Source organism: Ferrigenium kumadai (assembly GCF_018324385.1).
Classification (GTDB): Bacteria; Pseudomonadota; Gammaproteobacteria; order Burkholderiales; family Gallionellaceae; genus Gallionella; species Gallionella kumadai.
Genome location: NZ_AP019536.1, coordinates 851,084 through 908,754, shown reverse-complemented (window position 1 = coordinate 908,754; position 57,671 = coordinate 851,084). Strand labels below are relative to the sequence as shown.

The window sequence follows — 57,671 nt, the reverse complement described above, 5'->3', positions numbered from 1 at the left end:
TAACCGATCCAAGCGCCACGCTGAACACCCTGCCCGATGCGGTCTGCACTCCCGAGCTGCACATCCGCACCGCCGAAGGCGAAAATCATGCACTGCTCGCGCAGCTGCAAAAGACCGCACAGTTCGCCGATGCGAAAGAAGTCATCACGCTGGACGGGTTACGGGTGGAATACGCCGACGGCTTCGGCTTGGCACGCCCGAGCAACACCACGCCGGTGATCGTACTGCGCTTCGAGGCGGACAGCGAAGCTGCACTGCAACGCATTCAGGGGGACTTCCGCCGGATATTCAATCAGGCGGCGCCGCACTTGCAGCTGCCGTTCTGACAGGAATGTGGGAGGAGGCGTAAGGCTACTGCCTCTGCATCGTCTTTCAACGCAGATCAGCTGCGTCCATCGGCTGCAAAAGCCAGCTTCCGCTGCCGCGGTTCCAGCCAGTAAGGAATCTGCTCACGGAAAAATTCGCCGAACTGATGCAGATCGGCCGGCTTGGCAACGAAACTGTTCGCGCCGGCCCGATAGCTCATCAACACCTCGGCCTGGATGTATTCCGCGGAGAACGCAACGATGGGGGTATCGCTGGTTGCCGAGTGCATGCGCAACTTGCGCAATATCGCCAGCCCATCCAGCTTGGGCAACTTCAGGTTGATGAGGATGACGCGCGGCATCTGCTGGCTCTTCGCAGTCCCGTCAGACAACCAGTCCAGCACGGCATCGGCATCCTTCAGCACCACCAGCGCCAGTTCGAGACCAGACTCGATGACGGCATTGCGCGCCAGTTCGATCTCCAACGGGTCATCCTCGACCATCAGCACCGTGTGGTGCTTTCGACTCCCTTGCATCAGCGCCCCTCAAAAAGACCTATTTGACGACAATGCAGCGGCTGACATCCATCAGCCCAGTTTCTGTTTGACCCAGGCTGGAACGGAGGCCAACGCAGCATCCAGATGTTCCGGTTGTGTACCGCCGGCCATCGCCATGTCCGGCCTCCCGCCGCCCTTGCCGCCGACCTGCTGGGCGACCGAATTCACCAGTTCGCCCGCCTTGACCTTGCCGGTCAGGTCCGCTGTCACGCCGGCAGCCAGCGACACCTTGCCGTCGGCGACCGCCGCCAGCACGATTGCGGCAGACTTGAGCTTGTCCTTCAGCTTGTCCATGGTCTCGCGCAAGGTCGCCGCATCCGCCCCCTCCAGCTTGGCTGCCAGCACCTTCACGCCACTGATGTCCTGCGCCTGCGCAACCAGCTCGTCGCCTTGGGCGGAAGCCAGCTTGGACTTCAATGCGGCCAGTTCCTTCTCCAGCGACTTCACGCTATCGAGAATCTGAGCGATGCGCGCCGCCGCTTCCTGCGGCTGAGCCTTCACCGCATCGGCGACCAATTGCAACTGGTCTTGCTGCTGCTGAACCAGCGCCAACGCGCCCTCGCCCGTTACGGCCTCGACGCGGCGCACGCCCGCTGCGACGCCGCTCTCTGCGACGATCTTGAACAGGCCGATGTCGCCGGTGCGCTTCACGTGCGTACCGCCGCACAACTCGATGGAGGAACCGATGTTCAGCACGCGCACCACGTCGCCATATTTCTCGCCGAACAGCATCATCGCTCCGGTCTTCTGTGCATCATCGATAGCCATCTCGCGCGCCTGACAGTCGGCATTCGCCAGAATCTCGGCATTGACTATCGCCTCGACGCGGCGAATCTCCACATCCGTCATCGGCTGCGTGTGTACGAAGTCGAAGCGCGTCTTGTCGGCATCGACCTGCGAGCCTTTCTGCTGCACATGCGTGCCCAAAACTTCGCGCAAAGCCTTGTGCATCAAGTGTGTCGCCGAATGGTTGCGCATGGTGCGGCTGCGCGCCGCGACATCCACCTTCGCGGCGACGCCGTTGCCCACGGTCAGCTTGCCTGTCTTCACCACGCCGTGGTGACCGAATACCGTCGCCTGTATCTTCTGCGTATCCTCCACGGCGAAGATGCCGTGCACGCTGCGCAGTTCGCCGCAGTCGCCCACCTGTCCACCGGATTCGGCATAGAACGGCGTGTCGTCCAGCACGACCACGCCGATGTCGCCCTCGTTCAGTTCGTTCACCGACACACCGTCCTTATACAGCGCAAGGATGTTGCCCTTGTGCTCCAGCGTGTCGTAGCCGTGGAACGTGGTGGCCGGACCGTTGTATTCGAGGTTGGCTGCCATCTTGAACTTGCCAGCCGCGCGCGCCTGTTCCTTCTGGCGCGCCATCGCGGCATTGAACGCGGCGTCATCCACCGAGACATTGCGCTCGCGACAGATGTCCGCGGTCAGGTCCAGCGGGAAGCCGTAGGTGTCGTGCAGCTTGAATGCAGTCTCGCCGTTGAAGACCTTCACGCCAGCCTTGTCCATCTCGGCCAGATCGGCTTCGAGGATCGCCATGCCATGCTCGATGGTCGCGAAGAAGCGCTCTTCTTCCTGCTTGAGGATGTCCATCACGCGCACCTGCGCGGCGGCCAATTCCGGGTAGGCTGCGCCCATCTGTTCGACCAGGTCCGGCACCATCTTGTGGAAGAATGCGGCGCGCGCGCCCAGCTTGTAGCCGTGGCGGATCGCGCGGCGGATGATGCGGCGTAGCACGTAGCCGCGCCCCTCGTTGCCGGGGATCACGCCGTCCGCGATCAGGAAGGAGCAGGCGCGGATGTGGTCGGCCAGCACCTTCAGCGACGGCGAATCCATGTCGGCACAGTTCGTCTCGCGCGCCGCCGCCTTGATCAGCGCCTGAAACAGGTCGATCTCGTAGTTGGCATGCACGCCCTGCAACACAGCGGAGATGCGCTCCAAGCCCATGCCGGTATCCACCGACGGCTTGGGCAGCGGATGCATCACGCCCGCTTCGTCGCGGTTGAATTGCATGAACACGTTGTTCCAGATCTCGATGTAGCGGTCGCCGTCTTCCTCGGGCGATCCGGGCAGGCCGCCGGGGATATGCTCGCCGTGGTCGTAGAAGATCTCGGTGCAGGGGCCGCAGGGGCCGGTATCGCCCATCATCCAGAAGTTGTCGGATGCGTAGCGCGCGCCCTTGTTGTCGCCGATGCGAATCACGCGCCCCGGCTCCAACCCCATCTCCTTGGTCCAGATGTCGTAGGCCTCGTCGTCCTCGGCGTACACGGTGACGTAGAGCTTTTCTTTCGGCAGTTTGAACACCTCAGTCAGCAGCTCCCACGCGTACTTGATCGCGTCGCGCTTGAAGTAGTCGCCGAAGCTGAAGTTACCCAGCATCTCGAAGAAGGTGTGGTGACGCGCGGTGTAGCCGACGTTCTCGAGGTCGTTGTGCTTGCCGCCGGCGCGCACGCATTTCTGCGAAGACGCGGCACGCGTGTAGGGGCGCTTGTCGAAGCCGAGGAACACGTCCTTGAACTGGTTCATGCCCGCGTTGGTGAACAACAGCGTCGGGTCTTCATGTGGAACCAGCGAACTGGAGGGAACTACGGTATGGCCCTTGGAGGCGAAATAATCCAGGAATTTCTGGCGGATCTCACTGCTTTTCATCTGTTCACCGATCACTGCGATTGTTCAAATGGGGAGCCGCCCCGAGGGCGGAATCAGGGGCGAATCATACCATTTGACGACCTTGAACGGCAGACGAGAGACAGGATAGTGCGTGGATCCAGATTCAGAACGGACCGTCTTCCGAATTGCCCGTTTGCAATACTTTGAAGATCACATCCATAGAGAACCCGCGCGATTGCAGGAAGCGGGCCTGCCTGGCCTTTTCCTTCGCATCCTGGGGCAGAACACCGAACTTCTTCTGCCACACTGCACGCGCCGTATCCAGCTCGCCTTCTTTCAACTGAGGCAGTGTGTCGATGATCAGGCTTTCTGCGAAGCCTTTCTGGCGCAATTCGTGGGCGATGCGCTGCGTGCCGAAGCGGCTGCGTTTGGCGTGCACCAGTTGTGTGGCGGCACGCTCATCCGACAGCCAGCCGCGTGCGGTCAGGTCGTCCAGCAGCGCATCAAGGTCTTGCATGGGTGCCGCCTCGAACTCATCGCCCGCTTGCGCATGCGGCAGCAGCTTGCTGCGCAGTTCGGCGCGACTGTATTCGCGGCGCGCCAGATACTTCATGGCGCGCACGCGCAGGCCGGGCTCAGGCTTCTTTGCCACCGGTCGACATCGAGTTTCCGGTCACCCCGCGCACCATCATTCCGCGTTCGGTGCGGCTAACGCGGCAACACCGACAGCCTCACGGACACGGTTTTCGATCTCCAGCGCGAGGTGGGGGTTTTCGCGCAGGTATTCGCGCGCGTTGTCCTTGCCCTGGCCGATCTTGTCGCCCTGATAGGCATACCACGCGCCGGACTTGTCGACAATCTTGTGCTGCACGCCAAGCTCGATGATCTCGCCTTCGCGCGAGATGCCCTCGCCGTAGAGGATATCGAACATCGCCTCGCGGAACGGAGGAGCGACCTTGTTCTTCACCACCTTGACGCGAGTCTCGTTGCCGATCACCTCATCGCCCTTCTTGATCGCGCCGGTGCGGCGGATGTCGAGGCGCACAGAGGCGTAGAACTTCAGCGCGTTACCGCCGGTGGTGGTTTCGGGATTGCCGAACATCACGCCGATCTTCATGCGGATCTGGTTGATGAAGATGACCAGCGTGTTGGAGCGCTTGATGTTGGCGGTCAGCTTGCGCAGCGCCTGCGACATCAGGCGGGCGTGCAACCCCATCTGCGCATCCCCCATCTCGCCTTCGATCTCGGCCTTGGGCGTCAGCGCGGCGACCGAGTCGATCACGACTACATCCACCGAGGAAGAGCGCACCAGCATGTCGGCGATCTCCAGCGCCTGCTCGCCGTTGTCCGGCTGAGAGATCAGCAGGTCTTCCACTGCCACACCAAGCTTCTGAGCGTATTGCGGGTCGAGCGCGTGTTCCGCGTCGATGAACGCCGCAGTGCCGCCCATCTTCTGCATCTCGGCGATGACTTGCAGTGTCAGGGTGGTCTTGCCGGAAGATTCCGGTCCGTAGATTTCCACCACACGTCCGCGCGGCAGGCCGCCTACGCCCAGTGCGATGTCCAGCCCCAGCGAGCCGGTGGACACTACCTGAATGTCCTTTGCGACATCGCTCTCGCCCAAGCGCATGATGGAGCCCTTGCCGAACTGTTTTTCGATCTGGCTCAATGCCGCTGCGAGTGCCTTGCTTTTGTTGTCATCCATTGCGATCCCCTTTCAAAAACGATGGGGTGGATTGTGGCACAACAATTCGGAGTTGTACAGAACGTTCGTTCTCTATTTAATTCAGGCCGTTTCCGTGCGCCGTCCCAGCAGGTCAAGCACCCCCTGAAGGGCGATACGCACCGACTGTGCACGCACTTCGTCTCGGTCGCCGACCAGATGTTGCAGACGCGCAACAGTCGCCCCCTGCTTGACCCCCCAGGCGAACCATACCGTGCCGACCGGCTTGCCCGGCGTGCCACCGTCCGGCCCCGCGATGCCGCTCACCGCCAGGGCGACCTGCGCCCCGCTGTGCTGCAGCGCGCCCGCCACCATCTCGCGCACCACAGCTTCGGATACCGCGCCGTACTGCCGGAGCGTCGCCTCGCTCACCCCCAGCATCTGCTGCTTGGATGGGTTGGAATAGGTGACGAAGCCGCGGTCGAACCACGACGAACTGCCAGCAACGCTGGTAACGGCCTGCGCAACGCCGCCGCCGGTGCAGGATTCCGCCGTCGCCAGCAACAGGCCATGCGCCTTCAGCGCGCCTCCAACTTGTGCGGCGAGGATATCCATCAGAGGCCGCGCGCCAGATCGTTCTGTATATCGACCACAGCCTCCAGCCCCACCGCGATGCGGATCAAGCCGTCGGAAATACCTGCCGCGGCGCGGGCCTCGGGCGAGATGCGCGCATGCGTAGTGGTCGCCGGATGGGTGATGGTGGTACGCGTGTCGCCGAGGTTCGCGGTGATAGACAGCATCTGCGTGTTATTGATGACGCGCCAAGCGGCTTCCTTGCCGCCCTTGACCTCGAACGCCACGATGCCGCCGCCAGTCTTCTGCTGTTTCATCGCCAGTGCATGCTGGGGATGGGACGGCAGGCCGGGATAGAACACGCGCGCCACGTTGGGCTGCTTCTCCAGCCACTGCGCCAGTTGCAGTGCATTCGCGCTGTGCGCTTCCATGCGCAGCTTGAGCGTCTCGATGCCCTTCAGGAACACCCAGGCGTTGAATGCACTCATGGTCGGGCCTGTGGTACGCAGGAATCCGTACACCGGCTCCATCAGTTTCCTGCTGCCCAGCACCGCGCCGCCCAGCACGCGCCCTTGTCCGTCGATGTACTTGGTGGCGGAATGGATCACGATATCCGCGCCCAGATCCAGCGGACGCTGCAGGATGGGCGTGCAGAAGCAGTTGTCCACCGCCAGCACGGCACCGCAACCTTTCGCCACGGCAGCGATGGCCGCAATGTCCGAGATTTCGGTAAGCGGATTGGACGGCGTCTCCAGGAAGAACAGCTTTGTATTCGGACGCACCGCCGCCTGCCATTGCGCGACGTCGGTGGCGGAGACGAAGGTCGTCTCCACGCCGAACTTCTTCATCACGGTGTTGAACAAGTTCACGGTCGAGCCGAAGATGCTCTGCGAGGCAACAACGTGGTCACCCGCTTTCAGCAACCCCATGCAGAGCGACAGGATGGCGGACATGCCGGAAGAAGTCGCGACGCATTGCTCAGCGCCTTCCATTGCGGCGAGCCGCTCCTCGAACATGGTGACGGTCGGATTGGTGAAGCGCGCATAGATGTTGCCCGGCTCTTCGCCGATGAAGCGTTTCGCGGCCTGCTCCGCGCTGTCGAAGGTGAAGCTGGAGGTCAGGAACAGCGCCTCGCTGTGCTCATGAAACTGGCTTTGCACGCTGCCCGCGCGCACAGCCAGTGTTTCCGGCTGGTATGAATTTTTTTCCGGCATGGTATCTCCTGAAAGCAAAAAACCCGGAAAGCTTGAAGCTAAACCGGGTTGCCCTCGCTTTAGCTGTATTTGTCATGCGCCCGCAAGCTGTTCCTCAAATCGGCGCAGGTGGAAAGTAGCACCTTCCACCGCGAACTGTCAACGCGTCACATCGAACTCACAGACATCGCCAGGTCGAGTTCCATCTGGTCCTCATCCACCGGCTTGCCGGCCTTGTCCGCACCGCGAGCCGCCTCGATCGCATCCAGATATTCCGCCGTGATGTCGCCGGTGATGTAATGGCCGTCGAAACAGGAACAGTCGAAATCGACGATGGCCGGATTGGCCTTGCGCACCGCCGCCTTGAGGTCTTCCAGGTCCTGGTAGATCAGGCCGTCAGCGCCGATCTCGCGGCAGATCTCATCGTCGCTGCGGCCGGTGGCGATCAGCTCCGCGCGGCTCGGCATATCGATGCCGTATACGTTGGGGAAACGCACCGGCGGCGCGGCGGAGGCGAAATACACCTTCAGCGCGCCGGCGTCGCGCGCCATCTGCACGATCTCGCGGCTGGTGGTGCCGCGCACGATGGAGTCGTCCACCAGCAGCACGTTCTTGCCCTTGAATTCGACGCCGATGGCGTTCAGTTTCTGGCGCACCGATTTCTTGCGCATCGCCTGCCCCGGCATGATGAAGGTGCGGCCGATATAGCGGTTCTTCACGAAGCCTTCGCGGAACGGGATATCGAGCCGATCCGCCAGCTGCATCGCGCTCGGGCGGCTGGAATCCGGAATAGGAATCACCACGTCGATCTTCACGTCGCTCCACTCTCGCTTCAGCTTGTCGGCGAGATACTCGCCCATGTGCAAACGCGTCTCATACACCGACACGCCGTCGATCACCGAATCCGGGCGGGCGAAATAGACGTATTCGAAGATGCAGGAATTCAGCTTGGCCTTGTCGCTGCATTGCTGGCTATGGAAGTTGCCGTCGAAGTCGATGAAGATCGCCTCGCCGGGCGCGACATCGCGCAGGAACTTGAAGCCCAGCGTGTCCAGTGCCACGCTCTCGGAAGCGACCAGGTATTCCGGCCCCTGCGGGGTCTCGTTCACTCCCACCACCAGCGGGCGGATGCCGTAGATGTCGCGGAACGCCAGCAGGCCGTAGCCGGCGATCATCGCCACCACCGCATATGCACCGCGGCAGCGCTGGTGCACACCCGACACCGCCGCAAAGATGGTCGGCACGTCCAGGCGCAGCCCCTTGGAATTGACTTGCAACTCGTGGGCCAGCACGTTGAGCAGCACTTCCGAATCGGAATTGGTGTTGACGTGGCGGCGATCCTCCACGAACAGCTGCTTCTGCAGTTCGGCGGTGTTGGTCAGGTTGCCGTTGTGACCGAGCACGATGCCGAACGGCGAATTCACGTAGAACGGCTGCGCCTCGTTATGATCCACAGCGGAACCGGCGGTGGGGTAACGCACATGCGCGATGCCCGCGTTGCCCTTCAGCGCGCGCATGTTGCGCGTGCGGAATACGTCTCGCACCAGCCCGTTGCCCTTGTGCAGGTGGAAGGTGCGCCCGTCCAGCGTGGCGATGCCGGCGGCATCCTGGCCGCGATGCTGCAGCACTTGCAGGCCGTCATAGAGCAACTGATTGGCCGGGGTTTGCGAAACGACTCCAAGAATGCCACACATGATCTTCTATCCCAAAAATTAACTACTGAAACTAACTGCGCTGTCCATAATGAATGCGCTGCGCGATGCTATCCGGCAACCATGCCTTGGTCAGCATGGCGACCTCTTCCGCCGGCTTGCTCAACAGTGCGTCGCGCCAGAACGGCTGCTCCGGAAGCTGCGTCAACCCGGCCACCCACACCAGCGCAAGTATCAACAATCCGCCGCGCAACAGCCCGAACAGGCCACCGAGCGCACTATCCATCCACCCCAGCCCGATCGCCTTCACCAGTTTGGAGAGCATCCAGACCAGCAAGCTCCACACGATCAATACCGCAATGAACACCAGCACATAAACTGCAGAAATGGTTCGTGTACGCTCATCACCGAACGCGAGCAGTGAAATCAGGCTGCCGCCGAACAATTCACCGAACAACTCGTTAAACAGCTTTTCGGATAACTCGCTGACCAGGAAAGCGACCGGCCACCCCAACAACGACAATACCTCATGAACCAGGCCGTGCCACCAGCCGAGCAGCAACGAGGCCAGAGATATCCCCGCTACTGCGTAATCGAAACCGGTCATTTGGCACTAACGATGCTCGGGTGCAGCCCGTGCTTCTCCAGCAGTTTCGCTACCTTCACTACCTTGTCACGCTCGTCATAAGGGCCGACGCGCACGCGTATCTTGTTTCCGGCTTTTTCGGTGTAGGCCTTGAAACCCCACTTCTTCAGCTTGTCCAGCTCCTGCTTCGCGGTAGCGGCATTGGAATATGCCCCGACCTGCGCGGCATAGCCAGCGCTGCCCTGCTTACCTTCGCTTTTGGCCTCGGCCTTGGGTTCGGCCACCTTGGCAACTGGCTGCGTAGCCTGATTCGATACATTTCCCTTGATTTCGTTCACAACCGGCTTAACGATTTCAACCGCCGCCACCGGAGAGGCTGCCACAGCAGGAATGGCGGCAGGTGCAGAAACAGTTGCGACAGCGGATGCCGGAGCAACGGCAGATCCGGCCAGCGGCAGCGCTTCCGCCACTTCGGAAACAGCCACGCCCGGCACGAATTCGCCGACCTTGTCCGGATTGGGGATGCGCAGATCGATGTCCTGGGTGTTCGGCTTGGGCTCGCTGTCCAGCACCATCGGCAGGATCACCACCACCGCCAGGGTCAGCGCGCTGGCGCCGATCAGGCGGCGGCGAGCCTTGCGCCTCAGGTTCTGTTCGTCGTCTGTCAGCTCTTTGGCCATGCTTCAATCCTGCTTGCTTGAATTAGATGACGGAAAGCTCCCGGGCATGCATCGCTTCCGCCACGGTATAGAACGATCCGAAGGCCGCGATTCTATCATTTTCGCCTGCCGCGTTATAGGCGTGACGCAATGCTTGCGCAGTGTCCGCGAAGGTCATGACCTCGCCGCGCACCCCGCACTGTCGCAGCACCTGCGCCAGTTCGTCCGACGTCGCGCCGCGCGGCGCGTCTATGCCTGCAACCAGCCAGGTATCGATGTATGGATCAAGCGCCAGCACCACCCCCGCCATGTCCTTGTCCCTGAGCATGGCGAACACCGCGAAAGTGCGCGGGCAAGGCGGCAACGCCGCGAGGTTCTGCGCCAGCGAGCGCGCTGCATGCGGATTGTGCGCCACGTCGAGGATCAACTGGGGCATGCCCGGCACGAACTGGAAACGCCCAGCCAGTTGCACCTCGACCAGCCCGCGCCGCACCGCCTCCATGCTCACCGGCAATCGCCCCTTCAGCGCATCCAGCGCCGCCAGCACCGCGCTGGCGTTATGCAACTGGAACGCGCCGCGCAACGCCGGATACGGCAGCGCACTGCGGGCAGCCGATTTGCCTCGATAGTCCCACTGTCCCTGATGCGGCGTGAAACCGAACTCGCCGCCTATGCACCACAGCTCCGCGCCGATCTCATGGGCATGATCGCGGATCGCCTGCGGCACATCGCTGTCCGCGCAGATCGCCACATGGCCTTTGCGGAAGATGCCTGCCTTCTCGAATGCGATCTGCTCGCGCGTGTCGCCCAGATAATCGACATGATCGATATCGATGCTGGTCACCACCGCGCAATCGGCATCGAACACGTTCACCGCATCCAGCCTGCCGCCCAGCCCCACCTCGAGGATGGCGACATCGACCTCGTGCTCGATGAAGCACTGCATCGATGCAAGGGTGCCGAATTCGAAATACGTCAAAGAAATGTCGTCGCGCGCCCGTTCGATCGCCTCGAACGAAGCGCACAACTCCGCATCGCTCGCCTGCTGTTTCGCGATGCGTACACGTTCGTTGTAACGCAACAGATGCGGTGAGGTGTAGCAGCCAACCTTGTATCCGGCGGCGTGCAGGATGGACTCCAGCATCGCACACACCGACCCCTTGCCATTGGTGCCGCCAACCATGATGACCGGGAAATCAGGCTGGAGATTCAGCCGCTGTCTGACCTGCGCGACACGCTCGAGGCCCAGCGCGATGGTCTTGGGATGCAGGGATTCGAGGTAGGTCAGCCAATCGGCCAGAGTATTGGGCATTTCAGCGATTCAGGTATTACAGCTGCACGCCGAATTTGCGCAGCAAGGGCAGCATGGCCAGGTAACAGGCCGAAGTAGCAGCAACGGAGATTGCAAGGCTCAGCCAGAACCCCAGCCCCTGTTTGATCAGTATCGGCAACAGCAGGAACAGGACCAGCGAAGGCAGCACCAGCCAGAAGATCTGGCCCGAAAGCTCGGCAATGCGCGCCGACTCCACGCCATCGAAGTACATCCACATGAACGCCAGCAACGAGGTCAGCGGCAAAGCCGCGACCAGAGCCGCGACCCCGCTACTGCGCTTGGCGATCTCCGTTATCGCCACGATAACGATGGCGGAGACCCCGACTTTTAGCGCGTAGTAGAGCATCCGGCCTAGGCAGCCTCGATCTCCGCCACAGCCGACTGCTTGGTCAGCAAAGTGATCAGCGTCGCCAGCTGGTCGCGCATCTCCCGGCGGTCCACGATCATGTCGATAGCACCGTGTTCGAGCAGGAATTCCGCGCGCTGGAAGCCTTCCGGCAGGGTCTCGCGCACGGTCTGCTGGATCACGCGCGCACCGGCGAAGCCAATCAGCGCGCCGGGCTCGGCGATCACCACGTCGCCCACGAAGGCGAAGCTGGCGGAAACGCCGCCCATGGTCGGGTCGGTCAGCACCGAGATGAACGGCAGTTTTTCCTCGCTGAGTTGCGTCAGCGCGGCACAGGTCTTGGCCATCTGCATCAGCGACAACAGCCCTTCCTGCATGCGCGCGCCGCCGCTCGCGGCGAAGCAAATGAACGGGCATTTCTGCTCCAGTGCGACCTGCACACCGCGAACGAAACGCTCGCCCACCACCGAGCCCATCGAGCCGCCCATGAAGGTGAATTCAAACGATGCCACCACCACCGGTAATGCATGGATGCTGCCCTGCATCACCACCAGCGCGTCGTCCTCATCCGTGCTCTTCTTGGAGGCGATCAGGCGCTCGGAGTATTTCCTGCTGTCCTTGAACTTGAGGGTATCGACCGGCAGCACTTCCGCACCGATCTCGAAGCGCCCCTCTCCGTCCAGCAACAGATCGAGGCGTGTGCGCGCCGTAACACGGTGGTGATGACTGCACTTCGGGCAGACGCTCTGGTTTTTCTCCAGATCGGAGTGGTACAGCACCGCCTGGCAGTTCGGGCACTTGTGCCACAGCCCTTCGGGCACGCTGCTCTTCTTTGTTTCACTGTCGCGGCGCTTGATCTTCGGCGGCAATAATTTCTGGAACCAGCTCATGTTTACTCCTCCTTAGGCTTGATCTACAGCCTGTCTCAGTTCTTTGACCAACTTGTTCACGTTGGCGACGACATTCTGTTCGTTCGAATTCTCGATTTCCTGCACGATGCGGCTGCCAACCACTACGCCGTCGCACAGTCCGGCCACCGCCTTCGCCGTTGCCGCGTCGCGGATGCCGAAGCCGACGCCGATAGGCAGCTTGATGTGTTTGCGCAGCTGCGGGATCTTCTGCTCGATGGCCGACAGGTCGAGGTTGCCCGCGCCAGTAACCCCCTTGAGCGACACGTAATACACGTAGCCGCGCGCCAGTTTGGCGACATGCTCGATGCGAGCCTCGTTGGTGGTCGGCGCCAGCAGGAAGATGGGTGCGATGTTGTGGCGCTGCAGATGCTCGAAGGCCTCATGGCTCTCTTCCGGCGGAAAATCCACGGTCAGTACACCGTCCACACCGACTTCGGCACAACGTTGCGCAAAAACTTCCCAGCCCATGGCTTCGATGGGATTGCCGTAACCCATCAGCACCACCGGCGTGGTCGCATTCTGTTTGCGGAATTCCGCTACCATGCCCAGCACGCCGCGCAGCGACGTGCCGTGCTTGAGTGCGCGCTCGGAAGCGCGCTGAATGGTGGGACCGTCCGCCATCGGGTCGGAGAACGGCACACCCAGTTCCAGCACGTCCGCGCCCGCCTCCACCAGGCCATGCATCAGCGGCACGGTGAGTTGCGGCGAGGGATCGCCTGCGGTGATGAACGGAATGAGCGCCTTGCGCTGCTGCTGTTTGAGTTTGTCGAAGGTCGTCTGGATGCGGCTCATAGCGTAATTCCTTTGATCCGCGCCACGGTATTCATGTCCTTGTCGCCTCGGCCGGACAGGTTCACCAGCAACACCTTATCCTTGCCCATGGTCGGCGCGATCTTGATCGCGTGCGCCAGGGCATGGCTGGATTCCAGCGCGGGAATGATGCCTTCGAAGCGGCACAGCGCATCGAAGGCGGCAATCGCTTCATCGTCGTCGATTGCGACGTACTGCGCACGCCCCTGATCCTTCAGCAGACAATGCTCGGGGCCGACGCCGGGATAATCCAGGCCTGCAGAGATGGAGTGCGTCTCGATGATCTGCCCGTTCTCGTCCTGCATCAGGTAGACCTTGTTGCCGTGCAGCACGCCGACCTTGGCGTTGCCGGTGAGCGGCGCTGCGTGCTGGCCGCTGGCGATGCCGTGGCCGCCCGCTTCCACACCGATGAGCTGCACGCCCGGCACTTCGATATAGGGATAGAACATGCCGATAGCATTGGAGCCGCCGCCGACACAGGCGATCACCACATCCGGCTGGCGACCTATCATCTCCGGCATCTGCACCTTGGCTTCGTTGCCGATGACGCTCTGGAAGTCGCGCACCAGCATGGGGTAAGGATGCGGCCCCGCTGCCGTGCCGAAGATGTAGAAGGTGCTCTCGACGTTGGTGACCCAGTCGCGGATCGCTTCGTTGCAGGCATCCTTGAGCGTTCTGGAGCCGCTCTCGACGGGCACCACCTTGGCGCCCAGCAGCTTCATGCGAAACACGTTCGGCGCCTGGCGCTGCACGTCTTCCGCGCCCATGTACACCACGCACTCCATGCCGTAACGCGCCGCCACGGTCGCTGTCGCCACACCGTGCATGCCTGCACCGGTCTCGGCGATGACGCGCTTCTTGCCCATGCGCTTGGCAAGCAGGGCTTGGCCGATGGCGTTATTGATCTTGTGCGCGCCAGTGTGGTTCAGGTCTTCGCGCTTGAGATAGATCTGCGCACCGCCCAGGTCGTCCGACAGACGCTTGGCGTGATAGATGGGGCTGGGACGCCCGACATAATGCTTCAGTTCATACTCGAACTCGGCATTGAATTCGGGATCGTCGCGGAAGCGCAGATACTGATCGCGCAGTTCCTCTACCGCCGGGATCAGCGTCTCGGCCATGTAGATGCCGCCGTATTGGCCGAAGTGGCCGGATGAATCAGGAAAGTTGTACATCGATTCGTTTAACCTCGTTGATGAACGCGGCGACCTTCGCCGCATCCTTGATTCCTTTTGCCGCCTCCACGCCACTGGACACGTCCACCGCGTAAGGCCGCACTCGTTCGACGGCTGCCGCGACATTGTCCGGATCCAGCCCGCCGGACAGGATCACCGGCAGCGGCAAGTTTCGGGGAATCAGCCCCCAGTCGAAGGTCGCCCCGGTGCCGCCCGGCACGCCCGCCACGTAAGCATCCAGCAACAACGCTTTGGCCGTGGAAAAACGAGCCGCGCATTGTAGCAAATCCACTCCCGCTTTGACGCGGATCGCCTTGAGGTAGGGACGTCCGAACTGGGTGCAATATTCGGGGGTTTCGTCACCATGGAATTGCAGCAGATCGAGCGGCACGGCGGCCAACACGGCGCGCACGAATGCTGGATCGGCATCGACGAACAAGCCGACAGTGGTCACAAACGGCGGCAGCGCGGCAGCCAGTTGCGCCGCCTGGGCGATACCCACATGGCGCGGGCTGCGCTCGTAGAACACCAGACCGATGGCATGCGCGCCCTCCCGGGCGGCGGCCAGCGCATCTTCAACACGAGTAATGCCACAGATTTTGACGCGGGTCATCGAAAGAAACCTGACAGGAACAGCCCGCATTGTAAATGGATTCAACGGCCACACCAAACTTCCGCCCGCAATCCGCCCGGTTGGTATCCCTGCCCCAGCCATACCCTGTACGTTTCAACTAGGCCGTTTGGCATATTGTTTATTTCCGCGATTCTCCATACAGTACAACTCTGGTTAACCGCCACGGGTCTTTCCATGGATGTTCGATCACGCTTACGCGCCGCAAGACACTTGGTCACGCACTGGGGGCGCGACGTTTTGGGGTTGCATACATATGGCGTGGTGGAGATCATGCCCAAGCAAGAACGAATCCGCACCGCCTGCATGATCGGGCTGCCCGTCATTCTGTATTATTCGCTGTACAACCTACAGGCCGGCCTTCAGGCGCTGGCTTGGCTCCAGTTCGGCGTGGCCTTCCTGCTGCTGGCACCAGCCCTCATACTGGCCGTCAAAAACATTCTGCTGCCCTTATCGGAAACTCTGTTGATGGTTTCCTCGGTCATCATCTTCGGCTATATGCAGATTTCCGGCGGACTCGATGCGACAGGTGTTTATTGGGTCTACGTCTTCCCCTTCGTCGCCTTCTTCGTCGCCGGGCAAAAGAACGGCTGGCTGTGGAGCATCGGTTTCTTTGTATTGTCCATCGCCGCACACAAACTGGGAAAGATCATCAACATCGGGGGCGCCTACTCTTCCGTGCAGGTGACGCAACAGTATGCGGCGTTCCTGTTCTATACGGTGGCCGCCTCGATGTTCAACCGTTTAAGGAGCGACTTCGAACACCGTCTCCACGACGAGCTCACCGAGCGCAGTGCGGCGGCCGAGGCCTATCAGAGTCAGCTGCGCCACCGCACGCTGCACGACAGTCAGACCGATCTTCCGAACCGCATGCAGTTCTTCACGCTGCTGACGCAAAAAGTCGCTCAATGTGATGACACCTCCAAGATAACGGTGGCCTATATCAAGCTGGAGCGCATCCTGGAGATCAGCAACATCATCGGCAGCGACGAAAGCCGCAAGCTGATCAGGAGCATCGCCCAGGCGCTGCTCAACAGGATGAAACCCGACACCATTCTGGCGCGTACCGGTTTTGACGAATTTGCCTTGGCCTTCTGCCTCTCGAAAGGCGAAGACGAAATGCATGACCTCCATGACTTCCTCGACAGTCGCCCTTTCATCCATCATGCGAACGGCCAGCCGCTGCATATCGAATACACCATGGGGTTGTGCAGCTACCCGGACTTCGCCTCCGGCAGTGACCAGCTGCTGCGCCGCGCGGAACAGGCAATGATGCGCGCGAGAGAGAAACACCTTCCACTGCTGCGCTACGAATCCGGGCAGGAGGAGGCATTCATCCGCCACCATCTGCTGTATGGCAAACTGATGCGTGCGCTCGAATCCAACCAGCTGAGCCTGGTTTACCAGCCCCAGGTGGACATCTCCTCTGGAAAACTGCTGGGCGTGGAAGCGCTCGCCCGGTGGCGCGATCCTCAGGAAGGCTGGATAGCACCAGCCGAATTCATCCACGTCGCCGAACAGTCCGGACTGATCCACCCGTTGACCCACTGGATCATCCGGCAAGGCATTGCCCAGTGCAGTGAATGGCACCAGACGGGATTGGATATCAGCGTTTCGCTCAATCTCTCGGCACGCTGTTTCGACGATACGGAGCTGGTCAACCACTTATTGGAAACACTGCGCCAGACACGAGCCAAGCCGGAATGGATCACGCTGGAACTGACGGAAAGCACCTTCATGGACAACCCGGAAAAAGCGTTGCGCCTGGTAAAGCAATTCCACGACATGGGCTTCCGAATTTCCATTGACGATTTCGGCACTGGATACTCTTCGTTGGCGTACCTGAAAAACCTGAATGCAGACGAACTAAAAATAGATCGTGGCTTCGTCATGAACCTGCCGGACAGTCCGGACGATATCGCCATCGTCCAGTCCACCATCCATCTCGCTCACAATCTCGGTCTGAAGGTAGTGGCCGAAGGCATCGAAACTGCCGCCGCATCGCTCAAACTCCGCGAACTGGGCTGCGATATCGCGCAGGGTTATTACTACAGCAGGCCGATGCCGCCGGAAGTGCTCGACCTATGGGCCGCCAGCGTTGCCAGGCAACATTCCTTCGACTCACCTGAAGCATAAAACCATCCATCCGGGCTGATCAAAGACGTATTGCACAGCCCCGGTTCAGCCCGCCGGCCGGAACTCCGCCACCTCCGGCAAGTGCGGCAACCCCCATTTCGCCTCGTAAGTAATACGGCGCAGATACAGCCCATCCGGCGCGAAGGTCGGCGCGGCCTGTTTGCGGTTTCTGCATTCCAGGATTTCCTTCAGCCACATTGGCGGGTGCTTGCCCTTACCCACATACACCAGGCAACCGACGATATTGCGCACCATGTGATGCAGGAACGCGTCCGCGCTCAGGTCGAACACGATCATGTCGCCCTCCCTGCGGATGTCCAGCTGGTGCAGGCGCTTGACGGGGGATTTGGCCTGGCATTCCGCCGCACGGAATGAGCTGAAGTCATGCTCACCCAGCAGGTATTGTGCGGCCGCCTGCATCGCCGCGACATCCAGCGGCGCGTGGAACCAGCCAACCTTGCCGGCCTGGATGGCGGGACGCGTGGCTCGGTTGATGAGCAGGTAGCGGTAGCTGCGCCCATGCGCGGAGAAGCGCGCATGGAACTCGTCCGGCACGGCATGCGCCCAGCGCACCGCGATGCTCTCCGGCAGCAGCGCGTTCGCGCCGCGCACCCAGGCGGTGAGCGGCCTGTCAGTGCCGGTATCGAAATGCACCACCTGCTCCAGCGCATGCACGCCGGTATCGGTGCGCCCAGCCGCGGCCACGGCGACAGGTTCGCCGGCGATCTGACTCAACGCCCGTTGCAGCGCGTCCTGCACGGTCCGCCCATCCGGCTGGCTCTGCCAGCCGCAAAACGGCCGCCCGTCGTATTCAACTCCCAGCGCGACCCTCATCCCGGAAGCCCCATCATCTAAGTACCAGCCACAATATAGCCAGCGACCCGCCCAGCAGGCAGGCATCGCCGAACGCAAAACGATACAACGGCAATTCCATCTGCCGCGCGGCCTCGTCGTACGGTTCGAACAGGCCGCGTAAGGTGTCCTGCCAGGACTGTGTGCCGCGCATCATGGCGACCTCGGCGTAGTGCAGCGTCAATGCAAGGCGTACCGCGGCCCGTTCGCGCGACAGACTGAGCAATCGCAGCGGCGCGAACAGCGTATACAGCCCGGAGATCAGCTGCTGCCGATGCAGCCGGTCCAGCAATATAGCCAGCCCCCCCAAGGCCGCCAACAACCGGAGCAGTTGCAACGAGCCATCGATAGCTCCCTCATGCGTCGGACTGAACACGCCGATCTGCGGCAACAGCAGCTGACCGGGAGTACTGTAGGAATAGATCAGCAGCAGCGACAGCATGATCCATCGCGTGCGTCGCAACAGATGAATGAACTTGCGCCCCGAAATCGCAAGGGTGGCCAGCAAGATCAGTCCCGCCGCGATGAGCAACGCGCCCAGCCCCAACACCTGCACGGTAGCGACCAGCAGGCACCAGGCCAGGATTTGCGCGGCAGGATGAAATTTCACGAGCGGCTCCAAAAGAAAACGGCAGCCCAAACAATGAGCTGCCGTCATGTCAGCGGGGGTGATTAGCCCAACTGGTCGATGATGGACTGTGCGGCTTCGCGCTGCCCTGCGTCGCCCTCTTTCAGCACTTCCTCGAGGATCTCGCGCGCCCCAGTCTGGTCACCCATCTCCTGATAGGCGCGAGCCAGATCGAGTTTCGTGGCGACCTCATGCCAATGCTCGTCCCGCACTTCCACAGCAGGCTCGGCTGGCTCTGCGGCGACCTCATCCAGATTCAGGCTGATATCGGCCAGACCGATCTCGGCCGGCTGCGCCGTTTCGGCAGGTTTTGCCGGGGTTTCTTCGGTCAGCGGGAAATCCAGGGTGAAAGCCAGCGCGCTCTCGTCTGCCGCCGGCTTTTCAGCCTCAGGCTGCGCGGCCGGCATGGACGGGTGCGTCGCCGTCACATCGAAAATCAGGTCTTCCAGATTAGGAGCTGCAACTTCTTCTTGCACGGCAGCAGCCTTGGCAGTCCCCAAGTCCAGGGAACCGGTGATATCGACGTCCACCTCGGTCGCGGCCTTGAGCGCCGGATTGGTCGAGGTCACATCGAAATCCATCGGTTCGGCTTGTGCAGCTGCCATCTCCTCGGCAGACAACACCATGGTCTTGGTCGACTCGGCGAGGAACCCTTGCTCCGCTGCCGGCGCCTCCTCACTGGCCGAAGCACCCAGATCAAAGTCAATCTCGTGAGCCGAAGCCGCGGGGGTTTCACCCAGAACGAAGTCCGGTGTCACATTCAGTGCGGGTGTCATCGTGGTCGCGCTTTCCGCGTCCTCGATGCTTCCGCCGCCATACATCGGGTTGGTCGGCTCAAGCTTGCGTCCCATTGCCGCCGCCTGCTGCCAGGCTTCTTCATCGCCGGAATCGTGCAACTGGCGGGCGATGGTCGCAAAGGAATTCACGTCCTTGCGGTTGGCATAAATGCCCAACAGCTTGAGGTGGATCTGGTGATTGCCCGGTGTCTTCTGCAGCGCCTCTTTCAGGATTTCTTCCGCCTGCACATCGCGGCCGAAATTCAGGAACAAGTCCGCCTCACTGATCGGATCGACATCTTCCGACGGAGCAGCCTCCTCAACATGGGTCGGAGCGGTAAAGTCACCGGTTTCGGGAGACGGCGCAACCGGCATCGCCATACGGCCGGTAGTCGCACCGACATCCTCGGCCTGCATGCTGCTGACGGCAATCGCCTCAGCCTGCTTGCGACGGGTCAGCATGAAACCGAGCCCGCCCAGACCAAGCAAGGCTGCTGCGCCGCCAGCCAGGTAAAGTGGGTTGCCCAGAATCTGGTCAACCAATGTCGGTTCCGCCACAACCACTTTCGGCTTGGGCTTGGCGACGGGGGCCGGCTTGACCGCGCTGACCGCGGCAACCTCGCTGGCTGCAGCGACTTCGCTTGCAGCAGCCACAGCCGATTCAGCTGGGGCGGCCGCCAGTGCAGCCGCTTCGGACTTCAGCTGGGCTAGACGTTCCATATCCTTGAGGTTCTTCTCCAGCAAGGCAGCACGCCCCTGCTCTTCCTTCAAGGCCTTGGCCTTGGCGATCGCCTCTTCCTGAGCCGCATTCTTCTTCTCTTGGGCGGTCATGGCCTTGCCGCCAGTACCAGCCACCTGGTCCCCTGGCGCCTCGCCCTTAGACAGCTTCAGCACTTCCTTGGCGGACTCCTTGGCAACCGGAGCTTTATCGCTCACCGAGCTGGATACCTTGCCGGTGGCGACTTGCTTCGCCTCTTGAGGCTGGCTGCTGACAGCAGCCGCACTGGCCAGCCGCTGGCGGTAGGCATTCCAATCGGCAGCCTGGGCGCGGATTTCCTTCGCTGCCTCGGCCTGCCCCACGGCCAGCAGCTCGTTCTGCTCGGGCAGGCGGAGGATCTTGCCGGTCTTGATGCGGTTCATGTTCTTGCCGCCGAACTGGTTGGCATTGGCGCGATACAGGGCGACCAGCATGCGCTCCAGGCTCACATCAGCTGGCTTGTTCTGTGCTGCGATCTTGTTCAGGGTGTCGCCGCTCTTGACGGTGATGTTGCCGGTCGCGACGGGCTTGGCCGGCGCGGCTGCAACCTGCTTTGCCGGTGCAGCCGCAGCGGGCTTCTCGACAGGCTTCTCTACTGGCTTGGCTGCCGGTTGGCTTTCAGCGGGGGCAGCAACCTCAGGAACGGGTTGCGCAACAGGTGCTGGCGCAGCAGCCTCTGCCGGAACAGCCTGCACCGCAGGAGCAACGGCCTGCACTTCTGCCGGCTTCGGTTGCTCCGGAACGTAATCGGGCGGATCGAGCAGGAAGGTGTATTCGCGCAACAGCTTGCCGGAAGCCCATGTCAGTTCGACCAGCAGACTGACGAACGGGTCGTTGACCGGCTGTGCGCTGGTCACCTTCAGGTAAGGTTCGCCATTCGCACGGCTCTCGATCTGGAACTTGAACTTGTTGCCGAGCGGGTATTCGAGCCCGGCTCCCTTGTAAATATCAGGTGAAGCGAGACGTGCCACCAGGCTGGCTTTTTCGGCCTTGCCGACTGCCACCAGCTCGATATCCGCTTTCAACGGCTGCCCCAAGGCAGAAGTAACGTTGATTCCTCCCATGCCCAAGGCGGAAACGCATGTGGACAGCGTTAATGCAGCAACAACCCCGAGCAGTTTCAGTAGTGATTTACGCACGCTATCACCTTCTATTTATTTATTGAACAAATAAAATAACATCATGGAGTTATCAGCACAAGCTCATAATCACCATTGGCATTATGTCTCAATCAAGGTATTTCGCAACCAGGATCTCGGCGATCTGCACGCTGTTCAGCGCCGCGCCCTTGCGCACGTTATCGCTGACCACCCACAAATTCAAGCCCAGCGGATGGGATACGTCCTCGCGGATGCGGCCCACGTAGGTCGCGTCGGTACCTGCCGCCTCGACCGGAGTCGGGTAGCCGCCCGGCTCGCGCTTGTCCATCACCTTCACGCCCGGTGCTTTTTCCAGCAGGGCACGAGCCTCGTCGGCGGTGATCTTCTTCTTGGTCTCGATGTGTATCGCCTCGGAGTGGCCATAGAACACCGGCACGCGCACCGCGGTCGGATTCACCAGGATGGAATCGTCTTCCATGATCTTCTGGGTCTCCCACACCATCTTCATCTCTTCCTTGGTGTAGCCGTTCTCCATGAATACGTCGATGTGCGGCAGCACGTTGAACGCGATGCGCTTCGGATACACCTCGACCTTCACGTCCTGCTGGTTAAACAGCGCGCGAGTCTGGTCGGCGAGCTCGTCGATCGCTTCCTTGCCGGTGCCGGACACGGCCTGGTAGGTCGCCACATTGATGCGCGAGATGCCCACCGCGTCCTTGATCGGCTTCAGCGCGACCATCATCTGGATGGTCGAGCAATTCGGGTTGGCGATGATGCCGCGGTTCTTGTACTGCGCGATGGCATGGGGATTCACCTCAGGCACCACCAGCGGGATGTCGCGGTCGTAGCGGAAGTGCGCGGTATTGTCGATCACCACGCAGCCGGCGGCCGCGGCGATGGGCGCATATTTTTCCGACACGCTGCCGCCCGCGGAGAACAGGCCGATCTGCGCCTTGGAGAAGTCGAAACCTTCCACGTCGAGAACGGTGATCTCCTTGCCATTGAAGGTCACCGTGGAACCGGCCGAGCGGCTGGAAGCCAGCGGGTACAGGTTACGCACCGGAAACTTGCGCTGTTCCAGGATGGACAGCATCGCCTCGCCCACCGCGCCGGTTGCACCGAGGATACATACGTCGTATTGCTTGCTCATGTTGTTTACTCTCTCAGATTTCTAATTCGTTCAAAGGGCCGCGACCACCGCATCGCCCATGGCATTGCAGCCGATCTTCTTCGTGCCTTCGGTATAGATGTCGCCGGTACGGTAGCCTTGTGCCAGCGCCCTCTTCACCGCATTCTCGATGCGCGTCGCATTGGCCTCGTCGTTGAAGGTGTAGCGCAGCATCATCGCTGCCGACAGGATGGTCGCCAGCGGATTGGCGATGTCCTTGCCCGCGATGTCCGGCGCAGAGCCGTGGCTGGGCTCGTACATGCCCTTGTTGTTGATGTCCAGCGAGGCGGACGGCAACATGCCGATGGAACCGGTCAGCATCGATGCCTCATCAGACAGGATGTCGCCGAAGATGTTGCCGGTCAGGATCACGTCGAACTGCTTGGGCGCGCGCACAAGCTGCATCGCCGCGTTGTCCACATACATGTGGGACAGTTCGACTTGCGGATATTCCTTCGCCACTTCGGTGACGATCTCGCGCCAGAACATGCTGGTATCCAGCACGTTGGCCTTGTCCACGGAGCACAGTTTCTTGCCGCGCTTCATCGCGATCTGGAAGCCGACATGCGCCACGCGGCGGATCTCCGACTCGCTGTAGTGCATGGTATCGAAGCCTTGGCGCTCGCCGTTCTCCAGCGTACGGATGCCGCGCGGCTGGCCGAAATAGATGTCGCCGGTCAGTTCGCGCAGGATCATGATGTCCAGCCCGGAAACCACTTCCGGCTTCAGCGTGGAAGCGGATGCGAGTTCCGGATACAACAGCGCGGGGCGCAGATTGGCGAACAGGCCCAGGCCCTTGCGGATGCGCAGCAGACCCTGCTCGGGACGCATCGGACGCGGCAGGTTGTCGTACTGGTAACCGCCAACAGCACCGAGCAGCACTGCATCGGATTCCTGCGCCAGCTTGAGCGTCGCCTCGGGCAGCGGATCGCCCGCCGCGTCGTAGCCCGCGCCACCGATGTAGGCGTGTTCCATCTCGATCTTCAAGCCGTCGCTGCGCAACGCTTCCAACACTTTGGTCGCCTGCGCGACGATCTCGGGTCCGATGCCGTCACCCGGCAATACTGCGATCTTCATTTTTCTTCCAGTCAGAATTACAAATTATTTATGCGGACAACTCAGGGATTATGCGTACAGCCACGGCTGTGCCGCGCGGTGCTTCGCCTCGAACGCCTTGATGTCATCCACGTGCTGCAGCGTCAGGCCGATGTCGTCCAGCCCGTTCAACAGGCAATGCTTGCGGTGCGCGTCCACGTCGAACTTGTATTCCGTACCGTCAGGCAGCGCGATGGTCTGCTGCTCCAGATCGACCTTCAGCTTGTAGCCGGCATTGGCTTCCACCGCCTTGAACAGCGCATCGACCTTGTCCGCATCCAGCTTGATCGGCAGCAGGCCATTCTTGAAGCAGTTGTTGAAGAAGATGTCAGCGAAGCTCGGCGCGATGATGACGCGGAAGCCGTAGTCCTCCAGCGCCCATGGAGCGTGTTCACGCGAACTGCCGCAACCGAAGTTCTCGCGCGCCAGCAAAACTTGAGCGCCTTGGTAGCGCGGCTGGTTCAGCACGAAGTCCGGGTTGAGCGGACGCTTGCTGTTGTCCATGCCCGGTTCGCCGTGGTCGAGATAGCGCCATTCGTCGAACGCGTTCGGACCGAAGCCGGAACGCTTGATCGACTTCAGGAATTGCTTGGGGATGATGGCGTCGGTGTCGACGTTGGCACGATCCAACGGCACGACCAGCCCATCGAGCAAGGTGAATTTACGCATTACTTTTCAGCCGCCTTTTCCAGTTTTTCGCCGCCTTTTTTGATGTCCTTGCCCAGGCCTTCCATGGTGTTGCAGCCGGCCAGAACCAAAGCAGCCAGAACCAATGCGATTGTCTTTCTCATCATCCTCTCCTTACAGTTTGCTCACATCGACAAAATGACCCGCGATGGCCGCGGCCGCCGCCATCTCCGGGCTCACCAGGTGCGTACGCCCGCCCTGCCCCTGCCGCCCCTCGAAGTTGCGGTTGGAGGTCGAAGCGCAACGCTCGCCGGGTTCCAGGCGATCATCGTTCATCGCCAGACACATCGAACAGCCAGGATCGCGCCACTCGAAGCCCGCCTCGATGAATACCTTGTCCAGCCCTTCCTTCTCGGCCTGCGCCTTCACCAGACCGGAGCCCGGCACCACCAGCGCTTGCTTGACGTTGGGTGCGACCTTCTTGCCCTTTGCGATCACTGCTGCGGCACGCATATCCTCGATGCGCCCGTTGGTGCAGGAGCCGATGAACACCTTGTCGATCTTGATCTCGGCGATGGGCGTATTCGCCTGCAAGCCCATGTACTGCAGAGCCCGCTGCCAGTCGTGGCGCTTCACCTCGTCGGGTGCGGATGCCGGATCAGGCACGCGACCGTCGATAGACGTCACCATTTCCGGCGAAGTGCCCCAGGTCACTTGCGGACGGATGCTTGCAGCATCCAGCTCGACCACCGCGTCGAATTTCGCACCCTCGTCGGAATGCAATGTCTTCCAGTAAACAACAGCCTTGTCCCACAACTCGCCTTGCGGCGCGAACGGGCGGCCCTTGAAATAGTTGATCGTGGTGTCGTCGGCCGCGATCATACCGGCGCGCGCGCCCGCCTCGATCGCCATGTTGCACAACGTCATGCGACCTTCCATCGACAGACCTCGGATCGCGCTGCCCGCGAACTCGATGGCATAGCCCGTGCCGCCCGCCGTGCCGATCTTGCCGACCACCGCCAGTGCGACGTCCTTGGCCGTCACGCCCTTGTGCAGCGCACCTTCGACCTTGACCAGCATGGCCTTGGACTTCTTCGCCACCAGGCATTGCGTCGCCATCACGTGCTCGACCTCGGAGGTGCCGATGCCGTGCGCCAGCGCGGCGAATGCACCGTGCGTGCTGGTGTGGGAGTCGCCGCACACCACGGTCATGCCCGGAAGGGTCGCACCCTGCTCCGGACCGACCACGTGCACGATGCCCTGCCGGATGTCGTTCATGCCGAACTCGAGCACGTCGAACTCGGCGCAGTTCTCATCCAGCGTCTCCACTTGCAGGCGCGAGATCGGGTCCTTGATGCCGCCGCTGCGACTCGTCGTCGGCACATTATGGTCGGGCGTCGCCAGCATGGACGCGGTGCGCCACGGCTTGCGGTGCGCCAGCTTCAGCCCCTCGAAGGCCTGCGGGCTGGTCACTTCGTGCACCAGCTGGCGGTCGATATAGATCAACGCAGTGCCGTCAGCTTCCTGCTGCACCACATGGGAGTCCCAAAGTTTGTCGTATAAAGTTTTTGCGCTCATTGCCGTTCCTAATAGAGCTCGCGATTATGCCACAGCCGCCGGCCTCTCCGCCATGCCGCGCAGTTTCCACGCCATCAGCAGCAGTCCGGCCAGCGCCATGGCCGAGCTGAACGAATAGAGCGCGCTGGCGCCAAAGCGTTCCCAGATCGGGCCGCTGGCCAGATAGCCCAGCATGCCGCCCGCCCCGTAAGTGACGCTGCCGAACAGGGCCTGCCCCTTGGACTGGTGCCGCCCCTGGAAGAATTCGTGCACCAACCCCACCGAGGCGGCATGGTAGGCGCCGAAGGTGGCGGCATGCAGCACCTGCGCGAACAGCAGCAACACCAGCCAATCCACCGCCCAGCCGATGAGCAGGAAGCGCAGCACGGCGCAGGCGAGGCTGAACACCAGGATGCGCACGAAGCCGAAGCGGCGCACCAGCCAGGGCATCAGAAAGAACACGCCGATCTCGCAGATCACCCCCAGCGCCCACAGCCCGCCCACCGCACTCTTGGCGTAGCCATGCTCGACCAGATAGATGGAATAGAAGGTGTAGTAAGGGCCGTGTGCGACCGACATCAGGAAGCAGGCGCCGAACAGCGCCAGCACGCGCGGCTGCAGCACGATCTGCCGGATCGGCTGGCTGTCGGTATGGTGCGCCAGCACCTCGGTCGGTGGAATCTGGCGCGCAAACAACAGGATACCGACCTCGCACACCAGCCCGGCCCACAGCAGCCAGCCGATGGCGATGTAGTCGAAGGCATAGCCCAACCCCACCACGGAGACGATGAAACCGACCGAGCCCCAGGAGCGGATGCGCCCGTAGTGCGCGGTGTTCTTGCCGAGCCAGCTGAGCGTGGTCGCCTCCACCAGCGGCATCGAGGCGCTCCAGAAGAAGTTCATCAGCACCAGCACCAGCATCAGCCCCCAGAAGCTGGTCGTGGCGAATACCCCCAGATAGAACAGCACGCTGAGCGACGCCGCCGCAACCACCACCTCCCGGCGTTTCCCCGTATGGTCGGCCAGCCAGCCCCATACGTTCGGCGCGATCAGGCGCATCACCGGCTGCATCGACATCAGGACGCCGATCTCGGTGGCGCTGAAATGCAGCGACTTGAGGTACAGACTCCAATAGGGCGCGAACATCCCCACGAAGGCGTAATAGAAAAAATAGAATCCGGCGATGCGCCAGTGGTAGTTCTTGGTGGTGGACATGACGAAGCGGTTTTCGAACGGTGCGCATTATCTCACCGAAAAATATTTTGCGATGGCTCTTGAAAATGGAAACCCCGCCCCAATTAACCGCGAAGTCGCAAACAGGAGAGGCAAATGGAACAAAACGGAAACACCCCGCAGAACGAACAACAGTCCGAGGCATCCGCCCAACCCGAGGTCATGCCCAGCATGGAAGAGATGCTCAAGGAAGCCGAGCGCAAGGCGCAGGAGCACTACGATGCCTGGATGTACGCCAAGGCCGAAGGCGAGAACATCCGCCGCCGCGCCGCCGAGGACGTGAGCAAGGCCCAGAAGTTCGCCGTGGAGCGCTTCTCCGGCGAGATGCTGGCTGTAATGGACAGCCTGCAGGCCGGACTGGCCGTGCAGACCGAGAACGTGGAAAGCTTCAAGAGCGGCATGGAACTGACGCTGAAGCAGCTCTCCAGCGTGTTCGAGAAGTTCAACATCAAGGAAATCAACCCGGCCGGCGAAAAGCTCGACCCGCACAAGCACCAAGCCATCGGCATGATCGACAGCGACCAGCCCGCCAACACCGTGGTCAGCGTCATGCAGAAGGGCTACAGCCTGAACGAGCGCGTGCTGCGCCCGGCGCTGGTGATGGTCGCCAAGGCAAAAGAATAAGCACTTGAAATATCCAACGCCGCCCTGATGTAAGGCGGCGAGGCAACAATACTCAATCTTTACGCATTCAACTGAAAGGAAAGCATCATGGGAAAAATCATCGGTATTGACCTGGGCACGACGAACTCCTGCGTGGCAGTCATGGAAAACGGCAAGAGCAAGGTGATCGAGAACGCCGAAGGCGCTCGCACCACTCCGTCCATCATCGCCTACATGGAAGACGGCGAAGTGCTGGTGGGCGCGCCCGCCAAGCGTCAGGCCGTGACCAATCCCAAGAACACCCTGTACGGTGTGAAGCGCCTGATCGGCCGCCGTTTCGAGGAGCCGATGGTGCAGAAGGACATCGGCATGGTCCCCTACTCCATCGTCAAAGCCAAGAACGGCGACGCATGGGTGAAGGTGCGCGACAAGGAGATCTCCGCACCCGAGATCTCCGCGCAAGTGCTGGCCAAGATGAAGAAGACCGCCGAAGACTACCTGGGCGAGCCCGTCACCGAAGCGGTCATCACCGTTCCGGCCTACTTCAACGACTCGCAGCGCCAAGCGACCAAGGACGCCGGCCGCATCGCCGGTCTGGAAGTGAAGCGCATCATCAATGAACCGACCGCAGCCGCGCTGGCTTTCGGCCTGGACAAGCAGGAAGGCGACCGCAAGATCGCGGTGTATGACCTGGGCGGCGGCACGTTCGATATCTCCATCATCGACATCGCCGAGATCGACGGCGAGCACCAGTTCGAGGTGATGTCCACCAACGGCGACACATTCCTCGGCGGCGAAGACTTCGACATGCGCGTGATCGAGTTCCTGGTGGAAGAGTTCAAGAAGGAAAGCGGCGTCGACCTGAAGAAGGACATGCTGGCATTGCAGCGCCTGAAGGATGCGGCGGAAAAGGCCAAGATCGAACTGTCTTCCGCGCAGCAGACCGAAGTGAACCTGCCCTACATCACCGCCGATGCGACCGGCCCGAAACACCTGGCCGTGAAGATCACCCGTGCCAAACTGGAGAGCCTGGTGGAAGACCTGATCGCGCGCACCATCGAGCCGTGCAAGATCGCGATGAAGGATGCGGGTGTCTCCAACGCCGACATCGCCGACGTGATCCTGGTTGGCGGCCAGACCCGTATGCCCAAGGTGCAGGAGAAGGTGAAGGAATTCTTCGGCAAGGAAGCGCGCAAGGACGTGAACCCGGACGAGGCCGTGGCGGTCGGCGCGGCGATCCAGGGCGGCGTGCTGCAAGGCGAAGTGAAGGACGTGCTGCTGCTGGACGTGACCCCGTTGTCTCTGGGTATCGAGACCATGGGCGGCGTGATGACCAAGCTCATCAAGAAGAACACCACCATCCCGACCAAGGCATCGCAGGTGTTCTCCACTGCTGATGACAACCAGTCCGCGGTGACCATCCACGTGCTGCAAGGCGAGCGCGAGATGTCTTCCGGCAACAAGAGCCTGGGCCAATTCAACTTGGCCGACATCCCGCCCGCACCGCGCGGCATGCCGCAGATCGAAGTGACCTTCAACATCGACGCCAACGGCATCCTGCACGTGAGCGCCAAGGACAAGGCCACCAACAAGGAAGCCAACATCACCATCAAGGCAAGCTCCGGTTTGAGCGAGGAAGAGATCAACCGCATGGTGGCTGATGCCGAGGCGCACGCCGACGAAGACAAGAAGGCGATGGAACTGGTGACCTCGCGCAACCAGCTGGACGCACTGATCCACTCCACCAACAAGTCGATGAAGGAATACGGCGAGCAACTGACGGCCGACGAAAAGGCCGCCATCGAAGCCGCGGTGAAGGAAGCCGAGGAAGTCGTGAAGAGCGACGACAAGGAAGCCATCGACGCCAAGACCGAAGCACTGGCCACCGCCGCACAGAAGCTGGGCGAGAAGATGTACGCCGCCGAGCAGGCCAAGGCGCAGGGCGGCGAAGGCTGCGGCAGCTGCGAGCCGGGCGAACAATGCGCCGACCACAAGAAGGACGAAGGCGACGTGGTGGATGCTGAATTCACCGAAGTAAAAGACAAAAAATAAAGGAGCGAGGAGCGAGGATTGAGGATCGGGCGAGCCAGACCTAGGCAGCCCGATCCTCGATCCTCAATCCTTTCAGCATGAGCAAAAAAGACTATTACGAAGTCCTCGGCGTCAACCGCGACGCATCGGACGAAGAGATCAAGAAGGCCTACCGCAAGCTGGCCATGAAGTACCACCCCGACCGCAATCCGGACAATCCGAAGGCGGAGGAGCACTTCAAGGAAGCGAAGGAAGCCTACGAGACGCTCTCCGACGGACAAAAACGCGCGGCCTACGACCAGTACGGGCATGCGGCATTCGAGGCGGGCGGCATGGGCGGCGGCGGTTTCGGTGGCGGCGCCCAGGGTTTCGATTTCTCCGACATCTTCGGCGACATCTTCGGCGGAGGCCGCGGCGGCGCGCGCAGCAACGTGCATCGCGGCGCCGACCTGCGCTACAACCTCGAGATCACGCTGGAACAGGCCGCTCGCGGCACCGAGACGCAGATCCGCGTACCGACCATGGCCGAGTGCGGCACCTGCCACGGCTCGGGCGCGAAACCCGGCACCAGCCCGACCACCTGTACCACCTGCGGCGGTCACGGCCAGGTGCGCATGCAGCAGGGCTTCTTCTCCATCCAGCAGACCTGTCCGCGCTGCCACGGCAGCGGCAAGATGATCTCCTCGCCGTGCAAGGATTGCAGCGGCAGCGGACGCATCAAGCAGCACAAGACGCTGTCGGTGAAGATCCCCGCGGGCGTGGACAACGACGACCGCATCCGCCTGTCCGGCGAGGGCGAGCATGGCGTGAACGGCGGCCCGAACGGCGACCTGTATGTGGTGATCCACATCAAGCCGCATGCGGTGTTCCAGCGTGACCACAACGACCTGCATTGCGAGATGCCGATCAGCTTCGCCACCGCGGCGCTGGGCGGCGAGATCGAGATCCCCACGCTGGACGGCGCGGCACGCATCAAGATCCCGCCCGAGACACAGAGCGGCAAGCAGTTCCGCCTGCGCGGCAAGGGCATCAAGGGCGTGCGCAGCACCACCCATGGCGACCTGCACTGCCACGTCATCGTGGAAACGCCGGTGAACCTGACCGACCGCCAGAAGGAACTGCTGCGCGAGTTCGAGGCGATCAACGATACGGACAGCGAACGCCACAACCCGCGTGCCAAGTCCTGGATGAACAAGGTCAAGGACTTCTTCGGGCAATAACTCGAAAAGCCATTCACCTTGCGGCGAAGGCTAACATCCGTGTAGCGGATGTTAAGAACACAAGTCCGGCCGGGGCCACAAAGCAAAAGACCTCTTCGAGTTTATCTCCCGAAGAGGTCTTTTTTGTTTGCGTTAATCCGGCGCGTTACAGGAAACGGTCGAGCAGCTTGCGGCTGGTCCGGTCGAGAGAACTCAGGTCGCGGATCAGAAACTGGATGCCGTGGCTATCGGCGATCAGCAAGGTGCCGTGGCTGAGGCGGCGGATGTCTTCCTCTCCCTTGAGCACGAAGCTGGTATCGCCACGTTCGGTCTCGACCTGCCAGGTGCTGGGGGTAGCGAAGCTGGATACCTGTGAAATGCGGCGTATCTCCGGCATGAATTCGCGGCTCGCCAGTTCCTGTTCGATCAATATCCGCGTTTCGGCTGGAAGCTCGGACAGACTGTCGATCCAGACCAGCTCATGCCCTTCGCCGTCCAGCAGCGAGATGCCGCTTTCCGGAGCGGCGATCGGAAACGCGCGCACCGGCACAACCCCTGCATGCCTCATGCCGTCCGCGCCGATGTAGATCAGCTTGCCGTATGCATCGCGCGCAAGCGAAAAACTCAATGCATTGCTCATGCCGTATGCTCCTTCGGTGTGGCAGTGGATTCGGGGAGTTCGTCCTCGCGGTCCACGTTGCGTGCCTGCGCCTGGTAGAGCTGGAAGTACGCGCCCTCCTGCGTCATCAATTCATCGTGGTTGCCGACCTCGACCACCTGACCGCGGTCCATGACCACGAGGCGATCCGCCTTGCGCAGCGTCGACAGCCGGTGTGCGATTGCGATCGTGGTGCGTCCCTGTACCAGGTTGTCGAGCGCCTTCTGGATTTCCTTTTCGGTGGTGGAATCGACCGAAGAGGTGGCCTCGTCGAGGATCAGGATGCGCGGGTCGATCAGCAGCGCACGTGCGATCGAGATGCGCTGGCGTTCGCCGCCGGACAGCCCCTGCCCGCGTTCGCCCACCAGCGAGTCGTAACCCTGCGGCAGGCGCAGGATGAATTCGTGGGCATGCGCAGCGCGAGCCGCGGCGACGATCTCCGCGCGTGTTGCGTCCGGCCTGCCGTAGGCGATGTTCTCCGCGATGGTGCCAAAGAACAGGAACGGCTCCTGCAGGACGAGGCCAATATTGCGCCGGTAATCGGCCACCGGCACTGAGCGGATATCGACGCCGTCGATGCGGATCGATCCTTCGCTCACGTCGTAGAAACGGCAAATAAGGTTGACCAGCGTGCTCTTGCCCGAACCGCTGTGACCGACCAGGCCGATCATCTCACCAGGCGAAATATCGAGGCTCACCCCACGCACCACCGCGCGGTTACCGTAGCGGAAGCCGATATCGCGAATCTCGATGCGCCCCTGCACCTGCGGCAAGCGTACCGGATTCGCCGGTTCCGGCACACTGGACACGTGATCGAGTATGTCGAAGATACGCTTCGCGCCTGCGGCAGCCTTTTGTGTCACCGACACGATGCGGCTCATCGAATCGAGCCTGGTGTAGAAACGGCTAATGTAGGCGATGAACGCGGTCAGCACGCCGACGGTGATCTCGTCGTGCGCGACCTGCCAGATGCCGAACGCCCACACCACCAGCAGGCCGATCTCGGTCAGCAGCGACACTGTCGGCGAGAACAGCGACCACACTTTGTTCAGCTTGTCGTTGACCGCGAGGTTGTGGCGGTTGGCATCACGAAAACGTTCGGCCTCCCGATCCTCCTGCGCGAATGCTTTGACCACGCGGATGCCGGGGATCGTGTCGGCCAGCACGTTGGTCACTTCCGACCACACGCGATCGATCTTCTCGAAGCCGGTACGCAGCTTGTCGCGCACCACATGGATCATCCATGCGATGAACGGCAACGGCAACAGTGTCACCAGCGCCAGCCAGGGATTGATCGAGAACAAGATCGCCGCGGTCATCGCAATCATCAGCACATCGGTGGCGAAGTCCAGCAAATGCAGGGAAATAAAGACATTGATGCGGTCGGTTTCAGAACCGATGCGCGCCATCAGGTCACCGGTTCGCTTGCCGCCGAAATATTCGAGCGATAGCTTGAGCAAGTGCTCATAGGTCGTAGTGCGCAGGTCGGCGCCGATGCGCTCTGACACCAGCGCCAGGATATAGGTACGCGCCCAGCCGAGCGACCAGGCCACCATCGCGGAGCCGAACAGCCCGGCCAGCAGCAGCGCCACCAGCCCGGTGTCGATCGGCTCGCCGTTCTGGTAGGGGATCAGCACCTTGTCCATCAGCGGCATGGTCAGGTAAGGCGGCACCAGCGTCGCGGCGGTGGAGGCCAGCGTCAGCAGGAATCCCGCGAGCAACTGCTTGCGGTAGGGCCGTGCAAAGCGCCACAGCCGCAACAGCGTCCAGGTCGAGGGCGGGATCGTCTCCTCGCGGGTGCAGATCGGGCATTCCTCCTCGCCGGATTCGAGCGGAGTCTTGCACTTGGGGCAGACAGTCTGCGTTTCTTCTGAGACAGGCTGTCCTGTCAGGTGGCTGTGGAGCTGCCTTTCGAACTGTTTGATCAGCCGCAATGCCGCAAGATTGGCTCCCAGGGTATAACGCCAGCGGGCAAGACACCCCTGCCCGTCGAGCAGCTCCAGCGTACCGACGCCGGCATGGTCGTGATGCTGCAGCACCAGCCCGGCCCGATAAGGCCAGTCCTGCCAGCCGGCTTCGCCGGCGGCACGCGCGACGATGCGCCGCTCGGTGACCAGCACCATGCCCGGCGCAAAACGCAGCTGCGCATCCAGGTCGGTATTCAGCCATGCCAGCGCATTTTCCCCGTCTGCCAATTGCGGCGGCGCGACGCGCAGTTCTTCCGGCAAGGGCTGGTCTGAAAGATGGTGAGGGTTCGTGTTCATCCGAGGTATCTGCTGGCTTGCAGTCTGAGTGACATGATTACAGGCGGCGCGAGTATAACCGAGAGCGAGATGGATAAGCGCACGGATTGCTGGTTAGGGAGGTGATTCTCGTGCGAGAATTACACGTGATCGGATAACTTATTGGATACGTTTCCTTGAATACCAGCGCCGCCGAATACCAACCTCAGTCCGTGGGCAAATACGACATAAAGATCCTGCGCATCACTCACCTGCGCGGCCCGAACATCTGGACCTACCGCCCGGTGCTGGAGGCTTGGGTCGATATCGGGACACTCGAAGATCATCCCTCGAATACCATTCCGGGTTTCTACGAACGGCTGTCATCCTGGCTGCCCACGCTGATCGAGCACCGCTGCGGCATCGGCGAGCGCGGCGGATTCCTGCAACGCTTGCGCGATGGAACCTGGGCCGGACACATACTGGAACATGTCACGATCGAACTGCAGAACCTCGCGGGCATGCAAAGCGGATTCGGCAAGGCACGCGAAACCTCCACCCGCGGTGTATACAAAGTCGCCGTGCGCTCCCGCCACGAACAGGTGAGCCGCACCGCGTTTCTGGCGGCGCGCGAACTGATACTGGCCGCGATGGAGGACCGTCCCTACGATGTGGCGGCAACCGTCGAAAAACTGAAAGACATGGTGGACTCGCTCTGCCTCGGCCCCAGCACCGCCTGCATCGTCGATGCCGCGACCGGTCGGCGCATCCCCTCCATCCGGCTGACCGACGGAAATCTGGTTCAGCTGGGTTATGGCATCCGCAGCCGCCGCATCTGGACAGCCGAGACCGACCTGACCAGTGCCATCGGCGAGACCATCTCGCGCGACAAGGACCTGACGAAAAGCCTGTTGCAATCTTGCGGCGTTCCCGTACCCGAGGGCCGCATCGTCGAGAGCCCGGAAGATGCCTGGGAAGCCGCCGAGGACATCGGCTTGCCGGCGGTGGTAAAGCCGGTCGATGGCAACCATGGACGCGGCGTTTCCACCGACCTGAAGACCCGCGCCGAGGTCGAAGCGGCATACCGGCTGGCCATCGAGGAAGGCAGCGAGGTCATCGTAGAACGTTTCATCCCCGGCAACGAACATCGCCTGCTGGTGGTAGGCCAGCGCGTAGTAGCCGCCGCGCGCGGCGAGACTGCGACGGTGGTGGGCGACGGCCAGTCGACCGTCGCCGAACTCATCGACCGGCAGATCAACAGCGACCCGCGGCGCGGCAGTACGGAAGAATATCCACTCAACGTGGTGCTGCTGGAAAACGACGCTGCGGTACGGCTGGAACTGGAACGCCAGGGCTATGCTGCAGATTCGGTGCCCGAAGCAAACGTCGAAGTGCTGATCCAGCGCAACGGCAACGTCGCTTTCGACGTAACCGACCTGATACATCCCGATGTAGCCGAGGCTGCGGTGCTGGCGGCCCGCATCGTGGGACTCGACATCGCCGGAGTCGATCTGGTGGCTGAGGACATATCCCGTCCACTCGAAGCTCAAGGCGGCGCAATCGTCGAGGTCAATGCCGGTCCGGGCTTGCTGATGCACCTGAAACCGGCGAACGGCGGCCCGCGTCCGGTTGGGCGCGCCATCGTGGAACACCTGTTCCCCGATGACGAGGCCGGGCGCATTCCCGTTGTCGGCATCACCGGCACCTCGGGCACGACGACGGTAGCCAAACTGGTCGCTAATTGCCTCCATCTGTCCGGACTGCGCACCGGTCTAGCCTGCAGCGACGGAGTGTTCTTCGATCAGCGCCAGGTCGAGCGAGGCGACCGCTCCAACTGGGCCTCAGCCCACAAGCTGCTGTTGAACCGCGCGGCGGAAGCGGCAGTATGCGAGAACGGCGCACGCACACTGCTGGCCGAAGGCTTGGCCTATGACCGCTGCCAGGTCGGCGTGGTGACCGATATCCGGCATGCCGAGGGGCTGGAGGAGTTTTACATCCACGACACGGAGCAGGTCTATAACGTGCTGCGCACCCAGGTCGATGTCGTACTTCCGGATGGTGTTGCGGTGCTCAATGCGGACGATCCGCTGGTAACCCGCATGGCTGAACTTTGCGACGGCGAAGTGATCTTCTTCGGCCGGGACGATGCGCCGGCAATCGCCGCACACCTTGCCGCGGGCGGGCGTGCCGTGTTCGTGCGCAACAAGAATGTGGTGATGGCACATGGTACCGAAGAGATCGGCCAGATCGATCTCGCCAGCCCCATGTCGTCTACGCAGGTGCGCGCCGAAGACATAGCCGCCGCGGTCGGCGCGGCCTGGGCATTAAAAATCCCGTTCGATGTCATCCGCGCGGGAGTTGAAACGTTAACCCTGGTTCTGTAGCAACTCAAACAAGTTATTGGCTTGGGCGGTCACACGCTCGGGAGTGGGTTAGAAAAATTATGGAAATATCGCGTCTACGCGCCCTGCGCGGTCCCAACCTGTGGAGCAGGCACACGGCGATCGAAGCCATCGTATCCTGCCGAGACACCAGTGAGATCGCTGCCATTCCCGGTTTTGAAGCACGCTTGCGCGAACGCTTTCCCGGCATCGACCAGCTCCACCCCGCGGGGCGCGACGAGCCGGTCACACTAGCTCATGCACTTGGGATCGCCGCACTTGCATTGCAGGCACACGCGGGCTGCCCGGTCAGCTTCAGCCGCACTGCGCAGACAGTCGAGGCCGGCGTGTACCAGGTCGTTGTCGAATACACCGAGGAGGCCGTCGGGCGGCTGGCATTCGACCTGGCGCAAACCCTGCTGCGCGCCGCACTGGACGATACGCCGTTCGACCTGGCAGAGGCGCTGAACAAATTGCGCGAACTGGACGAGGACGTGCGCCTCGGACCGAGCACCGGCGCCATCGTGCAGGCTGCGGCGACGCGCGGCATCCCCTACCGCCGCCTGACCGAGGGCAGCCTCGTGCAGTTCGGCTGGGGCAGCCGGAGCCGACGCATCCAGGCGGCGGAGACCGGACGCACCAGTGCCATCGCCGAAGCCATCGCCCAGGACAAGGACCTGACCAAGAAGCTGCTCGATGCAGCAGGAGTGCCGGTGCCTGTAGGCAGGCCGGTGACGGACGTGGAGGATGCCTGGGCCGCAGCATGCGAGATCGGCCTGCCGGTGGTGATCAAACCGGTGGACGGCAATCAGGGCAAGGGTGTCACCGTCAACATCGCCAGCCGGGATCAATTGCTGAGCGCCTACGCCGCAGCAGCCGAATACAGCTCCGAGGTCATGGTGGAGCGCTACCTGCCCGGCTACGACTTCCGCCTGCTGGTGGTTGGCGGACAAGTGGTCGCCGCCGCGCGCCGCGATCCGCCGCATGTGATCGGCGACGGCGAGCACACCATCCGCGCGCTGGTAGAGCAGGTCAACAGCGACCCTCGCCGCGGCGAGGGTCACGCGACCTCGCTCACCAGGATCCGTTTCGACGACATCGCACTGGCGAGGCTCGCCCTGCAGGGAATGGATGCCGAATCGGTGCCTCCCAAGGGCATGCGCGTCGTGCTGCGCAACAACGCAAACCTTTCCACCGGCGGCACGGCTACCGACGTCACCGACGACGTACACCCGGAACTGGCAGCGCGCGCGGTTGCGGCGGCACAGATGGTGGGACTGGATATCTGCGGCGTCGATATCGTGTGCGACAGCGTGGTTCAGCCGCTGGAAGTGCAGAACGGCGGCGTGGTCGAAGTCAATGCCGCACCCGGATTGCGCATGCACCTGCAGCCGTCGTTCGGCAAGGGACGCGCGGTGGGTGAGGCCATCATCTCCAGCATGTTCGGCCCCGGCGACGACGGGCGCATCCCTGTCGTTGCGGTGGCGGGAACCAACGGCAAGACCACCACGGTGCGCCTGATCGCACACATGCTGACCCTCAACGGAAAACGCGTCGGCATGACCAACTCGGACGGCGTATATATCGGTCAGCGGCGCATCGACAGCGGCGATTGCAGCGGACCGAAGAGCGCGCGCAACGTGCTGATGCATCCTGCGGTCGATGCGGCGGTGCTGGAGACCGCCCGCGGCGGCGTGTTGCGCGAAGGACTGGCATTCGACCGCTGCGACGTGGCAGTGGTCACCAACATCGGCATGGGCGACCATCTGGGGCTTTCCTACATCAGCACCGTGGAAGACCTGGCGGTGGTCAAGCGCGTGATCGTGCAGAACGTCGCTCCCCACGGATCCGCCGTGCTCAATGCGATGGACCCGATGTCTGCGGCGATGGCCGACGCCTGCCCCGGCTCGGTCATCTTCTTCGCGACCGATGCGCACCACCCGGTCGCGGCCACCCAGCGTGCACAGGGGCGGCGACTGGTCTGCCTGGACGGCGACACCATCGTGGCAGTCGAGGGAACCATGGAGCAGCGCATCCGCCTCGCAGACATCCCGCTCACCCGAAACGGCAGCATCGGCTTCCAGGTGGAGAACGCGATGGCCGCCACCGCCGCCGCATGGGCGCTGGGGCTGGACTGGAACACCATCCGGGCCGCATTGGCCAGCTTCATCAACGATGCGCAGACCGCGCCCGGCCGGTTCAACCTGTTCGACTACCGTGGCGCGACGCTGATCGCAGATTACGGCCACAACCCGGACGCGATCCTCGCACTGGTCTCCGCGATCGAGAACATGCCGGCGAAGCGCCGCTTCGTCGTCATCAGCGGAGCGGGCGACCGGCGCGATGTCGATATCCGCCGCCAGACCGAGATCCTGGGCGATGCCTTCGACGAGGTGATCCTGTACCAGGATCAATGCCAGCGCGGCCGCTCCGATGGCGAAGTGCTGGCGCTGTTGCGGCAAGGGCTGGCACATGCGCGCAGGGCTACGGCTGTCGACGAGATACGCGGCGAATTCATCGCGACCGACAACGCACTGGCTCGCCTCCAGCCAGGCGACCTGTGCCTGATCCTGGTCGATCAGGTCGATGAGGCACTGGCTCATATCGCGCGCAGGGTTGCCGAGAACGCAGCGGCCTGATCCCGGCCTCTATCAGTGCGCAAAAACAAAAAACGCCCCGAAGGGCGTTTTTTGTTGGCAGGAAGAAAGCGTTATTTCCCGCCGAACACCTCGCGCAGGAACACCGTAGTCTGCTGCCAGGAGTCCTTGTCCGCCTCGGCGTTGTAGGCCAGCGGCAGGTTGAACTTCTTGCCCAGCTCGTCGGCCGCAGGATTGGTGAAGCTATGCTTCGCGCCGGGATAGGTGACCACGCGGTAATCTGCGCCCGCCTTGTCCATCTCCTGCCTGAAGGCCGCCACCTTGTCCGCGCCTATCATCGGGTCATCCTCGCCGGTGAACGAGATGATGCGCGCCTTGATCTTGCCGGGCTGCGCGGGAGTGAGGGCATCCAGCGAGCCGTGGAAGCTCGCCACGCCCTTCAGGTCCTCGCCCATGCGCGCCATGTTCAATACCACGCCGCCGCCGAAGCAGTAGCCAATCGCAGCCATCTCCTTGGGATCGACGGTCTTCTGTTTGCGCAGCAGCTTCATGCCCGCCTCGAAACGGCGCTTCGCCAGCGGCATGTTCTTGCTCACCTCGGTGGCGAACTTGCCTGCATCGTCGGGATGGTTGGCCTGCTTGCCGTCGCCGTACATATCCACGGCCAGCGCGGTATACCCCATCGCCGCGAGCATGTCGGCGCGCTTGCGCGTGTATTCGTTGTGGCCCCACCACTCGTGCACCACCAGCACGGCGGGGCGCCTGCCCTTCACGGCATCGTCGTAGGCGATGTAGCCCTTGAGAATCGTGCCGTCCTCCCGGTAGTTCACTTCTTTGCCCTGTACCGCGGCCTGCGCCGTGGAAACAGCCATACAGCACAACGACATCAGCAATGCGATCTTCTTCACGTCAGCCTCCGTTGGTTAGTGTTGTTGAGGAATCAGGGTTGAAACGCTGCAAGCACCGACGCGGTCTGGCGCTCAGAGTATGCCGGACTCCACCGCGTGGCGTGTGTAGAACACTTCCATGTTCTGCGCCTTGACCCGTTGCAGCAGCTGTTCGGCCAGCTTGTCGTCGAGGATGAACTCCACCTTCACCGCGAGTTCACCGGCAAGCTCGAAGAACTTCTCGTCGTGCAGCCGTCCGTGCCGTCCGAATCCCTCGATGGCGCGGAATACCGAACCGCCGCGCACTCCGAGTTCCCGGGCTTCATCCAGCAACCATTCGTAGAACGGCTTCCCTTCGTGGTGCAGCTTCTCGTCGACATAGAAAGTTAATGCATTCATCATTGCCCTCCTTGTAGCCACTTGACGGTTTGAATGCCCATTACGGTCATCAGTAACGAGCCCCCGAGGTGTGCCGCGATGATGCCGGCGCCCCACGCATACTGCCCGCGAACCAACAGCGTGACAGTCTCCGCCGAAAATGTCGAGAAGGTCGTTAACCCACCCAGGAAGCCGGTGATGATGAACAACCGCCATTCCGGCGACATTCCCGGATGCTGCAGAAAGAACGCGATCGCCAGCCCGATCAGGTAACCGCCCGCGAGGTTGGCCGCGAGCGTGCCGAGCGGCAGGTCCGGCAACGCCGGATTGAGCCACAGCCCCAGCCCCCAGCGCAGCCATGCGCCGAGCGCCGCGCCGATACCGATAGCGAGGAAGGAATAGAGCATCATGCGGACATTCTACTCGACGACGCGCACTGGCGCGAAGCCACCGCCCGGCGTGCGGAAGTTGGTGGTCTGCCCCTGGTACAACCGCGCGGCGACGAGCTGCACCCGCCCGTCGTAGACATAGCAGCGCACGTCGTACTTGAGCGACTGGGGTTCCATGCCCGGCAGGCACACCATGCGATCGCCCGGGGCGGCCATGCGCTGAGCGACGTAGCCGTCGTGCATGATCTCCCCGAACACGCGCTTGGTGACCTTCGCACCGCTGTAGCTGCCCTTGCTGCCGTAGCCCGTCGCGGGCTTGAAGAACCAGTGCTTGCGCTCCTGCCACCATTGCTCGTGGTCCGCGCCCGCCACCAGCCGCGTCTGCGGCACGCCCGCCAGCAAGGTCGCGATGTCAGCCTCGCTCGCGCCCAGCGCACGCAGCGCGTCCGCATCGCTCAGCCGCGCGAGGTTGCGCTTGTCGGCATAGTGCTCGTAGTGCGCGGGATCAGGCGTCACTACCGCGCTGCCATCCAGATAAACCTGCCGCAATGCGGGATGTCGCTGCAGCGAGAAATCCGTCAGGCGGTTGTACACCAAGTCGATCTTCTGCTCGCCGAGATATAGCCCACCATCGCGCGCCTGCAGCGCCGATGGGTCGGCGATGTACGCCGCGATCCCCGCGCGCTCGAACATGCGCTGCGCCAGCAGGAACTCGGGATAGAGATATTGAGACTCGGGCTGCTCGTCCACGATGGCGACGGACTTGAGCGGCACATCGCCATGCGCCAGCCGCCATTCGTTGCGGAACATGGCGAGGAACTGCTGCTCCAGATTTGCTTCCGCCGCCGCCTCACCGTACAGCCCCGCCTCGCGCTGGCTGTCGATCAGCAGCGCGTTGAGGAAGCCACCGCCCGCGTTGGTATTGATCTCGATCAGGTGCGCGCCCTGCTCGTTGAGGTGAAAGTCGTAGCCGTAGAACACTCCCCTGGCCGCACTCCTGCCCTCATGCCAGCCCGGCAGCGCGACCACCCGTTCCACCGCGGCGATGATGGCGTGCATCTGCTGCACCTGCGCGCTGGTCACGAACACAGGCATCGCAGCGAACAGGTGCGGGCAGCGCTCCGCGACCATCCCGCACCATTCCTCGCCCTGCGCGCGCAGCGCCTGAACGAGCGCGTCGCCGTCCATGCCGGCCCAGTCATGGCACTCGCCGTTCAGGTGAGCGATCGGCGCATGGTCGACATCGAAGTGAGGCTTCGCGTTTGCGGCATCAACCACCCAGCAGTCCCTTCTTCATGTCGCTGCTCACCGGCTTCCCGCCGATCCAGATGGAGAGCAGCGCGCGGTAGAAATCCTCGCCGGCGACCTTGCCCAGTTCCGTGCCGTTGAAGGTGACGCGAGTGCCGTTGCCCGGCATCCAGTCGAAGGCGATCACATCGCCCTTCTTCACCGCTTTGACGGTATCGAACAGATGGATGAAAGTATCCAGTCGCACCTGAAGCTCTGCCATTTCCTTCTCGCTGTGGTTCTTCTCGATGCCCTTGCGGAAGCCCTTCAGGAAGTGCTCGGTATCGGCATCGTCCACCACCACGTTCAGCGCGATGCGCTTGGCATTGGCATCCGCCATCACCGCTTCGGTGGAGGTCTGTTTGCCGGCGAGATACAGTCCCGCCACATACATCTTGATGAAGAAGATGCTGCGCACACCCGCGCCGTTCAGCACCAGTTTCTGGTCCGCGACCTGCACCTGCTCATCCAGTTTCACGCCTTGCAGCTCCAGCGCGGAGGCGGAAATGCTCGACAGACACAACAGACAGGCCAACAACATACGTTTCATGCTCAACTCCGGTAATCGATTACAAAGGCGGCTAGTTTAACAGCGAGGGCACCCCCCCGGCAGTGGGCCCCGCTCGACAAACCCATAGCCCATGTGGGTATCGGGCTATGACTGGTCCGCAGGCCGCCAGAGCAGCCCCAGCAGGGCAAGCATGCAGAAGACCGCACCCGCGTAGAAGGTGAACGATGCCCCGAGCCGGTCCCACAACAGCCCGGCCAGCACGCTGGCCACCAGCATCGCGATGCCACTCATCAGATTGAAGAAGCCGTAGGCCGTGCCGCGCAGGTCGGCAGGCGCGGTGTCAGCCACCATGCGCGCCAATAATCCCTGGGTTATGCCCATGTGCACGCCCCACAGCGCGACGCCGGCCAGCACCACGTACCAGTGGTCGTTGATGGCGAGCACCAGGTCCGCGGCGATCAGCACCAGCAAGCCCAGCGTCAGTAGTTTGACGTGGCTCATGCTGTCGGAGAGCCTGCCGAACGGGTAGGCCGCTCCGGCATAGATCACGTTCATCGCCACCATCACCAGCGGCACCAGCGCGATGGGTATACCGCCCTGCTCCGCGCGCAGCACGAGGAAGGCTTCGCTGAAGCGCGCGAGGGTGAACACCGCGCCGATGATCACCACCCACCAGTAGGCGTGGCCGAGCCGCTTCAGGTTCTCGCGGCGGATGGGGTTGACCGGCTGGTGTCCGTCCCGCGGCGGCGGCTCGCGCACACCGAACACCAGCAGCGCGACCGCAAGCAGTCCGGGGATGACAGCCACCCAGAATACCGCGCGGAAATCATCCGACCACAGCAGCATCAGCACCACCGCCAGCAGCGGGCCGAGGAAAGCGCCCACGGTGTCGAGCGACTGGCGCAGGCCGAACGCCGCACCGCGGGCCGCTTCCGGCGCGATGTCCGCGATCAACGCGTCGCGCGGCGCGCCGCGCACGCCCTTGCCCACGCGGTCCAGCAGCCGCGCGGTCAGCACCATGCCGGTGCTGGTGGCGATGGCGAACAGCGGCTTGGTCAGCGCGCCCAGCCCGTAGCCGAACACGGCCAGCGCCTTGCGCCTGCCCAGGTAGTCGCTCAGCACGCCGGAGAACACGCGCGCGATCAGCGCGGTGGATTCCGCCAGCCCCTCGATCAGCCCGACCGCGAGCGCACTGGTGCCCAGCACCGTGACCATGAACAGGGGAAGGAGGCTGTGGATCATCTCCGAGGAGACGTCCATCAGCAGGCTGACGAAGCCGAGCACCCACACGCCGCGGGGGATGCTCGTCGAGGAGGGACGGTCACTCATTTCGTCCCGCCTGACTCAGTTAAAAAGACTCAAAAATGCCAGCGGCTCCCATGCCCGTGCCTATGCACATGGTCACCATGCCGTACTTGAGTTTGTGCCGCCGCATGCCGTGCAACAGCGTGGCGGTGCGGATCGCGCCGGTCGCGCCGAGCGGGTGGCCCAGGGCGATCGCGCCGCCGAGCGGATTCACCTTCTCGCGATCCAGCCCGACGTCGCCGATCACCGCGAGCGACTGCGCGGCGAACGCCTCGTTGAGCTCGATCCAGTCCATGTCCTGCAGCTGCAGGCCGGTCTGGCTCAGCACGCGCGGGATGGCCACCTTGGGGCCGATGCCCATGATCTCCGGCTCCACGCCCGCGACCGAGTAGCCGAGGAACTTGCCGATGGGCGTGAGGTTGTAGCGCTTCAGCGCGGCCTCGCTGCACAGCACCACCGCGGCCGCGCCGTCAGACATCTGCGAGCTGTTGCCCGCCGTCACCGAGCCCTCCTTCGCAAACACTGGACGCAGCTTCGCCAGCGCCTCGAGCGAGGTGTCGGCGCGCGGTCCCTCGTCCTGCGCCGCCTCGCGCGCGGCGAGGCGCACCTCGCGCGTTGCGAGGTCAGGCTGGTGTTCGGCAATGGGATACGGCGTGATCTCGTCGCGGAACGATCCCTCGACGATGGCCTGCAGCGCGCGTCGATGGCTCTCGTGCGCGAACTCGTCCTGCGCCTCGCGCGACACCTTCCAGCGCGCCGCCACCTTTTCGGCGGTGAGGCCCATGCCGTAGGCGATGGCGACATTCTCCTCGCGCGCGAAGATCTCCGGGTTCATCGCCACCTTGTTGCCCATCATCGGGATCATGCTCATGCTCTCGACCCCGCCCGCGATCATCACGTCCGCTTCGCCGAGACGGATACGGTCCGCGGCCATCGCCACCGCCTGCAGGCCGGAGGCGCAGAAGCGGTTCACCGTCACGCCCGGCACGCCGTGCGGCAGCCCCGCGAGCAGCAGCGCGATGCGGGCCACGTTGGTGCCCTGCTCCGCCTCCGGCATCGCGCAGCCGACGATCACGTCCTGCACCGCTCCCGGCTCCAGGTTCGGGCATTGCATCAGCACGCTCTTCAGCGCATGCGCCAGCAGATCGTCCGGCCGAGTGTTGCGGAACATCCCGCGCGGCGCCTTGCCCACCGGCGTGCGCGTCGCGGCGACGATGTAGGCTTCCTGGATTTGTTTGGTCATGGCGCTCTCCTAAATGGCTACAACCGGATTAGCACAACGTAACCCGACACTCGTGCGACAGTTATCAATCTCGAAGATGCTCCAATATCTGAAGCACCCGAAAAACTGGGTTCTTAGCATCATGCGTCATCTCTCTAGCTTTATCCCTCAGCAGGAGAATACGTTTCTTGTACTCTCCATTGATGACCAGTTCGAGACCGCTAATTTTTTCCAAATGCTCTGTGATGTACCCTCGTGGCACCACAGGCGACCAAAATTGGTACTTGATAGTCTTAAAATTCGACAAATTTTCAGAAGCATATTTTTTCTGCCTTTCGTGCTTCTTTTTAATTCTCTCAACAGTCTCTTGATTGTTCTTATACAACACACCTCTGATATGAGTTGTTACCTCGCATACGAACGCAGTCTTTGTTTTGAAGTTCAAACCTACAACATCAAGTTCGCCCAATCCCTCTAAACCACCACCTGGCGGCCTAATGTTGTAATCGACAAAATCACAGCCTTCCTCTACTTGGAGATAAGCTCCGACGATGTATTCACCAACATCCGTCAACATATTAGTTCCTCAGCGCCTTCCCGTTCTTCAGCATGTGCTCGATGCGCGCCTGCGTCTTCTCGGTCGCGAGCAGCGCCATGAAGTTGCGGCGTTCTAGGTCGAGCAGCCATTGCTCGTCCACCAGGCTGCCAGCGTCCACGTCGCCGCCGCACAGGGTCTCGGCGACGGCGAGGCCGACGCGGTAGTCGTGTTCGGAGATGAATCCGCCTTCGAGCATGTTGACCATCGCCATCTGCAGCGTGGCGATGCCGGTGCGCCCCGCCACCTGTATCTGCGCGGGCGGCAGCGGCGGGCGGTAGTCGGTGGCGGTGAGCGCGCGCAGTTCCTGCTTGGCGACGTGTAGCACCTCGAAGCGGTTCATCACAATGCGGTCGCCGTGGCGCAGATAGCCCATCTCGCGCGCGAGCTCGGCGCTCTTCGCGACTTCGCCCATGGCGATGTTCTGGAAGTAGCGCTTGAGGAAGGGGAATGGATCGTTGGCGTTGCCGTTGGTCGTGATGGCCCTGGCTTCCTGCGAGGCGCGCTGCGCCGCTTCCTTGCAGCCGCCGCCCGCGGGCAGCAGGCCGACGCCAACTTCGACAAGGCCGATGTAGCTTTCGAGCGAGGCGACCACGCGCGCCGCGTGCATGATGATCTCGCAGCCGCCGCCAAGTGCCAGGCCGTCCACCGCAGCGATCACCGGCACCTGCGCGTACTTGATGCGTTGCGTGGTCTGCTGGAACTTGGCGACCACGGCCTCGACCTCAGGCACGTTGCCGATTGCCGCGTTCAGCACGCCGCCGATCCCGCCGCCGCCCGCGACGGTGTATTTGACGCGCTCCGCGGCCTGCGCGAGCTTGCCGAACAATCCGCCCTCCTCTGTCTGCGGCCGCACGCCCTGCATCAGTTGCAGCAGGTTCGCGCCCGCAGAGAACGGCGGCTCAGTCTGCCAGATGACGAGGCCGCGCCAGTTCGCCTCGGCCTCCGCGACGGCGCGCTGTATGCTGTCCAGCACCTCGTCGCCGATGACGTGCATCTTGCTCCTGAAGCTGAGGATGGCGATGTCGTCGTCGCCGTGCCACAGGCGCACGCTGTCGTTCTCGAAGATGGTCTCGCCGTAGCGTGCTTCTTCTCCCAGCAGTCGGTCCGGGAATTCCTGCCGCCGGTACACGGACAGCTGCGCGCGCGGCTGGTCGGCGCCGGTGCGCGGCGAATAAGAACCCTGCGCGCCATGCACGCCGGTGCGTTCCGGATCGATGGCCCATTTCGGCAGCGGCGCATCGCTCATGGTCTTGCCGTGCGCGCGCTCTTCCTCCAGCCAGCCGGTGATGCGCTGCCAGCCCGCCGCCTGCCAGATCTCGAATGGGCCGCTGTCCCAGCCGAAGCCCCAGCGCACCGCGAGGTCGAGGTCGCGCGCATTGTCGGCGATGCGCGGCAGGTGCACGCCGCAGTAGTGGAACAGGTCACGGAACACGCTCCACACGAACTGCGCCTGCGGGTGCGCGTTGTTGCGCAGCTCGTGCAGTTTCTTGCCCCAGTCGCGCTCGCGCAGGATGGCCTTCACCGTGTCATCCACCTCGCCGTGCGAGAGCCGATACTGGCCGGTGTGCAGGTCCAGCACGTGGATCTCCTTGCCGATCTTCTGGTACACGCCGCGCTTGCTCTTCTGCCCCAGCGCGCCCTGCGCGACCAGGCCGTCCAGCCAGTCCGGCACGGCGAAATAGCGGTGCCAGGGATCATCCAGCAGGTTGTCGCGCATGGTGCCAACCACGTGCGCGAAGATGTCGAGGCCGACCACGTCCAGCGTGCGCAGCGTCGCGCTCTTGGGACGACCGAGGTAGCGCCCGGTCAGTGCATCCACGGTATCGAAGCCGAGGCCCAGGCGCTGTGCGTGGTGCAGCGTGGCGAGCAGCGAGAACACGCCGATGCGGTTGGCAATGAAGTTGGGCGTATCCTTCGCGCGCACCACGCCCTTGCCCAGGCCGGACACAAGGAAGGCTTCGAGACTGTCGAGCAGCGCGGCTTCAGTCTGCGCGCTGGGAATCAGCTCGACCAGGTGCATGTAGCGCGGCGGGTTGAAGAAGTGGATGCCACAGAAACGATGGCGCAGGTTCTCGGGGAATGCCTGTGCCAGCTGGTTGATGGAAAGGCCGGAGGTGTTGCTGGCGAAGATGGCGTGTTCGTTCAGGTGATGCGCGACCTTGCGGTACAGGTCTGACTTCCAGTCCATGCGCTCGGCGATGGCCTCGATCACCAGGTCGCAGTCGCGCAGCTTGTCGAGATGCTGGTCGTAGTTCGCGGCGGCGATGTAGCTCACGCGCGAGGGGCTCGACAGCGGCGCGGGCTCGAGTTTCTTCAGCCCTTCCAGCGCCTTGTTGACGACGCCGTTCGGCTCGCCTTCTTTCGCAGGCAGGTCGAACAGCAGCGTTGGGATGTTGGCGTTGACGAGATGTGCGGCGATCTGCGCGCCCATCACGCCCGCACCGAGCACGGCCACCTTGCGTATCCGGAAATCCTTCGACATCGCGATCCTCCAAGTAAAAAGGGAAGGCGGCGCCTTCCCTCCGGTGCGGCGGTCAGAAGCCGTAGGTGTATTGCACGCTCAGGATGTCGGCGCTGACTTTGAAGGAGCCGGATAACAACCCCTTGCCCGCAAGGTCGGTATTAACGGCCGCATTCTGATTGACCGCGGCATTTCTCATGAACAGGTGGCTGTAGCTGAAATCGATGGCACTGTCGCGAGTCGGCTTATACTGTCCGCCCAGCGCGATCTGGTAGCGATCCTGGTCCGGAATACGGACCGTGCGATAGGCATCGGAGATCGGCGTCTGGTCGTAGCCGACACCCATCCGCGCAAGCCACTGACTGTTGTAGCGATAGCTGGCCCCGGCGGAGATGCGCCAGGTATCTTTCCAGTTTTCCGGCGTTGGGACACTCAACGAAGTCCCGTTCATCTTCAGCACATTGAGCTGTTGAAAAACGCTCCAGCCGGTCCAGGTCGCGTCCCCCATGATTTCCCACTTGTCGTCGAGCTGGTGAACCGCACTGACCGAGAAGATGTCTGGCGTCGTGACCGCCAGCGTGACCGCTTGGTCGGGAAGCGCTGCGGCAAGGGCGGCAGGCCGGTTCGCAAAGGTCACCGTCCCGCCAAGGTTGTATTTGAGCCGCGAGCGATAGGCGACACCCACACGGGTCACAGGGCTGACATTGATCAGCGCGCCCAGGTTGTAACCCCACGCGGTATCGCTGCCTGTAAGGGTACTGAGTCCCTCCTTATTCGCTCCGACCAAAGCAAACACACCCGCACCGGCAGCAAAGGCCGCCGCGCTGAAGTTCGTCATGCTGGTCAACACGCCCTTGATGCGCTGGTAGTTCACACCGGCGCCCAGGGTCACGGTGTCATTGACCTGGTAAGAAATGGAAGGATTCAGGTTAATGGTTTCAAGTCTGGACTTGATTCCCTGATAGCGCCCCATCCAGGCAGGGTCATATTCGGTCTGCAGACCGAACGGGGCATTGATGCCCAACCCGACTCGGGTTCGCGGATTCACCTCCATGGCAAAGTAAGCGTTCGGCACCAACTCCCAGCTTCCCGCATCTCCCCCCGCGCCTGTTCCCGCGACCTGCAACGGGGCAAGGCCCGTAACCGTCCCGGCGAATTTTCCCGTAGGCTTGATCGCAGTCGCCCCCACCACGATCTGCTTGCCGGAGAGGCGCGACATCCCGGCGGGATTAAAAAAGATGGTGGTGGCATCTTCCGCCCCCGCCGCCCCGCCGGCATAGGCGTTGCCCAAGCCGCTCGCGCTCTGCTCGAGCAACCCGAACCCGGAAGCCGCCGCGTTTCCCGCCATTGCAAGCAACGCGCCCGCCACCGAACAGCCGATTATCCTTTTCTTGAACATCATGACCGCCTCTCCCTGTTGTTATGAAAAAATTCTGTGATAACGAGCCTAACCCTCCGGCGGAACGACGCGCGGCCTGCGATCCTCGCCCACTGCAACATAGGTCAGCGTCGCCTCGGTCACCTTCAGGCAGGTCGGATTCTCCGGGTCGCGCTGCACATAGACCTCGACATCCACGGTGATCGAGGTGCGGCCGACCTTGATGATCTGCGCGTAGAAACTCACCACGTCTCCCACGAAGATCGGCTGCTGGAACACGAAGGAATTGACCGCCACGGTCGCCACCCGGCCCTTGGCGCGGTGCACCGCGTGGATGCTGCCTGCCACATCCACCTGTCCCATCAGCCAGCCGCCGAAGATGTCGCCGGTGTAGTTGGCGTCCGACGGCATCGCCGCCACGCGCAGGGTCGGCTCGCGATGCGGCAGGGTGGTGGCCATCGGCTGGTCCATGTCAGTGCCCATCGTAGAGTTCCCTGATCTCGGTTGCGAAACGCTGCGCGACTTCGGCGCGCTTGATCTTGAGCGTCGGCGTCAGCAGGCCATTCTCGATGGACCACGGCTCGCGCAACAGCAACACTCGGTTCACCTTGGCGTAGCCCGGAAAGTCGCGCAGGTTGCGCGCGATGCGCTTCAGCACCTTGGCCTCGACGCGGCTGTCGGTCAGCGCCTCGGGCATGTCGGCGCGGATACCGACTTCCTGCGCGAAGTGCTCCCAGCCTTGCGGATTGACCACGGCCAGCGCGACCAGATAGGGATGCGCCTCGCCGAAGATCATCACCTGGTCGAACAATGGATCGTGCAGGATGGCGATCTCCATATCGGTCGGCGGAATCTTCTCGCCGTTCGACATGACGATGATCTCCTTGGTGCGCCCGGTGATGTAGATGTGTCCGGTGTCGGCGATATGCGCCACGTCGCCGGTGTTCAGCCAGCCGTCGGCATCTATCATCGCGCGAGTCGCCTCCGGATTGTTCCAGTAGCCCAGCATCACGTTCGGCCCCTTCACCAGGAGCTCGCTCTGCTCGCCGAGGCGCACTTGCACGTCGCGTATCGGCTGTCCGACGCTATCCGGGAAATTCATGCCCTTGCAGTTCCCGGAAATCACCGGGCTGGTCTCGGTCAGGCCGTAGCCCTGCACGATGGGGAGGCCCAGGCCGATGAACACGCGAGAGATCTCCGGCGCGAGCGCGGCGCCGCCGCTGATCGCGCTACGCAGCCGTCCGCCCAGCCGGTCGAGGACTTTCTGCGCGACCAGTTTCTGCAGCAGCGGCCAGAGCAGGAACGACACCTTCCACGGCCCGCGCCCTTGTGCATGCTCGAAGCGGGCCCAGCCGGTCTCCACCGCGAGGTGAAACAGGCTGCGGCGCAACGACGAGCCATCTTCCAGCCTGGCGCGGATCGCCCCATAGATGCGCTCGTAGATGCGCGGCACGGAAATGATCAGCGTCGGGCGGATGGTCTTCAGGTCTTCGGACAACAGCGGGATGGAACGCGCGAAGGCGACGGTGGTGCCGGTCATCACCGCCAGGTAATAGCCCAGCGTGCGCTCGAAGGTGTGCGACAACGGCAGGAACGACAGGAACAGGTCGTTGCTGTGCACGGTGAACGTGTCCAGGCAGGCATGGGCGTTGGAAAGCATGTTCGCGTGGCTCAGCATCACGCCCTTGGGCTTGCCGGTGGTACCCGAGGTATAGATGATACTGGCGAGCTCATCCGGATTTCCGAGCTGCGCGCGCAGCAGTTGCGCGGCGGGCGGCAGGAACTCCGCCATGGATTGCAGGCTGTGATCGTTGTTGTTGCGAATGCTGTCGATACTGATGAAACGCAGCACGCTACCGAGTTTGTCGCGCACAGTACGCAACGCCTGCCATTGTTCGGCGGTCTCGAACAGCAGCACCTTCACGCCGGCATCGTTGACGATGTAGGCGATGTTATCCGGCCGGTCCACGGTGTACAGCGGCACCACCACCAGCCCGAGCGACATCGCAGCCTGGTCGAACATCATCCAGTAGGGACAGTTGCGCAGCATGATGGCGACGCGGTCGCCGCGCTGCAGACCCAGCCCTGCCAGCGCAGCCTGCCAGCGCGCCACCTGGCTGCGCATCTCGCGCCAGGTGAGATCGCGCCATGCGTTCTGCTGGAAATGCCGGTAGGCGATCTTGTCCGGCGTGCGGCGCACGCGCTCCAGAAACAGCCCGTGCAAGGTCACCGCCTGCTGCGGCGTGATCACATCGTCTTGTTGTGCCTGCATCTCTCCCCCAACACTTCCTTCAGCTAATCCAGAAACAAATCGCCGTACGGCGCCACGCCGGGCTCGTCCGCATATTGCCCGAAATCGGTCACTCCCGCCTCGCGCAGCACCGCTTCGTCGATGAAAAAGTTGCCGCTGCAATCGCGGCTGTCGCGCACCAGTATCTGCCGGGCAGCGTCGGCCACGATGGCCGGTTTGCGCGAAGCGCGCAGCATCGCTTCCGGGAAATTGAATTCGATGGCGGCGGTCGCGATGGTGGTGCGCGGCCAAAGACAATTCACCGCGATGCCGTCAGAGGCGAACTCGCGAGCCATGCCCAGCGCGCACATGCTCATGCCGTACTTCGACATCGTGTAGGCCAGGTGCGGCGCAAACCATTTCGCATCCATGTTGAGAGGCGGCGACATGTTCAGTATGTGCGGATTGGCCGCCTTCTTCAGATGCGGGATGCAGGCCTGCGACATCAGGAAGGTCGCGCGCATGTTCACGTCCCACATCAGGTCCAGCTTTTTCGCGGGCGTATCCAGTGTGCCGCCGAGGCTGATCGCGCTGGCGTTGTTCACCAGTACGTCGAGGCCGCCGAAGCGTTCCACCGTCTGTGCCAGCGCGGACTGGATCGCCTGCTCGTCGCGCACATCCAGCTGGATCGCCAGCGCCTTCCCGCCCGCCGCCTCCACCTCCCCGGCGACGCTGTGGATGGTGCCGGGCAGCCTGGGGTGCGGCTCCGACGTCTTGCCGGTGATGACTACCTTCGCGCCGTCTCGTGCGCAGCGCAGCGCGATCTCCCGCCCGATGCCGCGACTGGAACCGGTGATGAATACCACCTTGTCGCGCAACCCGGCCATCAGCCGTTCGCCCTCAACTCTTCCGGCGCGAAGTCATCAACCATGATGACCTTGCGCCTCAGCGCGTAATCGCGTTCAAGCAATAAGGCCTGCTCCGCGTCGATGATGCCCTTGTCGCGCGCCTCGGAGATGCGAGCCACCTCGTCCGGTTCCTTCAGCTTGCCCGCCTTGCGCGCCTCTTCCAGCTTCGCCTGCAACGGTTCGCACGCCAGCGTGCTGGCGAGCGCGGCTTCGAGCGCCCCCACGGCATCGTTTTCATCCTTCGCGATGAACATGCCTGCGGTCAGGCGGTCGCGCGCCTCACCCGGCTTCATCAGCAACGTAGCGATCCGGTGGCCAAGTTCGTCCGAAGGCGGCGACACGCGCAAGCCCAGCGGGAAGATCAAGCCGCTCAACACCCAGCGCACCAGAATGTTGGGGAAATTCTGGATCACGCCCATGAAGGATTGCTGGATGCGGTACAGCGCGTCCTGCATCGCCCAGTGCAGCAGCGGGAGGTCCTCGGCAGGACGCCCGTCGTCCTCGAAACGTTTCAGGGTCGCCGAGCACAGGTAGAGCAGACTCAGCACGTCACCCAATCGCGCCGAGATCTTCTCGCGCCGCTTCAGCGAACCGCCCAGCACCGCCATCGCCACGTCGGCGCTCAGGGCGAAGGCGGCGGAGAAGCGCGTCAACTGCTGGTAGTAGCGATACGTTTCGGAGCCTTGTGGCACGGGAGCGCCATAGCCGTTGCTCAGGCCGAACACAAAGCTGCGCGCCGCGTTGCTCATGGCGAAGGTGATGTGGCCGAACAACGCCTTGTCGAACTGGCGCAGGGCGCGCTCATGGTTCTGCTCATGCGATGCGGCGATCTCCCTGAGCACATAGGGATGGGAGCGGATCGCCCCCTGCCCGAAGATGATCATGGTGCGCGTCAGGATGTTCGCCCCTTCCACGGTGATGCCGATGGGCATCTGCTGGTAGCCGCGCCCGAGGTAGTTGTCCGGACCGAGGCAGATGCCCTTGCCGCCGTGCACGTCCATCGCGTCGTTGATGACGATACGACTGCGCTCGGTGGCGTGATACTTGATGGCGGCAGAGAGCACCGAAGGCTTCTCGCCCAGGTCCACCGCCAAGGCAGTGAAGCGACGCGCGGCATCAACCATGTAGGTATGCGCACCGATGCGGGCCAGCGGTTCCTCGATACCTTCGAACTTGCCGATGGGCAGCTTGAACTGCTTGCGCACGCGCGCATAGGCACCCGTGGTGCGCGCCGCCATCTTCATGCCGCCGACGCTGCTGGCTGGCAGCGAGATCGAACGCCCCGCAGCGAGGCATTCCATCAGCATGCGCCAGCCCTGCCCCACACGTGACGTGCCGCCGATGATGTACTCCATCGGGATGAACACGTCCCTGCCCTGCGTCGGGCCGTTCAGGAACGCGGAATTCAGCGGAAAGTGGCGGCGGCCGAGCTGCACGCCCGGCGTATCGGCGGGGATCAGCGCCAGCGTGATGCCGCGATCCGTCTCGCCGCCGAGCAGCCGCTCGGGGTCATACAGCTTGAACGCCAGGCCGACCAGCGTGGCGACCGGTGCCAGTGTGATGTAGCGTTTCTCCCAGTTCAGGCGGATGCCCAACACATCCTTCTGCCCGGCGAATTCGCCGTGGCATACCACGCCGAAATCGGGGATAGCGCCCGCATCGGACCCCGCGAACGGACCGGTCAGCGCAAAACACGGCACTTCCTGCCCCTTTGCCAGACGATGCAGGTACCGATCCTTCTGCTCGGTGGTACCGTAATGCAACAGCAACTCGGCAGGACCAAGCGAGTTCGGCACCATCACGGTCACTGCCGCCGTGCCGCTGCGCGAAGCCACCTTGGCAACCACCGCCGAGTGCGCCTGCGCGGAGAACTCTAGCCCGCCGTAACTCTTGGGCACGATCATCCCGAAGAAGCCCTTGTCCTTCATGAACTGCCACACTTCCGGCGGCAGGTCGGCGCGCTTGTGGGTGATATCCCAGTCGTCCAGCATCGAGCACAGTTGCTCGACCTCGTTGTCGAGGAAGGCCTGCTCCTCCGGCTTCAGTTCGCATTTGGGAAACGCCCGCAGCTTGTTCCAGTCCGGCTGGCCGCTGAACAGGTCGCCGTCCCACCACACCGTTCCGGCATCGATGGCCTCCTGCTCGGTGGCGGAGATCTGCGGCAGTACCTTGCGGAATATCTTGAGGATGGAGCCGCTGACCACGTGGCGGCGCATGTAGGGAATACCGAACAGCACGATGAACAGGAACAGTCCGATGTAGACCACCTGCAAGGCGGCATCGGAGACGCGCGCCTGGATTGCAAGAACCGGCACGGCCACCATGATCGCCAGCACCCAACTGGTGATCGAGGCACGGAAGAACGCGAGCAGTACGAACACCGCCAGCACCAGCAGAAGGGTCAACACCATGCGCTACTCTCCCGATTCGTTATTGTTATTGCTTCAGCCGCACTTTAACGCGAGACGGCGGGCCGCACAACACGGCGACAAGAAAAATCAGCGCATGCGCTCGACCGCCTGTTCGACACGCTCCACCGCAATGATCTCCATGCCCGCAATCTTCTGCTTGGGCGCGTTGGCCTTCGGGATGATGGCGTGGGTAAAGCCGAGCTTGGCGGCCTCTTTCAGGCGTTCCTGCCCGCGCTGCACCGGGCGCACCTCGCCCGCCAGCCCCACTTCGCCGAACACCACCAGCTTTTCAGGCAGCGGCTTGTTGCGCAGGCTGGAGACCATGGCGAGGATCACCGCGAGGTCCGCGCCCGGCTCGGTGATCTTCACGCCGCCCACGGCGTTGATGAACACGTCCTGGTCGAAACAGGCGATACCCGCGTGGCGGTGCAGCACGGCAAGCAGCATTGCGAGGCGATTCTGCTCCAGCCCGAGCGACAAGCGTCGAACGTTGGGCGAATGCGCTTCATCGAGCAGCGCCTGTATCTCCACCAGCAGAGGACGCGTGCCTTCCTGCGTGACCATCACGCAGGAACCGGCGACCTGCTCGCCGTGCTGCGACAGAAACAGCGCGGATGGATTGCTCACCTCGCGCAGCCCCTTCTCGGTCATCGCGAACACGCCGAGTTCATTGACCGCGCCAAAGCGGTTCTTGAACGCACGTATCAGGCGGAAGCTGGAATGCGTGTCGCCCTCGAAATACAGTACCGTGTCGACGATGTGTTCCAGCACGCGAGGGCCCGCCAGCGCACCCTCTTTGGTGACGTGACCGACGAGGATCATGGTGATGCCGCTGCTCTTGGCGATGCGGGTGAGCTGCGCGGCGCACTCGCGCACCTGCGCGACAGAGCCGGGCGCGGAAGTAAGTTGCTCGGAATACACGGTCTGGATGGAGTCGATCACCACCACGTCCGGCTTGTCCTGCGCGATGGTGGACTGGATCTTCTCGAGCTGGATCTCGGGCAGCAGTCGCAGGCCTTGCGCATCGAGCGACAGGCGCTTTGCGCGCAGCGCGATCTGCTGCGCCGATTCCTCGCCGCTGACGTAGAGAGTGTTCTGCTGATTCGAGAGATGCGCAAGCACTTGCAGCAGCAGGGTGGACTTGCCGATGCCCGGGTCGCCGCCGATCAGCACCACCGCGCCTTCCACCAGCCCGCCGCCCAGGACGCGGTCGAACTCGGCGATGCCCGTCGGGGTGCGCGGTACTTCCGCCGCCTCGACTTCGGAGAGTCTCTGCACCTGGCCGCTCGCCGCCAGCGCGCTGAAACGGTTGCCGCCTTTTGCTGCAGGCTCCGCGACCGACTCGACCAGCGTGTTCCATGCCATGCAGTGCGGGCACTGCCCCTGCCACTTCGGTGTCTGCCCCCCGCACTCGGTGCAGGAATAAATCGTTTTCGCCTTCGCCATGCCGCCTCCAATAATGCCGCGCACAATAGCGCACAACAAAATCGCGGCGCAAGCATGGCCCACAATGAAAAACGCCGATGGCATATGCCATCGGCGCCTGTTTCAAGCCGTCAGCCTATCAGCACATCAAACACGAACAGCCCACCGAACACGCCCACCAGCAGCATCACCATCACCGCAGACAGATCAGTAACCTGCGCCGGTCCGTTCAGGCCTTCGTCCACCGCCACTTTCGCCGGATCTGTATGGTCCTGCTGCCATTCCATATAGAACACTGGTTCCTGCTGACGGGACTGAATTCCCTGATCTCCCAGCCTTACGCTGGGATGCTCTATCAGGTGTGTATTCTCCAAAAGCCTGGTTTTCTGTGCTTCCGAAAAAAATTGATCGGTAAAGAATCTCATGACAACCTCCACAAGAATGACCAACAACAAAAGGGGCCGCCTCATTAGCGAATATCGCCCCGGACCATTTTCAATCCTGCTGCGTAAACTTTAACGGGCTGGAACAGTAGCAAGTGCATCACCAAATAACCATATGCCATCCGGCCTAGGCAATTCGGCATAGGTATAGCCACGATTACCTAGATAGTTCGGCCTAGATAGTCATTGTTTCATCCTGCGCATTCCCCCGCGGGTACGGCCTCCAGAGTGCCGAACAACCTCCGCAGGCAAGCGTCTCGATCTATTCCGATCAATGAAAAACCAATACGAATAATCCGGCAACTCCCCTGAATGACAGGGAAAAATAGGTTGTATTACTTATTTGAAATGTCGGACGAAGTGGCTAACCTGACAAGCCTCGCAACGGAAACCTGCTGTCGCGAGGCCGGCGGGCCGACGGTACTCTATTCCGCGAACTGCCGGAGGCGTTGCTGCACTGCATGGAGGTCCTCCCCCTTGCTACCATGCATAGCGGCAACGCCCCCCTCAGGTCGACATCTTGAGCCGTCCGGATACCAGTCAAGGAGATCGCCCCATGAACAAAGTCACCATCGAAATGCCCATGGTCAGCAAATGCATGGTCAGCGAGTGCAGCTACAACGGCAGCAGCAAGTGCCACGCCCGCGCCATCACCATCGGTGACAGTGTTCATCCCGGCTGCGACACTTTCATGGCGGGAACGGCACACACCAAACAGACCAAACAAATCGCCGGCATCGGTGCCTGCAAGACGGCATCCTGCAAGCACAACGAGGACCTGGAATGCATGGCGGAAAGCATCCAGGTCGGCATGATCAGAAGCGAAGCCAACTGCATGACCTTCTCCTTGCGCTAGGCATCATTTGGCAGCCCTGTTGAGTGGGTAACCTCGGCCCACCTTCATGATCGATCCCGAAAACCGGACACCTCCCATAACACCTGGCCGGCGGCGCACACTCCTGCTGCTCATCACCGTATCGCTGGCGACGATCCTGCTGGCGGTCTCCGCATGGTGGTTCTTCATCGGAAAGTGGCGCACCACAACCGACGATGCCTATGTCGGCGGAGACATCGTCGCGGTGACGCCGCTGACCGGCGGAACGGTGATCGCCATTCACGGCGACACCACCCAAGCCGTGGCCGAAGGCCAACTTCTGGTGCAACTGGACGATAACGACTCTCGCCTGCAGCTGGACTCTGCCGAAGCC

Annotated in this window: 50 protein-coding genes and 1 pseudogene (2 of these 51 running past the window's edge); 9 read left to right on the top strand and 42 right to left on the bottom strand. The window is 62.4% G+C overall.

Translation table 11 applies throughout. The features are described 5' to 3' along the window. Positions 1-326 carry the end of a phosphomannomutase/phosphoglucomutase gene (locus FGKAn22_RS04350; RefSeq protein ID WP_212786758.1) on the top strand. It extends 1,057 nt beyond the left edge of the window, so the window shows 326 of its 1,383 coding nt (coding positions 1,058-1,383); the start codon falls outside the window, past its left edge; its stop codon occupies positions 324-326. Positions 327-382: 56 nt separating this feature from the next. On the opposite strand, the gene FGKAn22_RS04345 is transcribed toward FGKAn22_RS04350, so the two are convergent. From FGKAn22_RS04345 to FGKAn22_RS04275, 15 genes are all read right to left on the bottom strand, one after another. Then, positions 383-841: a response regulator gene (locus FGKAn22_RS04345; RefSeq protein WP_212786757.1), complete on the bottom strand. Its 459-nt coding sequence runs from the start codon at positions 839-841 to the stop codon at positions 383-385. 51 nt (positions 842-892) lie between these two features. Next, positions 893-3,517, bottom strand: a complete 2,625-nt coding sequence (gene alaS / locus FGKAn22_RS04340; RefSeq protein WP_212786756.1) for an alanine--tRNA ligase — start codon at positions 3,515-3,517, stop codon at positions 893-895. Positions 3,518-3,641: 124 nt separating this feature from the next. Continuing rightward, positions 3,642-4,130 carry a recombination regulator RecX gene (gene recX, locus FGKAn22_RS04335; protein ID WP_212786755.1) on the bottom strand — a complete coding sequence of 163 codons (489 nt, stop codon included), beginning with the start codon at positions 4,128-4,130 and terminating at the stop codon, positions 3,642-3,644. Positions 4,131-4,166: 36 nt separating this feature from the next. Beyond that, positions 4,167-5,183 carry a recombinase RecA gene (gene recA, locus FGKAn22_RS04330; protein WP_212786754.1) on the bottom strand — a complete coding sequence of 339 codons (1,017 nt, stop codon included), beginning with the start codon at positions 5,181-5,183 and terminating at the stop codon, positions 4,167-4,169. An 81-nt stretch (positions 5,184-5,264) separates the two neighbouring features. After that, entirely contained in the window at positions 5,265-5,756 is a 492-nt protein-coding gene (gene pncC / locus FGKAn22_RS04325) for a nicotinamide-nucleotide amidase (RefSeq protein WP_212786753.1), read from the bottom strand. Next, positions 5,756-6,928, bottom strand: a complete 1,173-nt coding sequence (locus tag FGKAn22_RS04320; RefSeq protein WP_212786752.1) for an O-succinylhomoserine sulfhydrylase — start codon at positions 6,926-6,928, stop codon at positions 5,756-5,758. Before FGKAn22_RS04320 ends, pncC begins: the two co-directional genes overlap by 1 nt. A gap of 146 nt (positions 6,929-7,074) precedes the next feature. Beyond that, positions 7,075-8,601: an amidophosphoribosyltransferase gene (gene purF / locus FGKAn22_RS04315; RefSeq protein WP_212786751.1), complete on the bottom strand. Its 1,527-nt coding sequence runs from the start codon at positions 8,599-8,601 to the stop codon at positions 7,075-7,077. A 31-nt stretch (positions 8,602-8,632) separates the two neighbouring features. After that, on the bottom strand, positions 8,633-9,166 hold the full coding sequence (locus FGKAn22_RS04310) for a CvpA family protein (RefSeq protein ID WP_212786750.1): 534 nt from the start codon (positions 9,164-9,166) through the stop codon (positions 8,633-8,635). After that, positions 9,163-9,825 carry an SPOR domain-containing protein gene (locus FGKAn22_RS04305; RefSeq protein ID WP_212786749.1) on the bottom strand — a complete coding sequence of 221 codons (663 nt, stop codon included), beginning with the start codon at positions 9,823-9,825 and terminating at the stop codon, positions 9,163-9,165. The genes FGKAn22_RS04310 and FGKAn22_RS04305 overlap by 4 nt, the downstream gene beginning before the upstream one ends. A gap of 22 nt (positions 9,826-9,847) precedes the next feature. Then, the gene (gene folC, locus FGKAn22_RS04300) at positions 9,848-11,116 is read right to left on the bottom strand and encodes a bifunctional tetrahydrofolate synthase/dihydrofolate synthase (protein ID WP_212786748.1); all 1,269 of its coding nucleotides are present in this window, start codon (positions 11,114-11,116) and stop codon (positions 9,848-9,850) included. A gap of 16 nt (positions 11,117-11,132) precedes the next feature. Further along, the gene (locus tag FGKAn22_RS04295) at positions 11,133-11,483 is read right to left on the bottom strand and encodes a DUF3147 family protein (RefSeq protein WP_212786747.1); all 351 of its coding nucleotides are present in this window, start codon (positions 11,481-11,483) and stop codon (positions 11,133-11,135) included. Positions 11,484-11,488: 5 nt separating this feature from the next. Continuing rightward, positions 11,489-12,373 (bottom strand): acetyl-CoA carboxylase, carboxyltransferase subunit beta, encoded by an 885-nt coding sequence (gene accD / locus FGKAn22_RS04290; RefSeq protein WP_212786746.1) that lies wholly within the window; start codon positions 12,371-12,373, stop codon positions 11,489-11,491. Between the two features lie 12 nt (positions 12,374-12,385). Beyond that, positions 12,386-13,186 (bottom strand): tryptophan synthase subunit alpha, encoded by an 801-nt coding sequence (trpA, locus tag FGKAn22_RS04285; RefSeq protein ID WP_212786745.1) that lies wholly within the window; start codon positions 13,184-13,186, stop codon positions 12,386-12,388. After that, positions 13,183-14,379: a tryptophan synthase subunit beta gene (gene trpB / locus FGKAn22_RS04280; protein ID WP_212786744.1), complete on the bottom strand. Its 1,197-nt coding sequence runs from the start codon at positions 14,377-14,379 to the stop codon at positions 13,183-13,185. Before trpB ends, trpA begins: the two co-directional genes overlap by 4 nt. Further along, the gene (locus FGKAn22_RS04275; RefSeq protein WP_212786743.1) at positions 14,363-14,992 is read right to left on the bottom strand and encodes a phosphoribosylanthranilate isomerase; all 630 of its coding nucleotides are present in this window, start codon (positions 14,990-14,992) and stop codon (positions 14,363-14,365) included. Before FGKAn22_RS04275 ends, trpB begins: the two co-directional genes overlap by 17 nt. 291 nt (positions 14,993-15,283) lie before the next feature. Here FGKAn22_RS04275 and FGKAn22_RS04270 point away from each other — a divergent pair, with 291 nt between their 5' ends. Further along, a complete protein-coding gene (locus FGKAn22_RS04270; RefSeq protein ID WP_212786742.1) occupies positions 15,284-17,146 on the top strand; it encodes a putative bifunctional diguanylate cyclase/phosphodiesterase in 1,863 nt (620 codons plus the stop codon). Between the two features lie 45 nt (positions 17,147-17,191). On the opposite strand, the gene truA is transcribed toward FGKAn22_RS04270, so the two are convergent. From truA to FGKAn22_RS04225, 9 genes are all read right to left on the bottom strand, one after another. Further along, the gene (gene truA, locus FGKAn22_RS04265) at positions 17,192-17,980 is read right to left on the bottom strand and encodes a tRNA pseudouridine(38-40) synthase TruA (protein WP_212786741.1); all 789 of its coding nucleotides are present in this window, start codon (positions 17,978-17,980) and stop codon (positions 17,192-17,194) included. Positions 17,981-17,993: 13 nt separating this feature from the next. Beyond that, the gene (locus FGKAn22_RS04260) at positions 17,994-18,608 is read right to left on the bottom strand and encodes a CbiQ family ECF transporter T component (RefSeq protein ID WP_212786740.1); all 615 of its coding nucleotides are present in this window, start codon (positions 18,606-18,608) and stop codon (positions 17,994-17,996) included. A gap of 62 nt (positions 18,609-18,670) precedes the next feature. Continuing rightward, positions 18,671-21,298 (bottom strand): motility hub landmark protein FimV, encoded by a 2,628-nt coding sequence (locus FGKAn22_RS04255; protein WP_212786739.1) that lies wholly within the window; start codon positions 21,296-21,298, stop codon positions 18,671-18,673. A gap of 88 nt (positions 21,299-21,386) precedes the next feature. Continuing rightward, the gene (locus FGKAn22_RS04250; protein WP_212786738.1) at positions 21,387-22,409 is read right to left on the bottom strand and encodes an aspartate-semialdehyde dehydrogenase; all 1,023 of its coding nucleotides are present in this window, start codon (positions 22,407-22,409) and stop codon (positions 21,387-21,389) included. Positions 22,410-22,439: 30 nt separating this feature from the next. Next, positions 22,440-23,504, bottom strand: coding sequence for a 3-isopropylmalate dehydrogenase (leuB, locus tag FGKAn22_RS04245; protein ID WP_212786737.1), 1,065 nt, complete (start codon positions 23,502-23,504; stop codon positions 22,440-22,442). Positions 23,505-23,552: 48 nt separating this feature from the next. Further along, entirely contained in the window at positions 23,553-24,191 is a 639-nt protein-coding gene (gene leuD, locus FGKAn22_RS04240) for a 3-isopropylmalate dehydratase small subunit (RefSeq protein WP_212786736.1), read from the bottom strand. Beyond that, entirely contained in the window at positions 24,191-24,313 is a 123-nt protein-coding gene (locus FGKAn22_RS04235; RefSeq protein WP_212786735.1) for an entericidin A/B family lipoprotein, read from the bottom strand. Before FGKAn22_RS04235 ends, leuD begins: the two co-directional genes overlap by 1 nt. A gap of 10 nt (positions 24,314-24,323) precedes the next feature. Next, positions 24,324-25,727 carry a 3-isopropylmalate dehydratase large subunit gene (gene leuC / locus FGKAn22_RS04230; RefSeq protein WP_212786734.1) on the bottom strand — a complete coding sequence of 468 codons (1,404 nt, stop codon included), beginning with the start codon at positions 25,725-25,727 and terminating at the stop codon, positions 24,324-24,326. Positions 25,728-25,751: 24 nt separating this feature from the next. Next, the gene (locus FGKAn22_RS04225) at positions 25,752-26,921 is read right to left on the bottom strand and encodes an MFS transporter (protein ID WP_212786733.1); all 1,170 of its coding nucleotides are present in this window, start codon (positions 26,919-26,921) and stop codon (positions 25,752-25,754) included. A 111-nt stretch (positions 26,922-27,032) separates the two neighbouring features. On the opposite strand from FGKAn22_RS04225, the pseudogene grpE reads away from it, so the two are divergent. The 3 genes and pseudogenes from grpE to dnaJ form a co-directional block, all read left to right on the top strand. Beyond that, positions 27,033-27,563, top strand: a pseudogene (grpE, locus tag FGKAn22_RS04220) (nucleotide exchange factor GrpE); the annotation flags it as partial. A gap of 87 nt (positions 27,564-27,650) precedes the next feature. Continuing rightward, a complete protein-coding gene (gene dnaK / locus FGKAn22_RS04215) occupies positions 27,651-29,594 on the top strand; it encodes a molecular chaperone DnaK (RefSeq protein WP_212786731.1) in 1,944 nt (647 codons plus the stop codon). 77 nt (positions 29,595-29,671) lie between these two features. Continuing rightward, complete coding sequence (gene dnaJ / locus FGKAn22_RS04210; RefSeq protein WP_212786730.1) at positions 29,672-30,793, top strand: molecular chaperone DnaJ; 1,122 nt, start codon at positions 29,672-29,674, stop codon at positions 30,791-30,793. Between the two features lie 145 nt (positions 30,794-30,938). Here dnaJ and FGKAn22_RS04205 read toward each other — a convergent pair whose 3' ends face one another. Both FGKAn22_RS04205 and FGKAn22_RS04200 read right to left on the bottom strand, forming a co-directional pair. After that, positions 30,939-31,412, bottom strand: coding sequence for a cyanophycin metabolism-associated DUF1854 family protein (locus tag FGKAn22_RS04205; RefSeq protein WP_212786729.1), 474 nt, complete (start codon positions 31,410-31,412; stop codon positions 30,939-30,941). Then, positions 31,409-33,694 (bottom strand): cyanophycin metabolism-associated ABC transporter, encoded by a 2,286-nt coding sequence (locus FGKAn22_RS04200; RefSeq protein ID WP_212786728.1) that lies wholly within the window; start codon positions 33,692-33,694, stop codon positions 31,409-31,411. Before FGKAn22_RS04200 ends, FGKAn22_RS04205 begins: the two co-directional genes overlap by 4 nt. 191 nt (positions 33,695-33,885) lie before the next feature. Between FGKAn22_RS04200 and FGKAn22_RS04195 the strand changes: the two genes are divergently transcribed. Together FGKAn22_RS04195 and cphA are read left to right on the top strand one after the other, a co-directional pair. Beyond that, positions 33,886-36,036, top strand: a complete 2,151-nt coding sequence (locus FGKAn22_RS04195; protein WP_212787149.1) for a cyanophycin synthetase — start codon at positions 33,886-33,888, stop codon at positions 36,034-36,036. A 59-nt stretch (positions 36,037-36,095) separates the two neighbouring features. Then, positions 36,096-38,672, top strand: coding sequence for a cyanophycin synthetase (gene cphA / locus FGKAn22_RS04190; protein ID WP_212786727.1), 2,577 nt, complete (start codon positions 36,096-36,098; stop codon positions 38,670-38,672). A 71-nt stretch (positions 38,673-38,743) separates the two neighbouring features. Here cphA and FGKAn22_RS04185 read toward each other — a convergent pair whose 3' ends face one another. From FGKAn22_RS04185 to FGKAn22_RS04110, 16 genes are all read right to left on the bottom strand, one after another. Next, positions 38,744-39,538: a dienelactone hydrolase family protein gene (locus FGKAn22_RS04185; protein WP_246487455.1), complete on the bottom strand. Its 795-nt coding sequence runs from the start codon at positions 39,536-39,538 to the stop codon at positions 38,744-38,746. 72 nt (positions 39,539-39,610) lie between these two features. Beyond that, positions 39,611-39,916 carry a DUF190 domain-containing protein gene (locus tag FGKAn22_RS04180; protein ID WP_212786726.1) on the bottom strand — a complete coding sequence of 102 codons (306 nt, stop codon included), beginning with the start codon at positions 39,914-39,916 and terminating at the stop codon, positions 39,611-39,613. Beyond that, on the bottom strand, positions 39,916-40,305 hold the full coding sequence (crcB, locus tag FGKAn22_RS04175; protein WP_212786725.1) for a fluoride efflux transporter CrcB: 390 nt from the start codon (positions 40,303-40,305) through the stop codon (positions 39,916-39,918). Before crcB ends, FGKAn22_RS04180 begins: the two co-directional genes overlap by 1 nt. A 9-nt stretch (positions 40,306-40,314) precedes the next feature. Further along, positions 40,315-41,562, bottom strand: coding sequence for an ATP-grasp domain-containing protein (locus FGKAn22_RS04170; protein ID WP_212786724.1), 1,248 nt, complete (start codon positions 41,560-41,562; stop codon positions 40,315-40,317). Next, on the bottom strand, positions 41,555-42,121 hold the full coding sequence (locus FGKAn22_RS04165; RefSeq protein ID WP_212786723.1) for a chalcone isomerase family protein: 567 nt from the start codon (positions 42,119-42,121) through the stop codon (positions 41,555-41,557). Before FGKAn22_RS04165 ends, FGKAn22_RS04170 begins: the two co-directional genes overlap by 8 nt. A gap of 105 nt (positions 42,122-42,226) precedes the next feature. Beyond that, positions 42,227-43,411, bottom strand: coding sequence for an MFS transporter (locus FGKAn22_RS04160; RefSeq protein WP_212786722.1), 1,185 nt, complete (start codon positions 43,409-43,411; stop codon positions 42,227-42,229). Positions 43,412-43,430: 19 nt separating this feature from the next. Further along, a complete protein-coding gene (locus FGKAn22_RS04155) occupies positions 43,431-44,630 on the bottom strand; it encodes an acetyl-CoA C-acyltransferase (protein WP_212786721.1) in 1,200 nt (399 codons plus the stop codon). A 64-nt stretch (positions 44,631-44,694) separates the two neighbouring features. Further along, complete coding sequence (locus tag FGKAn22_RS04150; RefSeq protein ID WP_212786720.1) at positions 44,695-45,186, bottom strand: hypothetical protein; 492 nt, start codon at positions 45,184-45,186, stop codon at positions 44,695-44,697. A 1-nt stretch (position 45,187) separates the two neighbouring features. Beyond that, positions 45,188-47,689, bottom strand: a complete 2,502-nt coding sequence (locus FGKAn22_RS04145) for a 3-hydroxyacyl-CoA dehydrogenase/enoyl-CoA hydratase family protein (RefSeq protein ID WP_212786719.1) — start codon at positions 47,687-47,689, stop codon at positions 45,188-45,190. Positions 47,690-47,741: 52 nt separating this feature from the next. Beyond that, positions 47,742-49,070 (bottom strand): OmpP1/FadL family transporter, encoded by a 1,329-nt coding sequence (locus tag FGKAn22_RS04140; protein WP_212786718.1) that lies wholly within the window; start codon positions 49,068-49,070, stop codon positions 47,742-47,744. A 45-nt stretch (positions 49,071-49,115) separates the two neighbouring features. Beyond that, a complete protein-coding gene (locus FGKAn22_RS04135) occupies positions 49,116-49,529 on the bottom strand; it encodes an acyl-CoA thioesterase (protein ID WP_246487454.1) in 414 nt (137 codons plus the stop codon). Further along, positions 49,519-51,318: an AMP-dependent synthetase/ligase gene (locus FGKAn22_RS04130; RefSeq protein WP_212786717.1), complete on the bottom strand. Its 1,800-nt coding sequence runs from the start codon at positions 51,316-51,318 to the stop codon at positions 49,519-49,521. The genes FGKAn22_RS04135 and FGKAn22_RS04130 overlap by 11 nt, the downstream gene beginning before the upstream one ends. Before the next feature lie 23 nt (positions 51,319-51,341). Further along, a complete protein-coding gene (locus FGKAn22_RS04125; protein ID WP_212786716.1) occupies positions 51,342-52,163 on the bottom strand; it encodes an SDR family oxidoreductase in 822 nt (273 codons plus the stop codon). Further along, the gene (locus tag FGKAn22_RS04120; protein ID WP_212786715.1) at positions 52,163-54,595 is read right to left on the bottom strand and encodes an acyl-CoA dehydrogenase; all 2,433 of its coding nucleotides are present in this window, start codon (positions 54,593-54,595) and stop codon (positions 52,163-52,165) included. The genes FGKAn22_RS04125 and FGKAn22_RS04120 overlap by 1 nt, the downstream gene beginning before the upstream one ends. Before the next feature lie 87 nt (positions 54,596-54,682). Beyond that, entirely contained in the window at positions 54,683-56,041 is a 1,359-nt protein-coding gene (gene radA / locus FGKAn22_RS04115) for a DNA repair protein RadA (RefSeq protein ID WP_212786714.1), read from the bottom strand. Between the two features lie 110 nt (positions 56,042-56,151). Next, positions 56,152-56,445 carry a hypothetical protein gene (locus tag FGKAn22_RS04110; protein ID WP_212786713.1) on the bottom strand — a complete coding sequence of 98 codons (294 nt, stop codon included), beginning with the start codon at positions 56,443-56,445 and terminating at the stop codon, positions 56,152-56,154. 574 nt (positions 56,446-57,019) lie between these two features. Between FGKAn22_RS04110 and FGKAn22_RS04105 the strand changes: the two genes are divergently transcribed. Together FGKAn22_RS04105 and FGKAn22_RS04100 are read left to right on the top strand one after the other, a co-directional pair. Next, the gene (locus tag FGKAn22_RS04105) at positions 57,020-57,319 is read left to right on the top strand and encodes a DUF1540 domain-containing protein (protein WP_212786712.1); all 300 of its coding nucleotides are present in this window, start codon (positions 57,020-57,022) and stop codon (positions 57,317-57,319) included. A gap of 46 nt (positions 57,320-57,365) precedes the next feature. Then, positions 57,366-57,671, top strand: partial view of an HlyD/EmrA/EmrK family protein gene (locus FGKAn22_RS04100; RefSeq protein WP_212786711.1) — the 5' portion only. 945 nt of this gene lie beyond the right edge of the window; 306 of the gene's 1,251 nt are visible here — the first part of the coding sequence; the start codon lies at positions 57,366-57,368; the stop codon falls past the right edge of the window.

Coding starts and splice junctions, on each gene's coding strand:
- FGKAn22_RS04345 (WP_212786757.1), bottom strand. CDS start 841: ATGCAAGGGAGTCGAAAGCACCACACGGTGCTGATGGTCGAGGATGAC.
- alaS (WP_212786756.1), bottom strand. CDS start 3,517: ATGAAAAGCAGTGAGATCCGCCAGAAATTCCTGGATTATTTCGCCTCC.
- recA (WP_212786754.1), bottom strand. CDS start 5,183: ATGGATGACAACAAAAGCAAGGCACTCGCAGCGGCATTGAGCCAGATC.
- pncC (WP_212786753.1), bottom strand. CDS start 5,756: ATGGATATCCTCGCCGCACAAGTTGGAGGCGCGCTGAAGGCGCATGGC.
- FGKAn22_RS04320 (WP_212786752.1), bottom strand. CDS start 6,928: ATGCCGGAAAAAAATTCATACCAGCCGGAAACACTGGCTGTGCGCGCG.
- purF (WP_212786751.1), bottom strand. CDS start 8,601: ATGTGTGGCATTCTTGGAGTCGTTTCGCAAACCCCGGCCAATCAGTTG.
- FGKAn22_RS04310 (WP_212786750.1), bottom strand. CDS start 9,166: ATGACCGGTTTCGATTACGCAGTAGCGGGGATATCTCTGGCCTCGTTG.
- FGKAn22_RS04305 (WP_212786749.1), bottom strand. CDS start 9,825: ATGGCCAAAGAGCTGACAGACGACGAACAGAACCTGAGGCGCAAGGCT.
- folC (WP_212786748.1), bottom strand. CDS start 11,116: ATGCCCAATACTCTGGCCGATTGGCTGACCTACCTCGAATCCCTGCAT.
- FGKAn22_RS04295 (WP_212786747.1), bottom strand. CDS start 11,483: ATGCTCTACTACGCGCTAAAAGTCGGGGTCTCCGCCATCGTTATCGTG.
- accD (WP_212786746.1), bottom strand. CDS start 12,373: ATGAGCTGGTTCCAGAAATTATTGCCGCCGAAGATCAAGCGCCGCGAC.
- trpA (WP_212786745.1), bottom strand. CDS start 13,186: ATGAGCCGCATCCAGACGACCTTCGACAAACTCAAACAGCAGCAGCGC.
- trpB (WP_212786744.1), bottom strand. CDS start 14,379: ATGTACAACTTTCCTGATTCATCCGGCCACTTCGGCCAATACGGCGGC.
- FGKAn22_RS04275 (WP_212786743.1), bottom strand. CDS start 14,992: ATGACCCGCGTCAAAATCTGTGGCATTACTCGTGTTGAAGATGCGCTG.
- FGKAn22_RS04270 (WP_212786742.1), top strand. CDS start 15,284: ATGCCCAAGCAAGAACGAATCCGCACCGCCTGCATGATCGGGCTGCCC.
- truA (WP_212786741.1), bottom strand. CDS start 17,980: ATGAGGGTCGCGCTGGGAGTTGAATACGACGGGCGGCCGTTTTGCGGC.
- FGKAn22_RS04250 (WP_212786738.1), bottom strand. CDS start 22,409: ATGAGCAAGCAATACGACGTATGTATCCTCGGTGCAACCGGCGCGGTG.
- leuB (WP_212786737.1), bottom strand. CDS start 23,504: ATGAAGATCGCAGTATTGCCGGGTGACGGCATCGGACCCGAGATCGTC.
- leuD (WP_212786736.1), bottom strand. CDS start 24,191: ATGCGTAAATTCACCTTGCTCGATGGGCTGGTCGTGCCGTTGGATCGT.
- FGKAn22_RS04235 (WP_212786735.1), bottom strand. CDS start 24,313: ATGAGAAAGACAATCGCATTGGTTCTGGCTGCTTTGGTTCTGGCCGGC.
- leuC (WP_212786734.1), bottom strand. CDS start 25,727: ATGAGCGCAAAAACTTTATACGACAAACTTTGGGACTCCCATGTGGTG.
- FGKAn22_RS04225 (WP_212786733.1), bottom strand. CDS start 26,921: ATGTCCACCACCAAGAACTACCACTGGCGCATCGCCGGATTCTATTTT.
- dnaK (WP_212786731.1), top strand. CDS start 27,651: ATGGGAAAAATCATCGGTATTGACCTGGGCACGACGAACTCCTGCGTG.
- dnaJ (WP_212786730.1), top strand. CDS start 29,672: ATGAGCAAAAAAGACTATTACGAAGTCCTCGGCGTCAACCGCGACGCA.
- FGKAn22_RS04205 (WP_212786729.1), bottom strand. CDS start 31,412: ATGAGCAATGCATTGAGTTTTTCGCTTGCGCGCGATGCATACGGCAAG.
- FGKAn22_RS04200 (WP_212786728.1), bottom strand. CDS start 33,694: ATGAACACGAACCCTCACCATCTTTCAGACCAGCCCTTGCCGGAAGAA.
- cphA (WP_212786727.1), top strand. CDS start 36,096: ATGGAAATATCGCGTCTACGCGCCCTGCGCGGTCCCAACCTGTGGAGC.
- FGKAn22_RS04180 (WP_212786726.1), bottom strand. CDS start 39,916: ATGAATGCATTAACTTTCTATGTCGACGAGAAGCTGCACCACGAAGGG.
- crcB (WP_212786725.1), bottom strand. CDS start 40,305: ATGATGCTCTATTCCTTCCTCGCTATCGGTATCGGCGCGGCGCTCGGC.
- FGKAn22_RS04165 (WP_212786723.1), bottom strand. CDS start 42,121: ATGAAACGTATGTTGTTGGCCTGTCTGTTGTGTCTGTCGAGCATTTCC.
- FGKAn22_RS04160 (WP_212786722.1), bottom strand. CDS start 43,411: ATGAGTGACCGTCCCTCCTCGACGAGCATCCCCCGCGGCGTGTGGGTG.
- FGKAn22_RS04155 (WP_212786721.1), bottom strand. CDS start 44,630: ATGACCAAACAAATCCAGGAAGCCTACATCGTCGCCGCGACGCGCACG.
- FGKAn22_RS04150 (WP_212786720.1), bottom strand. CDS start 45,186: ATGTTGACGGATGTTGGTGAATACATCGTCGGAGCTTATCTCCAAGTA.
- FGKAn22_RS04145 (WP_212786719.1), bottom strand. CDS start 47,689: ATGTCGAAGGATTTCCGGATACGCAAGGTGGCCGTGCTCGGTGCGGGC.
- FGKAn22_RS04140 (WP_212786718.1), bottom strand. CDS start 49,070: ATGATGTTCAAGAAAAGGATAATCGGCTGTTCGGTGGCGGGCGCGTTG.
- FGKAn22_RS04135 (WP_246487454.1), bottom strand. CDS start 49,529: ATGGGCACTGACATGGACCAGCCGATGGCCACCACCCTGCCGCATCGC.
- FGKAn22_RS04130 (WP_212786717.1), bottom strand. CDS start 51,318: ATGCAGGCACAACAAGACGATGTGATCACGCCGCAGCAGGCGGTGACC.
- FGKAn22_RS04125 (WP_212786716.1), bottom strand. CDS start 52,163: ATGGCCGGGTTGCGCGACAAGGTGGTATTCATCACCGGTTCCAGTCGC.
- FGKAn22_RS04120 (WP_212786715.1), bottom strand. CDS start 54,595: ATGGTGTTGACCCTTCTGCTGGTGCTGGCGGTGTTCGTACTGCTCGCG.
- radA (WP_212786714.1), bottom strand. CDS start 56,041: ATGGCGAAGGCGAAAACGATTTATTCCTGCACCGAGTGCGGGGGGCAG.
- FGKAn22_RS04110 (WP_212786713.1), bottom strand. CDS start 56,445: ATGAGATTCTTTACCGATCAATTTTTTTCGGAAGCACAGAAAACCAGG.
- FGKAn22_RS04105 (WP_212786712.1), top strand. CDS start 57,020: ATGAACAAAGTCACCATCGAAATGCCCATGGTCAGCAAATGCATGGTC.